Here is a 50,388-nt window from a genome sequence, read left to right as displayed (position 1 = left end):
TGAAGTATCCAAAATAGAAGTAATTTAAAAGTCAAAGTTCTTCCTTTTTATTTTACTCCACAACTTTTTGTGTTGATCCCTGCTTTCGTTAAATTTCAATGCTTTCAAATTCACATTATTTCTTGTATCTTTCTTTAATATTTTTTATTGAAATGTGCTTTCTCTAATTTTTAATTTAGGTTAAAGGTCGTTTTTTAATAGATATCATTGGTTTTGCAGTTTACTAAGAAAAGTGAATGTTTTTATTTGGAGTTAAGAATCTTTTATAAGAAAGATATATTAAGGAATGTTAGTTGCCCTGTTTTTAGTTAAATTTTTCTTAACTAAAATTTTATTATTTAATTTAGTATACCTTTGTTATCAATATGAAGCAAGTTTCCCATAAAATAATGTCCTTTATAATGGCCATTGTAGTGTTATTCTCTACAATGTCTTTTGCTGTAAGCATGCATTATTGTGGCGATAATTTAGTGGAAACGGCCATGTTTCATAAAGCGAAAGGTTGCGGAATGGAAATGGAGAAGCCTTCTACTGAGGATTGTAAAGTAATCAAAAAGAATTGTTGTAGTGATAAACAATTTATGGTAGATGGTCAAGATGAATTACAGCTCCAAGTAGATGTTATTTCTTTTGAACAACAAGTGTTTTTAGCTTCATATATTTACTCTTATATCAACCTTTTTGAAGGTTTAGAAAACAATGTATCTTCTTACGGAGAATACAAACCACTGCTCGCTAACAGGTTAATCTTTAAGCTAGACGAGACCTATTTAATCTGATTTTTAAACAATAGACTGTATTATCCTGTGATTTATTTCATTAGGATGATTTCTTGTATTCGGTGTTTTTTTTAACGCCACTTTCTAACTGTTTAAATTTCAAATCTAATGCTAAATAGAAGCATCAAATTCTTAATAGAGAATAAAATCGTAGCAGTTTTATTACTTGTCCTTTTTGTAGGATGGGGAACTGTAAACGCACCTTTTAATTGGAATACTGGTTTTTTACCAAGTGATCCTGTGGCTGTAGATGCCATACCAGATATTGGTGAAAATCAACAAATTGTATTCACAAAGTGGGATGGTCGTTCGCCACAAGATATCGAAGACCAAATTACCTATCCTTTAACCACCTCCTTATTGGGTATTCCTGGAGTAAAAACCATACGTAGTTCTTCTATGTTTGGCTTCTCTAGTATTTATATCATTTTTGAAGAAGACATCGAGTTTTACTGGAGCCGAAGTCGGATTTTAGAAAAATTAAATTCACTACCAAGCGGATTATTACCAGAAGGTGTTAACCCTGCTTTAGGACCAGATGCTACAGGATTAGGTCAGATTTATTGGTACACTCTAGAGGGTAGAGATAAAGACGGAAACGTTACTGGAGGTTGGGATTTACAAGAATTACGAAGCATTCAAGATTACTACGTAAAATATGCATTATCTTCCGCAAGTGGCGTTTCAGAAGTTGCTTCAATTGGTGGTTATGTTCAGGAATATCAAGTAGATGTGAATCCGGAATTAATGCGTCAGTATAATATTGGTTTAAACCAAGTTGTAAAAGCGGTTAAAAGTAGTAATCAAGATATTGGTGCACAAACCTTAGAAATCAATCAAGCAGAATATTTGGTTCGTGGTTTAGGATATATAAAATCCGTAGAAGATATTGAAAATGCAGTGGTAACTTCTAAAGATTTTACTGCCATTAAAATTAAAGACATTGGAAAAGTTTCTTTAGGTCCTGCAGCACGACGTGGATTATTAGATAAAGAAGGCGCAGAAGTAGTTGGTGGTGTTGTAGTTGCTAGATATGGTGCAAACCCTATGGAAGTAATTACGAATGTCAAAGAAAAAATAGCGGAACTAAAAGGTGGTTTGCCAACGAAAGTATTAGCAGACGGACGAACATCTCAACTAACACTGGTTCCTTTTTATGATCGTTCTGAACTTATTGTAGAAACCTTAGACACACTTACCGAAGCATTAACTTTAGAGATTTTAATTACCATTTTAGTAATTATTATAATGGTTTTTAATTTAAGAGCCTCCATTTTAATTTCTGGTTTGTTACCTGTAGCTATTTTAATGGTGTTTGTGGCGATGAAACTATTTAATGTGGATGCAAATATTGTAGCACTTTCGGGTATTGCAATTGCTATTGGAACTATGGTAGATGTAGGCGTCATACTCGCCGAAAATATGATTCGTCATCTTGATGAGGAGAAAGTTAAGAGTGAAAAGTTAAAAGTGAACAATGAGAATCTCATTCCGACAGAGCAAGGCACGAGCGACGAGGAATCTATGATTTCTACTGTTCAAAACAACAAACTTTCAATAAATGAAATTATTTACAACGCTACCGCGGAAGTTTCCGGAGCCATATTAACAGCGGTTTTAACAACTATTATTAGTTTTGTGCCTGTATTCACAATGATAGGTGCAGAAGGTAAATTGTTTAGACCTTTGGCTTTTACAAAAACAATGGCATTATCTGCTTCTTTAGTAATTGCTTTGTTTATAATTCCGCCTTTAGCAGCTTTTTTATTCCGTAAAACAACGCTAAAAAAATCGTTTAAATACATTGTAAGCGGTGTTTTAATTCTTGCCGGAATTGTAATTGTAATAAGTGGATTTTGGTTAGGTTTTATAGTAGTTGCTTTCGGAATTGTGTCCTTTTTAAGTTTGTATTTTAATAAAACTGAAATAAACTTTTCGCTTTTCACTTTTCATTTTTCACTTTCAAAAAACCTTGTAAATATTATTATTTCTTCCGTAGCTATTGTATTTCTATTGGCGGAATATTGGAGACCATTAGGTTTTGATCGTAGTATTTTTATCAACTTAATTTTTGTGGCTATTATTTGCTTCGGAATTTTAGGACTGTTTTCTATTTTTAGAAAATATTACGGACAAATTTTAGAATGGGCTTTAGCGAATAAAATGTTGTTTTTAATGGTTCCAATAACCGTTCTTGTTTCTGGATTTTGGATTATGAACAACACCGGAAAAGAATTTATGCCTTCTTTAAATGAAGGATCTTTTCTACTCATGCCAACATCGTTACCGCATGCTGGAGTTGAAGAAAACAAACGTGTGTTGCAGCAATTAGATATGGCAGTTGCCACCATTCCAGAAATTGAAACTGTGGTAGGAAAAGCTGGTAGAACAGAATCTGCTTTAGATCCTGCGCCTTTATCGATGTACGAAAACATGATTCAGTATAAATCTGAATACATGCGTAATTCTGAAGGTGAAAGACAACGTTATAAAGTGAATGCCGATGGTTATTTTATATTAAAAGACGGTAGTTTGTGCGTAAATAATTCTATGCCAATGGAAAAGACCTCACAGGTTTCAAAAACCTGTGAGGTCTCAAGCGGACAACTTATCGAAGACAATGATGGTGAATTCTACCGAAATTGGCGACCAGAAATTAAGAGTCCAGATGATATTTGGAAAGAAATTATCAAAGTAACTAAGTTACCAGGCGTTACATCTGCACCTAAATTACAACCTATAGAAACCCGCTTAGTCATGCTTCAAACAGGGATGCGAGCACCCATGGGAATTAAAGTGAAAGGTCAAGATTTAAAGCAAATTGAAGCTTTTGGATTAGAGCTAGAAAGTCTTTTAAAACAAGCGAAAGGTGTTAAAGTAGAAGCTGTTTTTGCCGATAGAATTGTAGGTAAACCGTATTTATTGATTGATATTGATAGAGAAAAAATAGCACGATATGGAATTTCAATCGAAGATGTACAGAGTGTGTTAAAAGTTGCTATTGGCGGAATGGAATTAACCCAAACTGTGGAAGGGCGAGAACGATATGGAGTTCGTGTACGTTACCCAAGAGAATTACGGGGCAATCCAGAAGACATCAAAGACATTTATATTCCTGTAGAAAAAGGGAGTCCTGTGCCATTAAATGAGTTGGCAACGATTCGTTATGAACAAGGTCCGCAGGTAATAAAAAGTGAAGACACTTTTTTAGTTGGTTATGTATTGTTTGATAAAATTGACGGTTTTGCAGAAGTAGCTGTGGTAGAAAATGCACAAGCCTTATTTCAGCAGAAAATAGATTCGGGAGAATTAATTGTTCCTAAAGGAATCAGTTACAAGTTTACGGGAACGTATGAAAATCAATTACGTGCAGAAAAAACATTGGCTGTTGTGGTTCCTTTGGCGTTGGCTATCATCTTTTTAATCTTGTACTTTCAGTTTAAATCGATCACAACTTCATTAATGGTATTTACCGGAATTGCCGTTGCTTTTGCTGGTGGTTTTATTATGATTTGGCTTTATGGACAAGATTGGTTCTTCAATTTTAGTTTCTTTGGTGAGAATATGCGAGACCTTTTCAATATGAAAACCATTAATTTAAGTGTGGCTGTTTGGGTTGGTTTTATTGCTTTATTCGGTATTGCAACAGATGATGGAGTGGTTATGGCAACGTATCTTACACAAACTTTTGATCGTGAAAAACCTGCGGATAAAATGAGCATTAGAGCTTCAGCATTAGAAGCTGCTAAAAAACGAATTCGTCCGTGTTTAATGACTACAGTTACTACCATTCTAGCGTTGTTACCAGTTTTAACATCCACAGGAAAAGGAAGCGATATTATGATTCCGATGGCAATTCCAATTTTTGGAGGAATGGTGATTGATATCACTTCTTACTTTATTGTTCCGGTTTTATATAGCTGGAGAGAAGAGGTTAAGTTAAAAAGAGTGAAAAGATTAAAGTGATAAGTGATAAATGTTAAGTGATAAGCTAAAAAAATAAAATCATGGGAAAAAGTATATTAAAAGATAAAAGTTATGCCTTTGCTATTTTAATTGTGAAGTTATCTCAATTATTAGTTTCAGAAAAAAAGGAATATGTTTTAAGTAAACAACTTTTAAGAAGTGGAACAGCTGTTGGTGCGTTAATTCGTGAAGCAGAATTTGCTCAGAGTAAAGCCGATTTTATTCACAAAATGAGTATTTCTCTAAAAGAAGCAAATGAGACATTGTATTGGATAGATTTATTAAAAGACACCAATTATATTGATATCCAACAGTATAAAACTCATTATAATTTGAATAAAGAGTTAGTAGCTATGTTAGTGAGTTCTATAAAAACAGCAAAATCTAAATTATAATGAAAAAGCATTTAAAAAAAATATCGCCTTTCAAGATTTTTAATTTTTTATCAGTCCATTTTAATATAAAGAGGATCGTTATTTTTAGTTTTTCACTTTTCACTATTCACTTTGTTAATGGTCAAGAACTAGAAACCTATATTAAGGAAGCTTTAGAAAATAGTCCTGAAATTCAGAAATTCGAGTTGCAATATAGCATTGCTTCAGAAAAAGTAAACGAAGTAAACACATTATCAAATACTGAATTTAGTGCAGGTTATTTTGTATTAGAACCAGAAACTAGAGCGGGAACACAACGTTTTAAAGTTTCAGCAAAACAAATGTTGCCTTGGTTTGGAACAATTACTTCTCGCGAAAATTATGCAAGTTCTTTGGCAGACACCAAATATGAAGACATTGTAATTGCCAAACGAAAATTAATGGTTTCCGTTTCTCAGTCTTATTACAAATTATACGTAAACAAAGCTAAACAAGCAATTTTAATTGAAAATAACAAACTGCTTAAAACCTATGAAACGTTGGCTTTAAAATCGATTGAAGTTGGTAAATCTTCGGCCGTTGATGTTTTTAAACTGCAAATGCGTCAGAATGAATTAGAGCAATTAAGACTGGTTTTAGAGCAACAATATTTATCAGAACAGACGGTTTTTAATAATCTGTTGAATAGAGAAAAGGATATTCAAATTGAGGTTATTGATGCTTTGCTAATGCCCTCTAAAGATTTTGAAATTACTTCTAGTAATTTAGGATTACATCCTGAATTATTAAAATATGACAAACTATTTCAATCCGTAGAACAATCCGAATTTCTGAATCAGAAAGAAAGTAACCCATCATTTGGTTTTGGGGTCGATTATATTAATATTCAAGCAGGACCCGACATCACTTTTAGTGAAAAAGGTAAAGATATTTTTATGCCAACCGTATCATTATCTATTCCGATATTCAATAAAAAATATAAATCGAAAACGAAACAAAACGAGTTACAGCAACAAGAAATTGAAGCTCAAAAACAAGAACGTTACAATACTTTAGAAACGCTTTTAGATAAGGCGATAAACGATCGGTCTTCTGCAAGAATTAGTTACAATACACAAGTTAAAAATTTACAGCAAGCTAAAGATGCGGAAGATATTTTAATTAGAAGTTACGAAACTGGAACGATCGATTTTAATGATGTTTTAGATATTCAAGAATTGCAATTGAAGTTTCAAATGAATCAAGTTGAAGCCATTTATAATTATTATATTCAAACAACGAGTATTCACTATTTAATTCAATAAAAATGGGACAAACGTTAATTATAAAAAATATGGTTTGTGCTAGATGCAAATCTACAATTATAGCATTATTAACACGTAATGGTTTAGATATTGAATCGATAGAATTAGGAAAAGTTGTTGTCAAACAAGATTTAAACAGCAATTATGATACTATAAAAACAGCTCTTAAAGACCTGGGATTTGAGTTGATTGAAGATGAAGCTAAAGTGTTAGTAGAACAAGTTAAAGTGATTGTAATTCAGTGTATTTCAGAAAACAATTCAGATCATATTATTTCGAAAATCACAAAAGAGATTGGTAAAAACGATTCGGCAATTAGTAAGCTTTTTAGTAAATCGGAAGGTATTACGCTAGAGAAGTATATCATCAACTTAAAAATTGAAAAAGTAAAAGAATACATACAATTAAATCAATTAAACTTTTCTGAAATAGCATACAATCTCAATTATAACAATAGCAGTCATTTAGCAAAACAGTTTAAATCTATAACAGGAATGTCTATGTCTGAGTATCGAAAATCACAAGATTGGGATCGGAAAGAATTAGACCAAATTGTATAAATTATAATCAGAATTAGAAAAACTTATTTTTTAAAACAGCGATACCTTTGTTTGTAAATTATAAAGAACTAACAAAATGAAACATACATATCACATACACGGAATGACTTGTAACGGTTGTCGTGGACACGTAGAAGAAACACTTTCTAAAGTTAAAGGTGTTTCTAAAGCTACAGTTAATTTAGAAAAAGCAGAAGCTACTATAGAAATGGATTCTCATATTTCATTAAAAACCTTCCAAGAAGCTTTAAAAAAGGATGGTGGCCGCTATAGTATTCACAAACCGGGAGAACATCATCATATTAAAGAAGTAAAAAAAGAGCTTCCGAAAGGAAAAGGCACAGGTACATTTTATTGTCCGATGCATTGTGAAGACGATAAAACGTACGATAAGGCAGGAGATTGCCCTGTCTGTGGAATGGATTTAGTAGAAGAACAAAACATTTCTATTAACACCGCAGAACAATGGACTTGCCCAATGCATCCTGAAGTTATAAAAGATGAAGCTGGAGACTGCCCTATTTGCGGAATGGATTTAGTGCCTATGAAGCCCGATCTTTCATCAGAAGAAAAAACATACCAAAAGATCATAAAAAAGTTTTGGATTGCAGTTGCTTTTACCTTGCCAATATTTTTAATTGCCATGAGTGAAATGATTCCAAACAATCCATTATATACAATTTTGGAACAAAAACATTGGAATTGGGTTCAGTTAGCACTGTCTATTCCGGTTGTTTTTTATGCCACTTGGATGTTCTTTGAACGTGCGTATAGAAGTATAAAAACATGGAATTTAAATATGTTTACACTTATCGGGATTGGTGCAGGTGTATCTTGGTTATTTTCGGTATTCGGACTATTTTTTCCAGATGTTTTTCCTGCTCAATTTAAAACAGATTCAGGTGCTGTGCATGTTTATTTTGAAGCAGCAACCGTTATTTTAACATTGGTGCTTTTAGGGCAATTATTAGAAGCGCGTGCACATGGAAAAACGAATTCAGCCGTAAAAGAACTCTTAAAATTAGCACCTAATAAAGCGATAAAAATAGTAGACGGAGAAGATGTAGAAGTTACTATTGATAAAATTGAATTACATGATATTTTAAAAGCAAAACCTGGTGATAAAATTCCTGTTGATGGTGTTATAACCGAAGGAAATACAACAATTGATGAATCGATGATTTCTGGAGAACCGCTTCCGGTAGACAGATCTAAAGGCGATAAAGTAAGTGGAGGTACTATTAATGGCAATCAAGTTTTTTTAATGAAAGCAGAGAAAATTGGCAGCGATACGTTACTCTCTCAAATTATTAAAATGGTGAATGATGCAAGTAGAAGTCGTGCTCCAATTCAGAATTTAGCAAACAAAGTTTCTGGTTATTTTGTGCCTGTGGTGGTGCTTATTTCTTTAATAACATTTGCTGTTTGGGCTATTTATGGACCAGAACCTGTGTATGTATATGCTTTTGTAAATGCCATTGCCGTATTAATTATTGCGTGTCCTTGTGCATTAGGTTTAGCAACGCCAATGTCTATAATGGTTGGTGTTGGTAAAGGAGCACAAAACGGTGTCTTGGTTAAAAATGCAGAAGCTTTAGAAAGAATGGCTAAAGTAGATACTTTAATTATTGATAAAACCGGAACCATTACCGAAGGAAAGCCAACCGTAGAAAAAGCTGCTGCGTTTAATGCTGTTTTAAGTGACAAGGAAGTGTTGCAATTCATTGTGTCTTTAAATAGTAACAGTGAACATCCTTTAGCCGAAGCCACTGTAAAATATGGTAAAGAGCAAAATACGGAAGTTTTAAAATCGGAAGAATTTAGTGCTGTTACAGGAAAAGGTGTGGAAGCGATAATAAACGGTAAAAAAGTAGCTTTAGGAAATCCTAAAATGATGAATTATGCCAATGCTGAAATCACTCCTAAAATGGAGGAAGAAGCTAAAGCGTATCAGAAACAAGGGAAAACGGCTTCCTTTTTATCAATAGATAAAAAAGTTGTTGGTTATGTAGTTATTGGTGATAAAATTAAAGCAACAAGTGCAAAAGCTATAAAAGCGCTTCAAGATAGAGGCGTTTCGGTAATAATGTTAACGGGAGATAATTTTGATACCGCACAAGCCGTAGCTACCGAATTGAATCTTACCGATTTTAAAGCAAGTATGTTGCCTGAAAATAAATTGCAAGAAGTAACAAAATTACAAGAGCAAGGAAAAGTAGTTGCAATGGCTGGAGACGGAATTAATGACGCACCTGCACTCGCAAAAAGTGATGTTGGTATTGCCATGGGAACGGGTACAGATGTCGCTATAGAAAGCGCTATGATTACTTTGGTAAAAGGAGATTTACATGGTATTGTAAAAGCGCAACATTTAAGTGAAGCTGTTATGAAAAACATTAAGCAAAACTTATTTTTCGCGCTGTTCTATAACACGTTAGGCATACCAGTTGCAGCAGGAGTTTTGTTTCCTTTTTTCGGAATTTTGTTATCTCCTATGATTGCTGCTTTGGCTATGAGCTTTAGTTCGGTTACAGTAATTGCAAATGCCTTACGTTTAAGAAATATTAAAATATAAATAATAAGATAATTAACCTGCAAGGTATTGCTGACAAAGGAAGCTTCCTTGTAGGTTTTAAAAACAAAGAAACTTATGAAAAAATATAGTGTTTATATAGGTTTAATAGCTGTTGGATTACTTTTAGGCTGGATGCTTTTTGGAGGATCATCAAAAACAGAAGAAATACACAAGCATAATGCTGTAGCAGAAACAAACCAAATGTGGACGTGCTCTATGCATCCACAAATTATGCAACCAGAAGCAGGCGATTGTCCTATTTGTGGAATGGATTTAATTCCGGCAGAAAGTAGTGCAGAAGGGTTAATGGCAGATCAATTTAAACTTTCAGAAAACGCAATGGCATTAGCCAATATACAAACGTCAATAGTAGGGAATACTATTTCTGACGTTGATACTGGTTTTATTTTATCAGGAAAAATTACAGAAAATGAAGATGAAACCGCAACCATGCCCGCTCATTTTAATGGTAGGGTAGAAAAACTGTATGTTAATTCGTTAGGAGAACATGTTACCAAAGGACAAGCCGTTGCTCAAATATATTCGCCAGAATTAATTGCGGCTCAACAAGAATTAATTACAGCCTATAAACTAAAAGCTTCTCAGCCACAACTATATAATGCTGTTAAAAATAAATTTAAAAATTGGATGATTCATGGTGCGCAGTTAGATGAGGTAGAGCAAACAGGAAAAGTGAAAAATAGTTTTACCATTTACTCGCATGTATCTGGTGTCGTTACGGAAATTGCGATAAATGTAGGTTCGCATATTATGGACGGAAAACCAATTTTTAAGGTTTCAAATCTAAATACCGTTTGGGCAAATTTTGATGTGTATGAGAATCAAATAAGTCAATTTAAAAAAGGTCAGGATGTTGTGGTAACTACAAATGCATATCCGAATAAAACTTTTAAAGGAAAGGTCAATTTTATAGATCCTATTTTAAATACACAAACAAGAACGGTAAAGTTAAGGGTGGTTTTAAATAATAAAAAAGAGATTTTTAAACCTGGGATGTTTGTAGAAGGAAAAATTAAAGGCATTATTTCTGGAAGCAAAGAACAAGTAATTACAATACCTGCTTCTGCAGTTTTATGGACAGGAAAACGCTCTGTAGTGTATGTGAAAACGAATCCGAAAGAAGCTATCTTTGAAATGCAAGAAATTACTTTAGGCAATCAGATAAATAATAATTATCAGGTTTTAGAAGGGTTAAATAAGGGGGATGAAATTGTAACCAACGGAACCTTTACGGTTGATGCAGCGGCGCAATTACAAGGCAAAAAATCGATGATGAATAAAAAAGGCGAAAAAACAATGACAGGTCATGAAGGACATCTTGGTATGGAAATGAGTGATTCTGTTGAAGGAAAAACTATAAATAAAAACGAAAGAATAAAAGTGTCTAAGGAATTTCAAAATCAATTAAAAGTGGTTTTTAATGATTATATATCATTGAAAGATGCATTAGCAAAAGACAATACTAAGCGTGTAATTGCAATATCAAAAACGTTGTTAGACAATTTATCTAAAGTTGATATGAAGCTATTAAAAAGTAAAAATGAGCATGAACATTGGATGCCTTTACACAAAGAAATAAAAGCAACCACAAATTTGATTTTAAATACAGATGCTATTAAAATGCAAAGAATCTATTTTAAGCATTTATCAGCTAACATGGCAAATGTTATAGAAATATTTGGAATCAATGAAAAAGTGTATCATCAATTTTGCCCAATGGCAGATAATAATAAAGGAGCCTATTGGTTAAGTAAAGACGAAAAAGTAGTAAACCCTTATTTTGGAGGTGCCATGCTAACTTGCGGAGAAGTAAAACAAATAATAGAATAAATAAAAATTAAATATTAATAATTAAATTAAAATCAATGAAAAAAATAATTTTAAGTCTAGCTATTATAGCAGCAGTAGCTTTTACAGGTTGTAAAAATGATACAAAACAAAAAACAGAAACTACAGAAATATCTAATAAAATGGCAAAAGTAGATCTTTCTTTTGGTGTTAGAGGAAACTGTGCTATGTGTAAAAAAACGATAGAAAAAGCAGCAAATGCTGTAGATGGGGTGTCAAATGCAATTTGGAATGTAGAAGAAAAGAAAATAGAGATCTCTTTAGAGAACCCTAAAACCGATGCAATGTCAATTCACAATGCAATTGCTGCTGTTGGTTATGATACTGAAAAAGTAGCAGGAAGCGAAGAAGCTTACAAAAATTTACCTGGTTGTTGCCAATATGATCATACAATGAAAATAAATTAGTCTGGTAAGATAGCAGTAGATGAGCATTCTAATAAATAGTCTCATCAAGTTTTTGTGCATGTATATATTATTGTTTTTTTATAAGTAATCAATTAAAGTTAAAAGTGTATTTTTATTTTATGGATTTATTTTCTTCAGAAACTATACGTAATATTTTACCTTTTGATGGTATTACAAATTATCACGGAATAATTTTAGATAAAAAACAATGTGAGTTTTATTATCAGAAATTAATGGCAACCATCAACTTTAAAAATGATGAAGCTATTATTTTTGGTAAAAAGATACGTACTAAAAGAAAAGTAGCTTGGTATGGAGAGTCTGAATATTCGTACACCTATTCTAAAATAACAAAAACTGCAAACATTTTTACCAAAGAATTGTTAGAACTTAAAGAAATTGTAGAGAAGGAAAGTGGCGAAACCTATAATTCTTGCTTGTTAAATTTATACCATTCTGGTGATGAAGGAATGGCGTATCATTCCGACGGAGAAAAAATGCTAAAGAAAAACGGAGCAATTGCTTCGTTATCTTTAGGTGCAGATCGTAAGTTTTCTTTTAAACACAAAGAGAACAAACAAAGAATAGATATTATTTTAGAAAAAGGGAGTTTATTGGTTATGAAAAAAGGGACACAAACTAATTGGTTGCACAGATTACCGCCAACTAAAAAGGTAAATTCACCTAGAATTAATTTAACTTTTAGAACAATAGAATTGTAATGTTAATTATCAATTTTTTTAATAAAATCGTCTCTATAATTTAACCCAATAGGTATCCAATTGTTATCAATAATAATTCTATTTCTTTGCACAGAATAAATATGTTTTATTGAAACAATGTAGGATTTATGAACACGGATAAAATTTAATCGCCCTAATTTTTCTTCAAAACTCTTAAGGCTGCTAAGTGTTAAAATAGGTTTTTCTCTATTGGTATGAATTTTAATATAATCTTTTAAAGACTCTATATATTTTATGTCTGCTAAGTTTATTTTTAAATTCTCATATTCAGATTTCACAAAAATAAACTCAGGTGTTGTTTCTAAATTTACAATAGGTGTTTCTTCTTCTGTTTTAGACTTTAATAAGCTTTGCGCTCTTGTTGCTGCTTTTAAAAAGCGATGAAAAGGAATTGGTTTTACCAAGTAATCGATAGCGTTTAAGTTAAAACCTTCTACCGCATAATGAGAGTATGCAGTTGTAAAAATAAATAGTGGTTTGTTGTCTAAAGATTTTATAAAATCGATTCCAGAAAAATCGGGCATTTCTATATCAGTAAAAATTAAATCTATTTTTTGTGACTGTAAAATAGTTGTTGCTTCAAATCCATTAGAGCAAGAACCCACTAATTCTAAAAACGGAACTTTAGAAATAAAGTCTTCTAATAATTCTAATGCTAGCGGTTCATCATCAATAATTATACACTTCATTTTTTATTTTTTTAAGTTGATTTTTAGGTTTACTTCAAATGATTTTTTAGTATTCGAAATCTCTAAAGTATGCGCATTTGGGTACAGTAAATTCAATCTGTTTTGTATGTTTTCTAAACCAATACCAGAGTCTTTATTTAAAGCATTTTGTAGTGATGATAAATTGTAAACAGTTAAATGTAATTGATCATCATTTGTAGATATTTTAATAGTAATATCTGTTTTTCCTTTATAATCTGTTCCGTATTTAAACGCATTTTCTATAAAGGAAATAAGTAGTAGAGGTTCTATTTTATAGTTTAAATTTCCATGAACGTTTATTTTTACACCGCTAGAATCCTTTAATCGTAATAACTGTAAAGAGATATAGTTTTTTATGTATTCTATTTCTTTTTCTAAGCAAATATAATCTTCATTGGCTTCGTAAATCATATATCGCATGAGTTCAGATAGGGTAACAATGGCAACCGTTGTATCATCAGATTTTTTATTAGCTAAAGAATAAATACTGTTTAATGTATTGAATAAAAAATGAGGGTTTAATTGTGCTTTTAAAAAAGATAACTCAGAATTTACTTTTTGAGAAGCGGCAATAGTTCGTTCTTTTTCAGATTTATACCATTCTGCAACTAGCTTTACACAGGTACTTAAAGCAAAAAATAAGAGCAGTAAAATGGGGGGTCTTAAATTGAAGTTGTTTTCTCTAGATCTTCTAAAATTAGGGTTAAAATCGCCTTGTGAAAAAGGAGGTCTTAAAGAGAATTTTAAGGAAGATTTCATTAAAAAAATTATAGAAATAATAATTCCTAATGAAATAATAATGTATAAAATAATTTTTTTATTCAGTAAAAATTGTGGGATTAACACCAAATAATTCAAATAAAAAACAGCAATAAAAGTGAAGTTTAAAATATAAAACGCATTCGGAATTGTGCTTAGTCTAGCATAAGATTGAACGGCAGTTATTACCAAAAAGAAAATCCATATAAGACAATGGACAATTATTATGGTGTTATTTTTTTTTAATAAAGGACTCAATGTTTTCATTATTTAACAAATGCAAAATTATAGTAGACGTTTCTTAAAACTCTCCCAAAAATGTGTTGTTTTTATCACAAAAAAGATTGAAAATTAAATTACTTATAATAGTAACTTAATCTTCAATCTTAAAATATTTTTTTAAAAGAGAGGAGTATTAATCATCTTCGTTTTCTAATTCATAAGGTCTAAACTCCCAAACATCATCAAAATAATAAGTACCACTTCTTCCCATTAATACAAATGCTTTTGTTTCAAAAGTAAAAGTAGATGCATTTTGTCTTGCAGAACCTTCAAATACAGGTAACTCTTCCCAAGTATCTGTAGCAGGGCTATATTCCCAAGCATTGGTGTTTATAGAACCTGCAATACCTGTAGTTACATATCCTTTTCCGTCTAAAGAAAAAGCTGCACCACTGCTTAATAGAATGCTATAATCGTCATCATCATCTTCATCGTCATCTAAATCTGTTAATCGTGTCCAAGTAGCTCCATTAAAAGCATAAAAATCTTCTTCGTAAGCATTATTATGGATTCCTAAACCAATATAAGCAACATCATCAATTGTAAAAACAGAAGCACCTTGACGCTTTTGCCCTCCAAAACCTACAGACTGTTCCCAGGTATCTGAGGTAACATCATATTTCCAAAAATCTTTTTGTTCACTTCCATCATAACCTGTACCTATATAACCATCATTACCAATAGCAAAACCAATGGCAGCGTATCTTGCAGTTCCTCCAAAATCTGCTTTTTGAGTCCAAGTATCTGATGTAGGATCATATTCCCAGAAATCATTTAATTTATCTACACCATCATAACCGGTACCTAAATACCCTTTTCCGTTTATAGCAAAACCAACAGCACCACTTCTGGCTACACCAGGAAATGTAGCTTTTTTTACCCAGTAATCACTATCTGAATTATACTCCCAAGTATCAGCTAAATAATCATCACCATCATAACCAGTTACTAAATAACCTTTAGTACCAATGGTAAAGCTTACAGAATTTGCTCTAGAATCACCATCAAAAGTAGAGCTCTCTACCCAGTTTCCGTACTCATCATCATCGTCATCATCACTACACCCTATAAAAAATAGAGACATTATTAATGTTGCTAAAAAGAGCATACTACTCTTTTGTATTAAATTTGTTTTTCTCATTAGATTTAATTTATTTGCTTAATTATTGGGCAAACTTAAAAGCTAATAAATAGGTAACATTACAAAATAGACAAACAAGGGTATTTTATAGATAAACATGTAAACCAAATGTTAATTTTCTTAAAAGGTGTTAATTATAAGGTTTAGCGGTGTTTTTTAGTGGTAAGTCTATAAAAAAAGACTGTTTATATATTTTATGATTTTTAATGATATCTCTACTAATATTTTTGCTTGAAAAAGTAAAATGAGGTATTTAATTTTTGGTATTATAGGTATTGTCTTTTTAGCATCTTGTGCTACCGACGATACTACTTATGAAGTAGGAAGTGATTTTATTGAAAACAGTATTCAAGTTAGAGTTTTAGATACGTTTTCTATAAAAACAGGAACCTTTAAATTAGATTCTATTATAACTTCTAGCACTAATAGAATTTTAGTAGGTAATGTAGTGGATGAAAAGTTAGGTACTTTATCTGCAAAATCTTATTTAGAATTAATAACTTCTAATTTTTCTATAAGTACAGATGCGGTGTATGATTCTATAGGGATGATTTTAAATTATGATACTTACTATTATGGCGATACTACAAAAGTACAGACCTATACATTACATAGAATTACAGAAACAGTAGAGCCAGAAGACGATGCTACTAGTTTTTACAATACATCTTCGTTAGAATACGATGCTGCTATTTTAGGACAACTTTCATTTACGCCAAGACCTAATAAATCTACAGATTCTTTATTTGTTAAAATAGATGATATTTTAGGGGAAGAGATTTTTGATAAAATTGTAAACAATGATATTAATAACACAGACGATTTTTTACAATATTTTAAAGGATTGGTAATTGCGCCAGATACGTCTGTAAATAGTCATGTTTTAGGTTTTAATGCACAAACTACAACGGGTACAGGGAATTCTATAATGCGATTGTATTATTCTATAATTGATGATGACAGTGAGAATAATGATTATTATATAGATTTTGTAATTTCTGCAGCAGGACAGCAGTTTAATGAAATAAAAACAGATTTGTCTAGTACCGTTTTAGGTGATTTTGAAGATGGTGAAGAAATTAAATTAAGCACTGTTACTGATAATTTATTGTTTGCACAATCTGGAACAGGAATTTCAGCGAGAATAGAAATGCCTTCTATTAAAAGACTTTCTGAGTTGTATGAAAATGCTGCTACTTTAAGTGCCGAATTAACCTTTAGCCCATTAAAAGGAAGTTATAGTGATGATAATCCGCTACCAGAATACTTGTCGGTTTATATTGTAGATCATAAAAATAGAATTATACAACAACTTACAGATATAGACGGCAATACTGCTTCAGCAATTTTAATAGCAGATACAGATGAGTTTAATGAAGACACTTATTACTACGTTAATTTAAGTGGTTTTGTTGAGCAAATTTTATATTCAGATACCGATTTAAATTATGCCTTAATGATTCAGTCGGAAAACTTCTCTAAAGAAGTAAGTAATGTAGTAATAGAAAATAACGCAAGTACCAATAGAGAAGTAAAATTATCAGTAAAATATTTAAACTATTAAGATGAGAAAAAAGATATTAATACTAGTGTTAGTAGTTTCAGGACATACTTTATTTGCCCAAAGTAACACAAATACACCTTATTCTTTATTTGGTTTAGGTGTAGAAAATAAAACAGCAACCGGTGGTTTAACAGGTTTAGGGAACACTGGTATTGCACAATCTAATCCGTTTGAAATAAATTTATTTAACCCAGCGAGTTTAAGTGGTATTTTACCAAAATCATTTTTATATGAATTTGGTTTAAACGGTACCTATTCTACCTTACAAACAAACAGTGTAAGTGAAAGTAGTAGTAACGGAAACATCTCTCACCTTGCAATTGCGTTTCCTATAAAACAAGGTTGGGGTATGAGTATTGGTTTGCTTCCGTATACAAAAACAGGGTATAATATAGATGTAGAAAATGCTATTGAAGGTTCGGCAGATACCTATATTACTAGAATTACAGGAGAAGGAGGTTTAAATAAATTTTATTTATCTACGGGGTTTAAAGTGATTAAAAATTTATCTTTGGGTGTAGATGTAGCTTTTCTTTTTGGATCTATCAATCAAGAAAGTATAGCGTATACAGGTTCTTTGGTTTCTATTAGTGATCAAAATCATTACGGAGGCGTAAAATTAAAAACAGGACTTCAATATAAATTACCATCAATTAAAGGTTTTAAAAACACTATTGGCGCTACGTTAGAATTGCCTTCATCTTTAGGAGGATCGCAAACCAGAACTTCTTATAAAACATCTTCTAGCGGAACCTCAATAACTATAGAAGAAGATGTAGAAAATGATTTAGAAAATTTCGAATTGCCATTTTCCTACGGAGTAGGACTTACTTCTGTAATCAATAAAAAAATTACTACAAGTTTAGATTACCGAAAATTACTTTGGAGCGACACTGCACAACCTCAAAATAACGAAAGTTATGCAGACCAATCTATCTATGCTTTTGGTGTAGAATATGTGTCTACATCAACAACAAATAATTATTGGGCTAACGTAAAATACAGAGCTGGTATTAATTACAATACAGGTTTTTTAAAGATTTCTAACCAACAAATAGATAGTTATTTTGTGTCTTTTGGGGTAGGTTTACCAATGAAAAAGTATAGTAATGATAATTTTAATATTTCTTATTCTTACGGTAGAGAAGGTACTTTAGATAGCAATTTAATTCAAGAAAATTTTCATAAAATTACTTTAAACCTAAATTTTGTAGGGCAATGGTTTCAAAAAAAGAGAATAGATTAAGTAAATAGCACTGTAATTCTATTTTCAACAAGGGGTTTAAACTCCTTGTTAATGAAATGTTGTATTTTTGCAAAAAATTATATTCTTTTGGATACTACAAATCATAAATCGACAAACCTTAATAAATATATCAGCTCATCTGGTATGTGCTCTCGTAGAGAAGCAGAAAAATTTATAAATGAAGGTAGAGTTACCATCAACGGTAAACCAACTCAATTAGGTAATCGAGTTGCTAAAAAAGATGTTGTAAAGTTAGACGGACGATTAGTAGAACCTAAAAATGTTACGTTATATATTGCTCTAAATAAGCCGGTAGGTATTGTTTCTACCACCGATGATAGAGAACCAAATAACATTGTAAAACACGTAAATTATCCAGAAAGATTATTTCCAATTGGACGTTTAGATAAACCGTCTGAAGGATTAATTTTTTTAACCAATGATGGAGACATCGTTAACAAGATTCTACGTGCAGGTAACAACCACGAGAAAGAATATTTTGTTTCTGTAGACAAATCTATCACCGATGATTTTATTGATAAAATGGGGAGCGGAATTCCTATTTTAGGTACTATGACCAAAAAATGTTTGGTAGAAAAAGTAAGTGATAAAATTTTTAAAATTATTTTAACGCAAGGATTAAACCGCCAAATTCGTAGAATGTGCGAATACTTAGATTACGAAGTAACTAAGTTAAAACGTACTAGAATAATGAATGTTGAGCTTGGTTATCTACAATCTGGAGATTGGCGAGAATTAACAGATGAAGAGATGAAAGAAATTAATAAAATGATTTCTAGTTCATCAAAAACTCAAGAAGCATCTGCAGTTAAAGAGAAGCCTAAAAAGCAAGTCTCTAAGAAAAAAGCAGCGCCAACTAAAAACGATTTCAATAAAAAAAGTGCCTCTTTTAGAAAATCATCTCCAAAAAGTAAAAGAAATAACGCTGGTGCTTCCTCTAAAAAGAAACGCTGGTAATCTTTTTTGGGCGTTACCTTGCAGGTCAGGCTTTACGCTATATCTTTTTTTATAATTTTAAGCAAAAGCTTAAAATTATAAAAAAAGGATGCCGCTTCAATCCTTAACGCACATTTTAGCCAACCAAAATAAAGCCATAATTTTTTGCCTTTTTTATAACAGTTCATTTTATTTATCAATTCTTAAATAATAGTATCTTTGCAGGCAATGAAATGGAAATTTATTTTAAAATAAATAAATGAGAGAATCAATTAATCATATAGGTTCTAAACTTTTGTAATTAATTATAGTTACAAAAATCATCAAAAATTAAACGATTGAAATTCGACTTAAAAATTACCGACCCAAAAAGTAAGGCAAGAGCAGGAGTAATAACAACTGATCACGGAGTAATAGAAACTCCTATTTTTATGCCAGTGGGAACTGTTGGAACCGTAAAAGGAGTACATCAAACAGAATTAAAAAACGACATAAAACCAGATATAATTTTAGGAAACACCTATCACTTATACTTACGTCCAGGAATGGATATTTTAGAAAAAGCAGGTGGTTTACATAAGTTTATGAATTGGGATAGTAATATCTTAACAGATTCTGGTGGTTACCAAGTATATTCTCTTTCTGGAAGAAGAAAAATTAATGAAGAAGGCGTAAAGTTTAAGAGTCATATAGATGGTTCTATGCATTTCTTTACACCAGAAAACGTAATGGAAACGCAACGTACAATTGGTGCAGATATTATTATGGCGTTTGATGAATGTACACCATATCCTTGCGATTATAATTACGCAAAACGTTCTATGCATATGACGCATAGATGGTTAGATAGATGTATTAACCATTTAGATAAATTGCCTTATAAATACGGTTTCGAGCAAACTTTTATGCCAATTGTACAAGGTAGTACTTATAAAGATTTACGTAGACAATCTGCAGAATATATTGCAAATTCAGGACAGCAAGCAAATGCAATTGGAGGTCTTTCAGTTGGGGAGCCAGCAGAAGAAATGTATGCAATGACAGAGGTTGTTACAGAAATTTTACCAGAAGACAAACCAAGATATTTAATGGGAGTTGGTACGCCAATTAACATTTTAGAAAACATTGCGTTGGGTATAGATATGTTCGATTGTGTAATGCCAACTAGAAATGCTAGAAATGGTATGTTGTTTACAGCACACGGTTCTATCAATATAAAAAATAAAAAGTGGGCAGAAGATTTTAGTCCAATAGATGATATGGGAATTACTGGAGTAGATACCATGTATACTAAAGCCTATTTACGTCATTTATTTGCAGCAAAAGAAATGTTAGGAAAGCAGATTGCCTCAATTCATAATTTAGGTTTTTATGTTTGGTTAACACGTGAAGCAAGAAAACATATCATAGCAGGAGACTTTAGAGAGTGGAAAGATATGATGGTAAAACAAATGGATAAACGTCTTTAAAAAGTAAGCAGTGAGCAGTCTCAGTTTACAATTAGAATAGTAACGTTTTAAGAAAGAATTAGAATAAAAGATAATATAATAAGTAAAAAAAAATCACTTCGTAAAAGTCCTTCCCTTCGGGAAGGATTTAGGATGGGCTTATGAAAATAATAGACTGGTACATATTAAAACGATTTTTGGTAACTTTTTTGTTCACCTTATTAATCTTGATTCCTATTGCTATTGCTATAGATATATCAGAAAAGATTGATAACTTTTTAGAACATACAGAATTAGGATTGTACCAAATTATAGATGAATATTACAAAAATTTTATCATCTATTATACCAATACTTTTATGCCTTTGGCATTATTTATTGCTGTAATTTTATTTACATCTAAACTATCAAATAATACAGAAATTATTGCTATTACAAACGCAAGAGTTTCGTTTACACGCTTTTTATATCCTTATTTTCTTGGAGCTACTTTAGTTACCATTATTTCTTTAGGAATGAATCATTTTGTGGTTCCTAATAGTAGTAAGGAAAGGAAAAAGTTTGAAAGAGAGTATATTAAAAATAATAGGCAAAAGCACGAGTTAAAATATGTTAGAGAATTTAGTTTGCAACTTACAGATAGCACTTACATCTTTATACGTAATTTTGATACAGAAGTAAATTCTGGTTATGATTTTACATCAGAAGTATATGATGGAATAGAAATGAAATCTAAATTAGTTTCTGATAGAATAACGTTTAGTGATAAAGATTCTACTTTTACCTTATCTAATTGGAAATTACGTAAGATTTTTAAGGATAGAGATAGCATTTTTTCTGGGACTAAAATAGATACCACTTTTAACTTTACTCCAAGAGATTTAATTTATAAATCTGCTTTAGCACAAGAAATGCCTTCTGGAGAATTACTACGATTTATTGGCGTTTCTAAAAAGAGAGGTGTTAAAAACTTAAATGCATACTTGGTAGAATTTCATAAAAGAACAAGTTTACCAATAGCTTCATATATTTTAACAATTATTGCCGTTGCTTTAGCTTTTAGAAAAAGAAGAGGTGGTACTGGAGTAAATTTAGCTATAGGTATTGGGCTTATGTTTATGTATGTTTTTCTAATGAAAATAGCGGAGGTTTTAGGTGCTGTTGCAGGAGTTAATTCTCTACTTTATGTTTGGCTGCCTAATATTGTTTTTGGCTGCGTAGCTATTTATCTCTACTATAATGCAAGAAAATAAGTTAAACAATTATTTACAGTTACACCTTATCGTTTTTATTTGGGGGTTTACTGCAATTTTAGGTGCATTAATTAGTTTAGATGCCGTTCCATTAGTTTGGTATAGAATGTCTTTAGCGGTAGTTTTTATTGTGCTGTATTTTATTATAAAAAAGAAATCATTTAAAGTAGATAAAAAAGGAATTTTAAAGTTTTTTCTAACAGGAGTTATTATTGCCCTACATTGGATCTTTTTTTTTAAAGCCATAAAGGTTTCTAATGTTTCTGTTGCGCTAGTAACTATAAGTACAGGTGCATTTTTTGCAGCTTTAATAGAACCTGTTTTCTATAAAAGAAAAATTAATCCATTAGAAATGGTGTTGGGTTTAATTGTTATTTTTGGGCTTTATATCATCTTTAATTTTGAAAGTCAATATAAATTAGGAATCATCTACGCATTAATGGCATCTTTTTTAAGTGCATTATTTTCTGTACTTAATGGTCTTTTTATTAAAGAATATGCTGCGAATACAATATCATTATATCAGTTAGTTTTCGGGGTACTTTTTATAACTATTTATCTTTTAGTTACAAATGGTTTCTCTGCCTCTTTTTTTATAATTCCAAATTCAGACTGGGTATACCTTTTAATTTTAAGTAGTATTTGTACCGCATATGCATTTATAGCTTCTGTTAAAATAATGAAATATATATCGCCTTATACAGTGATGCTAACCATCAATTTAGAACCTATTTATGCAATTATTTTAGCATTACTTATATTTGGTGAAAAAGAAAAAATGAATCCAGAATTTTATTTTGGAGCATTTATAGTACTCTTTGTAGTTTTATTAAACGGAATTATAAAGAATAAAACAGTGATAAGAAATAAACTAAAAGCAAAGACTGTTAGAAAAAAGTAACTTCTTTTTAAAAAAAACAACTAATTTTATAGTATGTTTGTCTATTCAAACAACTAAAATCAAATAATTACAATATGGAATATTTAGATTTTGAAATGCCTATTAAAGAGCTTTTAGATCAACTAGATAAGTGTGAAATTATCGGTAAAGAAAGTGATGTAGATGTAAGTGCTACTTGTAAGAAAATCGAAAAAAAATTAGATAAAGCGAAGAAAGATATTTATAAGAACTTAACGCCTTGGCAAAGAGTTCAATTATCTAGGCATCCTAATAGACCTTATACTTTAGATTATATTAAAGCTATTTGCGGAGACACCTTTATGGAGCTTCATGGAGATAGAAATGTAAAAGACGACAAAGCCATGATTGGTGGGCTAGGTAAAATTGGCGATCAATCTTATATGTTTATTGGTCAACAAAAAGGATACAATACAAAAACACGTCAATACAGAAACTTTGGGATGGCAAACCCTGAAGGTTACAGAAAAGCATTGCGTTTAATGAAAATGGCAGAGAAATTTAGCATTCCTGTAGTTACTTTATTAGACACGCCTGGTGCATACCCTGGCTTAGAAGCAGAAGAACGTGGGCAAGGAGAAGCAATTGCTAGAAATATTCTTGAAATGACTCGTTTAAAAACACCTATTATTACGGTTGTTATTGGAGAAGGAGCTTCTGGTGGTGCTGTAGGTATTGGAGTTGGAGATAGAGTATACATGATGGAAAATACTTGGTACACTGTTATTTCTCCAGAATCTTGTTCTTCTATTTTATGGAGAAGTTGGGAGTACAAAGAGCAAGCTGCTGCTGCTTTAAAGTTAACAGGTACAGATATGAAGAGGTTAAAATTAATTGACGGAATTATAGATGAGCCAGTAGGTGGTGCACATGCTGATAGAGAAGGAGCTTTTAAAGCGGTACAAGAACAAATTGTTGCTGCTTTTGATGAATTAAAAGATTTAACTAAAGTAGATTTAGTTTCTAAAAGAATGGATAAATATGCAGCAATGGGAGTTTACAAAGAGTAATCTCTTTTTGTTAAGTATAAAAAAAAGGCGAAATCTACATGTAGATTTCGCCTTTTTTTATGAATTTACTAAATTCAAGAGATATTTAAACTAACTTTTTTAGAGTATTAGAAACACAACTAATCTTGGTTTTTGATTCTAAAAGTAAAGTGGTCTAATATCTTTTATGGAATATAAATATTAAATATCTAAAGATTCTAATAATGTTTTAAGTCTAGGATCTGAAGGTCTTGGTGCATTTGCATCTACAATGTTTCCTTGTGGATCAATTAAAATAAATCTTGGAATACCAGAGATTTGATATGCTTGCTGAAAACTAAAATCTTGTCCAGCCCAAAGTTGCACTCCTTTTAATTCGTTTTCTTTTACAAAATCTCTCCATTTTTTTTCTGCAGCTTCCCAAGAACCACCACTTCTTCTAGCTTCATCAGTAGAGATACTTAAAAACGCTATGTTTTTATTATGAAATTCTTTTTCTAAACTTTTTAAAGAAGGTATTTCTCTAATACATGGTCCACACCAAGTTGCCCAAACATCTATATATACATATTTTCCTTTAAAAGAATCTAAAGATTTTTTTCCTCCTTTAACATCTACATAGTCTTCAAATTTAGGAGATACACTTCCTTTTCCCATACTTTTACTTGATACATATGTTTTTTCAAAGTAATCAAACATTTGTGCGTTTTGTTTAGAAGCCATGTCAACTAGAGAACTATCTAAATCATTATAAGAAGATAAAAGACTATTAAAATCTTTTTTTAATGAGATTATTTTAGCATCAAAAGCTTCTTGGTCTAAAGCAAAAAGATCTGCAGGGTTTCCTATATGTTCACTTTGTTCTATTTGTGCAACTATAAAATTAGAGTTAGAAGATCCAGTTCCTGAATACTTAAAACTTTTCATAAATTCTTCTGCATTACCTTTTACTGTAATGTCAAATCCATTTTTTAAATATAATGGAGCTCTTTTTTGAGGACTAGTTTGAAAAGTATAAACATCTACTTTTGGTACTTTTAAAGAATCTTTAAAAGAGCCATCTTTATTAATTGTAATTGTTTTAAGGATCCCCATTCTATTAGAGATTGTTAAAATAGAATCTGTATTGTTTTCTAATTTACCTGATAAAGAAACGTATTCTTTAGAATGTTCTTTTGTACAAGAAGCAATTGCTAATAATGTAAAAAGTGCAAGTGTTAATTTTTTCATTTTTTTTTATTCTTAAATTTAATTACAAATATATGATATATGCATAAATAAATATAGTTAAAATTCTTTGCATACGCAGAATAGAAGTAATGTTTTTGATCGTTTGTTAAATAAGAAATAAGTATAAAAGTAGTTGATTTCTAAAACTATAATTCAGAGAGTTTAAAAGGAAAGACTTATTTCTCTGTTGCGCTTAAATTAACCTTAATCCTAATTTATAGAATTAATCTACGTCAATAACTATAACTTCTATTCCTAATTTTATGAGTTCTTTTTTGTAGCTGTCTTCTATTCCAGAATCTGTAATTATTTGATCAACCTCTTCAAGTCCACAAATTCTTCCAAAACCTTTTCTTCCAAATTTCGAAGAATCAGCAAGAATTATTATTTTCTGGGCAGATTTTATCATTATTTGATTAATAGATGCTTCCATAGAGCTCGTTGTGGTTAAGCCAAAATCAAGATCAATTCCATCAACCCCTAAAAATAATTTTGAACATGTAAATTCAGAAAGCATTTTTTCACCTAATGGACCAATTACAGACGAAGAGCTTTTTCTAATAAGCCCTCCAATTTGAATAACTTCAACATCGTTTAATTTAGAAAGAATTAAGGCTGCGTTTAAAGAAGCTGTTAAAACGGTTAACCCTTTTATAGGGGGTATCTGTGCAGCAAGTTCTGTAATGGTTGTTCCGGAGGCTAGAATTATACTATCGTTTGGTAAAATTAATTTGCTTGCTTTAGAAGCTATTCCTGTTTTTTCACTTCTATGTATCTTTTCTTTTTCAGTAACTGTTTTTTCTTGCGTATATGGGTTTGTAGGAACTGCTTTTCCGTGTGAACGAAATAATAAATTTAATTCTTCAAGATGTTTCAAATCCTTTCTTATTGTTACAGCCGAAACTTTAAACTCTTCGCTTAACTCTAGAACCGTAACAAAACCTTTCGTTTTTAACTTGTCAAGTATTATTTTATGTCTATCACCTATGTTTATATACATATTTTATTTTATTAAACAAATATAGTCACTTTTAGAATGTAAATAAACTAAAAATAGATGTTTATGTTTCGTTTTGTAAGTTATTGAAACATAAAAAAATACTTAATTACCTTTTTTATGATCAATATTACCATTTATAACACTATGTAAAGCCTTGTGAAACCTGAATAACTTAAAATAATAAAAAAAAACCTTCATATTGTTTCGTTTTGTTTCAAATTGATTATATATTTACAATCAGAATTTTAACAAATGTTTAATAAATTGATATTATGATTAGAGATGAAATGATAAAAAAGGTAAGTAATAATACTGAGGAGTATGATTTCATAATAATTGGAGGTGGAGCTACGGGAATTGGTATTGCTTTAGAGGCATCGGCAAGAGGGTACTCTGTAGTGTTGTTAGAAAAGTCAGATTTTACAAAAGGAACATCTAGTAAGGCAACTAAGTTAATGCATGGAGGTGTTAGATATTTGGCTCAAGGAAATGTTGGTTTGGTTAGAGAAGCCGTTGTAGAAAGAGGTTTAATGCTTAGAAATGCGCCTCATATTGTTAAGAGTCAGTCATTTATTATACCTACGCATGGTTTGTATGATGAAATTTTGTATACAGTAGGTTTAACTTTTTATGATTTATTAGCAGGGAAATTAAGTTTAGGTAGATCTAAAAGAATTTCAAAAACTAAAACTTTAAAGCGTATCTCTCTTATTAATCCAGATAAAATATCTGCAGGAGTTGTTTATTTTGATGGTCAGTTTGATGATTCTCGTATGGCGATAAATACGTTACAAAGTGCATCAGAAATGGGAGCTACTGTTATAAATTATTGTAACGTGAATAATTTAATTAAAGATGCTGCAGGAAAGTTAACGGGTGTTTCGTTTACTGATGAAGAAAGTGGTAAGATTCATGAAATTAAAGGGAAGCAAATTGTAAATGCGACAGGAGTATTTGCAGATGATGTGTTAAGAATGGATTCTCCAGGAGCTAAAAAAACAATAGCGCCAAGTCAGGGTGTTCATTTAATTTTAGATAAATCATTTTTACCAGGAGATGATGCCATTACAATTCCTAAAACAGATGATGGTAGAGTATTGTTTTTAGTGCCATGGCATAATAGAGTTATTGTTGGTACAACAGATACGCCTATTGCAGAAGAATCTTTAGAGCCTGTTGCTTTAGAAGAGGAGGTTGATTTTATTTTAAAAACAGCTGGTAGATATTTAACAAAAGCACCAAAGAGGAGTGATGTATTAAGTGTATTTGCAGGTTTACGTCCTTTAGCAGCTACGCAAGGGGATGGAGATAAAACAAAGGAAATTTCTAGAAGTCATAAAATTTATACTTCAGAATCTGGTATGTTAACGATGGTTGGTGGTAAATGGACCACTTTTAGAAAAATGGGTGAAGATTTAGTTGATAAATCGGAAAAACTACATGGTTGGGCACACATTCCAACAAAAACAAGAAACTTAAAAATTCACGGATATAAGGAAAATGTAGATTTTACAAAGCCTTTTTACTTTTATGGTTCTGATGAAGAAAAAATGTTAAAACTGGCAAAAGATAAAAATTTAGAAGCTTTTGTGGGGCCTTCATCAAAAGTAATTGAAGCGCAAGTTGTGTGGGCTGTTCAGAATGAAATGGCTAGAACTGTAGAAGATTTCTTAGCAAGAAGAACGCGTTGTCAATTATTAGATGCAAAAGAGAGTTTAAAAATGGCACCAAAAGTAGCAGAAATTATGGCAAAAGAATTAGGGAAAGATATTCATTGGCAAAAAAGTCAAATAGCAGATTATCAAAAAGTGACCTCTAATTATATTTTGTAAGCAATTATAAGTTTAACTAAAACAATTAACTAACAACATGAAAGACAAATTAATTTTAGCGTTAGATCAAGGTACAACATCGTCAAGAGCTATTCTGTTTAACCACAACGGAAAAATTGTTAGATCATCTCAAAAACCATTCGAGCAAATTTTTCCTAAACCAGGATGGGTAGAGCATTGTCCGAATGAAATTTGGTCTTCACAGATATCTGTAGCAGCAGAGGTAACAGCACAAGAAGGTATTTCTGGTCAAGAAATTGCAGCTATTGGAATTACAAACCAAAGAGAAACTACTATTGTTTGGGATCGAGAAACAAGCGAACCTATTTATAATGCTATAGTATGGCAAGACCGTAGAACTGCAAAATATTGTGATGAATTAAAAGCAGCAGGTCATATAGATATGATTAAAAAGAAAACAGGTTTAGTTTTAGATGCGTATTTCTCTGCAACAAAATTAAAGTGGATTCTTGATAATGTTGAGGGAGCAAGAGAAAAAGCAGAAGCTGGTAAGTTATGTTTTGGTACTGTAGATACTTGGCTTGTTTGGAAGTTAACAAGAGGTAAAATGTTTATTACAGATGTTTCTAATGCAAGTAGAACTATGTTATTAAATATTCACTCATTAGAGTGGGATGAAGAGTTGTTAGAATTATTTAATATTCCTAAAGCAATACTACCTGCAGTTAAAGAAAGTAGTGAGGTTTATGGTACTACGGCTACAACGTTGTTTTCTAGTAAAATTCCTATTGCTGGTATTGCAGGAGATCAACAAGCAGCTTTATTTGGACAAATGTGTACTAAACCAGGAATGATAAAAAACACCTATGGTACAGGTTGTTTCTTGTTAATGAATACTGGTGAGAAAGCAGTATATTCTAAAAATAATTTATTAACAACAATTGGTTGGAGAATTAATGGGAAAACTACATATGCTTTAGAAGGAAGTGTTTTTGTTGGTGGAGCAGCTATACAGTGGTTGCGTGATGGAGCAAAAATAGTAAAAACGGCTCCCGGAATAAATCATTTAGCAGAAACAGTACCCGATAATGGAGGTGTTTATTTTGTTCCAGCAATGACAGGTTTAGGAGCTCCGTATTGGGATCAGTATGCACGTGGTGCTATTTTGGGAGTTACAAGAGGAACTACAGATGCTCATATTGCACGAGCAACATTAGAAGGTATTGCTTTTCAAGTTTATGATGTTGTAAAGGCGATGGAAGCAGATTCTGGAGAAAAAAGTATTGAATTAAGAGTAGATGGAGGTGCAGCTGCAAGTGATTTATTAATGCAAATTCAGTCAGATTTATTTGGTTTTAAAATTTTGCGCCCTAAAACTTTAGAAACAACAGCGTTAGGAGCTGCTTATTTAGCAGGTTTAGCAGTTGGTTTTTGGGATAGCGTAGATGATATACATGCACAATGGGTTATCGATAAAGAATTTTACCCAAAGGCAGATAAGGATACCGTAGAAAACATGTTGCATTATTGGCATAAAGCTGTAAAATGCGCACAAAGCTGGATAGAAGAATAGCAAAACTTAATAATTTTAAAAACTTAAATTATGTCAATTTTAGTAGCAGAAATATTAGGGACCATGTTAATGATTTTATTAGGTAATGGTGTGGTAGCTAATGTAGTATTAAAGGGAACGAAAGGAAATGATTCTGGATGGATTGTTATAACAACCGGTTGGGCTTTGGCTGTGTTTGTAGGTGTTGTGGTTGCAGGGCCTTATAGTGGAGCGCATTTAAACCCAGCTGTAACCATTGGTTTGGCTACAGCAGGTAAGCTTTCTTGGAGTTTGGTTCCAGAATATATTATGGGTGAGTTTATAGGTGCAATGTTAGGCGCTTTCTTAGTGTGGTTGTTTTATAAAGATCACTTTAAAGTAACGGAAGATGAGGGAGGTAAGTTAGCGTGTTTTTGTACAGGACCTGCAATTAGAAATACTTTTTCTAATCTAATTAGCGAAATAATAGGAACCTTTGTATTGCTCTTTGTAATATTCTATTTAGCAGGACCAAGTATAGAGATTGCTGCAGATGCCCAAGCCATAGTTGGTTTAGGATCTTTAGGAGCTGTGCCTGTTGCTTTTTTAGTATGGGTAATTGGTTTGTCTTTAGGAGGTACTACAGGATATGCAATTAATCCGGCAAGAGATTTAGGACCTAGAATTATGCATGCAATCTTACCTGTAAAAGGAGGTAGTGATTGGGGTTATTCTTGGATTCCTATTGTGGGACCAGTTATTGGGTCTGTTTTAGCTGCTCTTCTATATGTAGCTTTAGTTTAAAATTATTCCATAAAAGTTAAAAATATATAAAATGAAAAAAGTATTAATAATACTTGTAGCTGCATTTGCGGCGCAGATAGCTATTGCTCAAGAAAAAACGTTAAAAGAGAGTCCAATTGATTTTTCTGTAGACTTAAAAACCAATCATCTGTGGAGAGGGTTAATTATAACAGACAAGCCAATGGCTGCTGTTTTTGTAAAGCTTAAGCTAAATGAATCGGGAAGTTTTACCACTGGTTTTTGGGGAGGAATGTCTTTTTCTAATGAAAGTGATGGGACTTCATATAAGGAAATTAACTACTATGTGCAGTATGCTAAAAACGGACTTTCTATAGGTTTGTGGGATTTGTTTAACACTAGAGGTGCTGTTAATCCTGATGTTTGGGATTATGATAAAACATCTACAGGTCATTTGTTAGATCTAAGAACTTCTTACAAGTTTAAAGAAAGTTTTCCGCTAACTGTGGAAGCCGATGTACTTTTATTTGGAGGTAAAGATGCACAGTATTCTAATTTAGATTATGAGCAACGTTACTCTACATATGTTCAAGTATCTTATCCTTTAATAAAAGAATCTAAAGTAGATTTAGATGGTTTTGTAGGTGCTGGTTTTTCATTAAATGGAGATACTCATTTATATGGAGATGGAAATGAAAACTTTAATTTAGTAAACGTAGGTTTAACGGCTTCAAAAATAATTGAATTAGGGAATTACAACGTACCTGTTTCAACGACTATAATGTGGAATCCTTCTTTAGAATATGCAAGAATTCAATTAGCAATTAGTCTTTTTTAAAGAAAGATAAATAAAGTGTTTGTATAATAATTAGTTATTGTATAATAATAACAAAAAAAAAGTCTTCTTTTAAAGTAGTTTTACTTTAAAAGAAGACTTTTTTTGGTTAAATAAATCGTGGTTTATTTATTTTTTACAAAAATTAATTTGTGTCTGCTCTTTGAATTTTCTCTTTGGTCTAAATCAAATTTACCAATAGACTTAATTAGTGGGGTTAATTTATCGAAACCATAATTTCTAGAATCAAAATTGGGTTGTTTTTTTTGAAGTAAACTTCCTACGTCACCAAGAAATGCCCAACCTTCTTCATCCGATAAATCTTCAATTGTTGTAGATATTAGTTTTATAACTTTTGATGTTATTTTATCGACACTATCTTTTTCGCTATCTTTAGTATTAACACTTTCTTTCTTTTCAGTTTGTTTTCTAAGAATTTCTATATAAATAAATTTATCACAAGCAACAATAAAGGGTGTTGGAGTTTTTTTCTCTCCAATACCAATAACTTGCTGGCCTGCTTCTCTTAATCTAGTAGCTAGTTTGGTAAAATCGCTATCGCTAGAAACTAAGCAAAAACCATTTACTTTTTCTGAATAAAGAATATCCATCGCATCAATAATCATAGCAGAATCTGTAGCGTTTTTACCTGTAGTATATGCATATTGCTGTATAGGAGTAATCGCATTTTGTAACAGTAAATTTTTCCATTTAGATAAATGCGGACTCGTCCAATCTCCATAAATTCTTTTAATAGTTGGGTTGCCATACTTTGCAATTTCTTCCATCATTTCCTTAACGTGAGCAGACGGTATGTTGTCTCCGTCTATAAGTACTGCTAAATTTATATTGTCTTGGGCCATTTTATTTTGTTTTGTAATTGCAAAGAACATAAATATGTTCTGCATTTTTTATTCTATTAATTATAAATTAAAAGTAAAGTTAGTTTTTTGATTTCATAAAATCAACAAGTACTAAATATTTGTTTTAATCAAAATTGAACAATTAAATTAATTTAAAGTTTTCATTTTTACTTTAAACATTTTTGCAGCAGAGGTGTAGCCTCCTTCTGTTCCGTCTACAAAGTGTGCATGTTTTGTTTTTCTGTCTAACACGTAACAAGACATTACGGAAGCATGTGTTATATGAATACCATAAATAATTTTCTTTTCTTTTTCTAATTGATTAAGGTACGTTGTAAAAAGATCTATTTTAGGTTGTTCTGCTGTAAATATTGTATTAATCATACCGTCTAACATAAAAGTGTGTGATAATTGACCAATTTGATTTAAGTATTGCTTTCCGTCTTCAGACATGTTAAAATACCACTTACCAATTAAAGTTTTAAACCAATTTTTTAATAAATATTTTAAGTTTTTATTGTCAAGAGTTACTTTCATCTCTTCCCATATTTTAGAAATGCTAAAATTTAATTTTAAATTTGTTGTCTTTATAGGTTGTCTGTTATTAAAGGAGCCTAAAATAGTATCCATTTTTGTAAGTACCTCTTTATAAATAGCTCTTTGATCATTTTCGTTTACAGTATCTAACAGTAAACAAATAACTTTTTTTTGGGTTTGTCTTGGGTTTATTTCTTTCCACCTACATTCCATTCCTTCTAGGTTTAAAAGGTCTTTTTTAAAATGAATATCTTCTATTACAGTAAAAGTGTTTTTAATGATTTCTTCTGCTTTTTTTAAACCATTTCCAAGAATAATAGGAATTGCTAATTGATCTGTTAATTGATGTTTTGCTATTTTTAAATAAGCTTTTTTTTCTGATAATTCTGTTATAGAAATATGTCCAACTCTAAGTATTAAATCGATGTTTTTTTTAATATGAAGACTGTAATTTTCTAATACTAAGGTGATTTTATTTAGAAGTATCGTCGGTATAATAAAAGTAGCTCCATCTCCACCAAAAAAATAAGGAATTTCTATGTTTTTCTTCTCTTTTCTAATGGTGTTTAATACAGAAATTATTGCTCCGGTTGCTGTTAAGTTTATCTGATGATGCTTGCCTTCATCAACAGCTTTGGTTGAGTTTTTAACATCAACAACTACTACATGCCAAGTGTTTGGTAATTCAGAAAAATCAGATTCATCTGCTAATAAATCTACAAGAGTTTTATTAGATTTTTTTAATTTGGTGTAGTATTTTATATTTTCCATTAGTGTAAATACAGATTAATGAGATATATGTGTGGATTGCTAAGTTAGTTTTTTTTAAAATAAATAAGAAGTTAAAAATGATATGGCTTTGTTAAGAAAAGGTTGAATCAAAAAAAATCTCAAAATGTACATTTTGAGATTTTTTATAACTAATTTATGTTTTAAAAAAGGATCCTTTTTATTTTTTAATTATTTTCTTAGAAATATGTAATCCATTTTCAAATGTAAAATTGATAAAATAGACTCCAGAAGGAAGTGTACCTATTCGTATATTTTGATTTTCGCCTACGTTATTCATTTTTTTCTGAATCAATTGCTTTCCAGAAATATCACTAATAAAAACGTTATAGTCTTCATTATTGTTGGTTATATCAAAATATAAAAAATCCTGAGTAGGGTTTGGGAATAGTTTTATGTCAAAACTATTTGTTGAAATATCATCGATACTTAAAGTACTAGGATTGATATTCCAAAGTGTCGTAGCAAAATGTACCGTTTCATGATTGTCAACTTTAAGTAATGTAGTTTTATCTTCAATAGTTGCCAGTAGTTGATTATTTCCACTCGCTAAATCTTCTTTTGAAATAGAGACCGTATAGTCTTCACTATTTATTATAGTTCCGTTTAAAGTCCACGTAATATCTAAGGTATTTGGAAGTGGATTTATAGTGTTTATTGTAAGATCTATAGTTGTAGATAAATCTATAGAACCTGTGTTTTGTGGAGCATAGTTTTCTATTACCGAGGTTAAAGAATGTATTTTTTCTATAGTTCCCTCTGTACAAACTGAACAAAAAGGACTATTTAAAGATTCCATTTTACAATTTTGATGTGGTTTATACCAGCTAGCAGCCGTTCCGGAAGTACCATGCGGATAAATACCAACTCCATTTTGGTTCATCCAATTTTTCCATTTTACATTTGTTGGGTTTGTTTCTTGGGTCATGTTTATGCCTTCTCTTACATAAATATCTCCAGGGTAATACTCATCAATAAGATTTGCAAAAGAGTGTCCTAACTCATGTATGGCAATTTGGTTAGCTGACGCATGCAAGGATGCTACGGCAATTTCACCACCACTACCACCATAATAAGGGCTGTTTACTAAAACTAAAACAATGTCGTAATTAGGAAAATTATTAGCTAAAACAGTGTTTACTATAGCGTTGTTAGCTACTAAAAGTCTATGAACATTATATGCATCAAAAGTTGATTCAAAATAATTATCTACTGTAGCTGTAGGTTGATTGTTAGAAGTAGCTTCATCTGATGCTGTACGTGGGTGTTTTGCGCCACTTTCATTAGAAGGTACTTTTATGGCATGCACATTAAAGTAATTTTTATATTCTTTATAAGGTGTTTCTGCAAACAGCGCATTTGAAAAATTAGTAGCATCTGTTATAAATTGATTCAGTTCTGTACTTTGGTATCCGTCTGATAGAATTACAACATTAATTCTACTATCATTAGAACCAGATTGTGTAATTGTGGTTACATCAAAAGTTTGTGCTTTAACAGATGCGCATAAAAATAGAATAGATAAGAGTAGTATTTTTTTCATAATTGTATTTTTAAAAGACTGTTATTGGTTTCACTTAGTAATTTAAGTGTTATAAATTTTGTTTGTGGTTTTAAATCCATTCGAATAGATAGGGTAGTGCTGTCTAATGCAATTGTTTTTCGACTTAATTTACCAAAATCATCTATGTATTCGAAGTTTTTTATTAATGGGTTTTCTATCTGAATACTATCAATAGCTACAGAATTTACATCTTGTTGAATACAGATTAAATCTCCTGCATTACTGTCTGTTCTTTTTTGGAAATTCTTTTTAAGACTTCCTTCTGTAATTATTTTATCAATAAAAGTAAGTCTTATATTTTTATTCTTAGAAACTTTATAAGTTAAGAAAATAATTTGAGAGGCTATCGGTTTAGTTTCCTCAATGGTAGAATTGTTGGTAGTATTCTTTTTTAAAGAAGTACAACTTGCTAAGGCTAGAAATAAAAGTAAGTAAATAAATTTCATTTTAATTATAAATAAGCAAAGTTAGCCTATTTCAATTAAAAGACAATAGTGGGTAAATTGTTCTTTTATAGAAAAAAGAAATCCCAAACTTTCGTTTGGGATTTTTATAATTTTTAAGATTCCTTTTCGGTCTCTGTCCTTATTTCTGGTTTCTTTTCACCTTTTTCAATGGTAATGGTGAGTTTATTTTCCTTCTCATCCAAATCCATATTTATGGTGTCACCTTCATAGAGTTTAGAATTTACAATTTCTTCTGCTAAAGCATCTTCAATGTATTTTTGTATCGCTCTTTTAAGTGGTCTTGCTCCATATTTTTTATCAAAGCCTTTGTCTGCAATGTAATCTTTTGCTTTTTCGCTTAAGTTTAAAGTGTAGCCTAAATCTGATATTCTATGTAATAATTTATCTAACTCGATATCTATAATTTTATGAATATCGTCTCTTTCTAGAGCATTAAATACAATTACATCGTCTATTCTGTTTAAAAACTCCGGAGCAAAAGATTTCTTTAAAGCACCTTCTAGTACAGATTTTGCATGTTCATCTGCTTGTGCCGCTTTAGTAGCTGTACCAAAACCTACACCACCACCAAAGTCTTTTAATTGACGAGCACCAATGTTAGAAGTCATAATAATTATGGTATTTCTAAAATCGATTTTTCTACCTAAACTATCGGTAATATGGCCATCATCTAAAATTTGTAACAACATATTAAACACATCTGGATGCGCTTTTTCTATCTCATCTAACAAGACTACAGAATATGGTTTTCTTCTCACTTTTTCAGTTAACTGTCCGCCTTCTTCATAACCAACATATCCTGGAGGCGCTCCAATTAAACGAGAGATAGCAAACTTCTCCATGTATTCACTCATGTCAATTCTAATTAAAGAATCATCAGAATCAAATAACTCACGAGCTAAAACTTTAGCTAATTGCGTTTTTCCAACACCCGTTTGTCCTAAGAAAATAAAAGAACCAATTGGTTTGTTAGGGTCTTTTAACCCAACTCTATTACGTTGTATTGCTTTTACTACTTTGGTAACCGCTTCATTTTGGCCAATTACTTTTCCTTTAATTAAGGCAGGTAATTCGTGTAATCTATTGGTTTCTGCTTCTGCAACTCTATTTACAGGAATTCCAGTCATCATAGAAACTACTTCTGCAACATTATCTTCCGTTACAATTTCTCTATTTAATTTAGAATCTTCTTCCCATTGGTTTTGAGCAGAATTTAAAGCAGCTTCCATGTTTTTTTCGTCGTCACGTAACTTAGCAGCTTCTTCATATTTCTGTCCGTTTACAGCTTTGGTTTTTTGATCTCTAATAGTTTCTAACTTAGATTCTAATTCTAAAACTTGTTGCGGAACCACAATGTTTGTAATATGAATTCTAGATCCGGCTTCATCTAAAGCATCAATAGCTTTGTCTGGTAGGTATCTATCGGTCATGTATCTGTTTGTTAATTTTACACAAGCTTCAATAGCAGCATCTGTATAATTAACATGGTGATGTTCTTCGTATTTATTTTTTATGTTTTGTAAAATCTGTATCGTTTCGTCTACGGAAGTTGGGTCTACAATTACCTTTTGAAAACGACGTTCTAACGCGCCATCTTTTTCGATATTCGTTCTAAATTCATCCAACGTAGTTGCACCAATACATTGTATTTCTCCTCTTGCTAAAGCAGGTTTTAGCATATTAGATGCATCTAAAGAACCGGTTGCTCCACCAGCACCAACAATGGTGTGAATTTCATCTATAAAAAGAATGATATCATCATTTTTTTCAAGTTCATTCATTAAGGCTTTCATACGTTCTTCAAACTGACCACGATATTTTGTACCCGCAACTAAGCTTGCTAAATCTAAAGAAACAATACGTTTGTCAAATAAAATCCTTGACACTTTTCTTTCAATTATTCGCAACGCCAAACCTTCTGCAATGGCAGATTTACCAACACCTGGTTCTCCAATTAACATTGGATTGTTTTTCTTTCTACGACTTAAAATTTGAGAAACTCGTTCTATTTCTTTTTGTCTACCAACAACGGGGTCTAATTTCCCTTTTTCTGCTAAATCAGTTAAATCTCTACCAAAATTATCTAATACCGGAGTCTTCGATTTTTTTACGTTTTTACCCTTTTGAGGTTGGTCAAAAGGATTTGATTTTTCTGAAGCAAATTCGTCATCAGAAGGTGTTTCTGCAATAGGGTTTAGAGGCAATTCGATATCCTCTACATGTAGCTGTTTGTAAAGCGCTTTAGCTTCGTCATAATTTACATGATATTTGTGAATTAACTTTGTAGTTGGGTCGTTTTCATTTCTTAGAATACAAAGTAATAAATGTGCCGTATCTATAGATTCGCTTTGATATAATTTAGCTTCTAAAAAAGTTGTTTTTAAGGCTTTTTCGGCTTGTCTTGTTAATCGTAAACTTGGCTTATCTGTGCTTTCTGTAAACGTTGGGTTTACAGGGTTTAATTGTTCTAATTTTTTACGCAATAAAACAAAATCAACATCAAATGCTGTTAATATTTCTACTGCTTTTCCTTCTCCTTGTCTTATTAAACCTAGTAAAAGATGTTCTGTTCCAATAAATTCTTGCCCTAAACGTAGCGCTTCTTCTTTACTGAAAGTAATTACATCTCTAACCTTTGGTGAAAAATTATCGTCCATATTTCTATCTGTCTATTATTGATGTGTTGTAAATTTAGTCCTTTTTTTTTATAGATAATTACAAAAAAGATGCCAATGCTAAAAAACTGACAGTTTGACTAAGATACCAAGGTAGAAAACTATTGTAAATCAGGCAAATAAATTCTTGTTAAAAATTATGAAATAATGTTGATAACTCTACTGAATTACAAGTGCTAAAACCTTTGTAAAAACAAGTAAAAATAGTAACTTGCCTTGTTTTAAAAAAATGACGTAAAATTAATCAAATATAAATATGGCAGACGGAGAAAAGTTAATTCCGATTAACATTGAAGAACAGATGAAAGCTGCGTACATCGATTATTCGATGTCAGTAATTGTTTCAAGAGCATTACCAGATGTAAGAGATGGGTTAAAGCCTGTTCATAGAAGGGTTTTGTTTGGTATGCATGAGTTAGGAATTAAAGCTACAGGTTCGTATAAAAAATCCGCAAGAATTGTTGGGGAAGTTTTAGGTAAGTATCACCCTCACGGAGATACTTCTGTATACGATTCTATGGTACGTATGGCACAAAGCTGGAGTGTGCGTTATATGATGGTTGATGGTCAAGGAAATTTTGGTTCTGTAGATGGAGATTCGCCAGCAGCAATGCGTTATACTGAGGTTAGAATGCAAAAAATATCAGAAGACATGTTGGCTGATATTGAAAAAGAAACAGTAGATCATCGATTAAATTTTGATGATACTTTGCAAGAACCAACCGTTTTACCAACTCGTATTCCTAATTTATTAGTAAACGGAGCTTCTGGTATTGCAGTAGGTATGGCAACAAATATGGCACCACATAACTTAACTGAAGTTATAAATGGTACCATGGCTTATATTGATAATAGAGATATTGAGATCGATGAATTAATGCAACACATTACCGCACCAGATTTTCCTACAGGAGGAATTATTTATGGTTACGATGGTGTAAGAGAGGCGTTTCATACAGGTCGTGGACGTATTGTAATGCGTGCTAAAGCTATTATTGAAGAGGTTAAAGGACGTGAGTGTATTATTGTTACGGAAATTCCTTACCAAGTGAATAAAGCAGAAATGATTAAAAAAACTGCTGATTTAGTTAATGATAAAAAAATATCTGGTATTGCGAATATTCGTGATGAGTCTGATAGAAACGGAATGCGTATTGTGTACATTTTAAAACGTGACGCAATACCTAACATCGTTTTAAATAAATTATTTAAGTATACACAATTACAAACTTCTTTTAGTGTAAATAATATTGCATTGGTAAAAGGAAGACCAGAACAATTAAACTTAAAAGAATTAATTCATTATTTTGTTGAACATAGACATGAAGTAATTGTTCGTAGAACTGAGTTTTTACTTAAAAAAGCAGAAGCTAGAGCGCATATTTTAGAAGGATTAATTATTGCTTCAGATAATATAGATGAGGTAATTAAAATTATTAGAGCCTCTAATAATGCAGATGAAGCTAGAGAAAGTTTAATTGAGCGTTTTGAATTATCTGAAATTCAAGCAAAAGCAATTGTAGAAATGCGTTTGCGTCAATTAACAGGACTAGAGCAAGATAAATTACGTGCTGAGTTTGATGAAATTATGTTAACGATAACTGATTTAAAAGATATTTTAGCAAACGAACCAAGACGTTACGATATTATAAAAGAAGAATTATCACTTATTAGAGATAAATATGGTGATGAGCGTAGATCTGTAATAGAGTATGCCGGTGGAGATATGCGTATAGAAGATATGATACCTGATACCAAAGTTGTGGTAACTATTTCTAATGCAGGATATTTAAAACGTACCAACTTAGAAGAATATAAGGTACAGAATAGAGGAGGTAGAGGACAAAAAGGAGCAACGACAAGAAATGAAGATTTCTTAGAGCACTTATTTGTAGGTACAAACCACCAATACATGATGTTCTTTACGCAAAAAGGAAAAGTATTCTGGATGCGCGTATATGAAATACCTGAAGGTGGTAAAAATACCAAAGGTAGAGCAATGCAAAACCTTATTAATATAGAACAAGATGATAGTGTAAAGGCATTTTTAGTAACTCAAGATTTAAAAGATGAAGAGTATGTAAACAGTCATTATGTTATTATGGCAACAAAGAAAGGTCAAGTTAAAAAGACTTCTTTAGAGCAGTATTCTAGACCAAGAACAAATGGTATTAATGCAATTACTATTAAAGAAGGAGATGAATTATTAGAAGCGAAGTTAACTACTGGAGACAGTCAAGTAATGTTAGCGTTAGCATCTGGTAAATCTATTCGTTTCGAAGAAGCAAAAACGCGCCCAATGGGAAGAACTGCTTCTGGAGTAAGAGGTATTACTTTACAACATGAAAATGATGAGGTAATTGGTATGGTTGCTGTAAATGATATGGAAAGCAATATACTTGTTGTGTCTGAAAAAGGATATGGTAAGCGATCTAAATTAGAAGATTATAGAATTACCAATAGAGGTGGTAAAGGTGTTAAAACATTAAATATCTCAGAGAAAACGGGTAATTTAGTAGCTATTAAAAATGTAGATGATTCTAACGATTTAATGATTATCAATAAATCTGGATTAACAATTAGAATGGCTGTTGAAGATTTAAGAGTTATGGGACGTGCAACACAAGGGGTTCGTTTAATTAATATTAAAGATTCAGATAGTATTGCTGCAGTTGCTAAAGTGGCTCATGAAGAAGAGGTAGAAGAAGAACTTGAAGGTGATGATATTGAAGGAGCAACTGAGAATGGCACGGAAATTGAAAATGATTCAAATGAAAATCAAGAATAATAATAAATTAATAATTAGTAAAATGAAAAATCAAATATTAGCGTTAACGGTTGGTTTCTTATCAATAGCTTCTTTTGCGCAAAAAGATGAAATAAAAGCTGCTGAAAAGGCAATTAAAAAAGGTGAATTTAAAGAAGCAAAAGCGGCATTAGCAGGTTTAGAAGCTACGGAAGATTCAATGGATTCGAAATATAAAGCAAAGTATTATTTTTTAAAAGGATCTGCTTATGGAGAGTCTGATGTTGCAAAAGCATCTGAAGCTTATAATAAATTAATTGCTTATGAAAAGGAAATTGGAAAGCAAAAATATACAAAAGAAGCAGAGCCTAAATTAAACGAGTTAGTACAATTCGTTTCTAAAAAAGCAATTAAATCATATAACGAGCAAGACTATAAAGATGCAACAAATAATTTTTATTTAACGTATAAGTTAAGTCCTACGGATACTTCTTTCTTATATAATGCAGCTTTAAGTTCTTCTTTAGCTAAAGATTATGATGCTTCTTTAAAGTTTTATAAAGAGTTACAAGATATTAATTATACAGGTATTACAACTCAATATATTGCAATAAATAAAGAAACAGGTAAAGAAGAAGATTTGGGTACTAAATCTAATAGAGATGCTATGCTTAAGTTTGGTGGGTATACAGACCCAAGTGAAAAAACTACAGAATCTAAACAAGCAGAAATTATTAAAAATATTGGTTACATTTATGTAAATCAAGGGAAACCAGAATTAGCAGTTGCTGCTTTAGAAGAAGCTAGAAAGTCTAATCCTAAAGATATTAACTTATTGTTAAATCAAGCTCAAATGTATATCCAATTAGAGCAGATGGATAAATTTGGTGAATTGATGGGAGAAGCTGTAAAACTTGACCCTACAAACCCAACGTTGTTTTTTAATTTAGGTGTTGTAAATGCACAAGAAGAGAAGAATGAAGAAGCAATTGGATTTTATAAAAAAGCGATTGAATTAGATCCAGAATATGGAGATGCTTACTTAAATTTAGGAGTTACTATTTTAAATAAAAGAATAGCAGTTATTAATGAGATGAATGAAAATTTATCGAATGAAAAGAAATATACAGAATTAGAAGGAGAGTTAAAGGTTATTTGTAAAGAAGCTTTACCTTATATTGTTAAAGCAGATGAACTAGCTAGAACAGAAGGAACTGTAAGTTCTTTATTAAATATTTATGATACTTTAGAGATGACAGCAGAAGGAGATGCTTTAAGACCTATTTATAAAGAAATGAGAGGTCAGTAATTTAGACTTTCAATTTTATAAAAAAACCGAAACTAATTTTAGTTTCGGTTTTTTTTATATCATTTTTTTTATAATTCTTAATTTGTGAGTATGTTTTTGAAGTTCGGCATTAAAAATACCACTATGATCTAAAGTGTCTATTCTTACTTTACCGTGAGCGTGTATAATGTTGTAGTCGCTTAAAATAATTCCAACATGAATAATTTCTCCTTCTTCATTATCAAAAAAAGCCAAATCACCAGCTTCACTTTCTTCTATAAAACTTAAAACCTCACCTTGTGTAGCCTGTTGTCTGGCATCTCTTAAAAGTTGGTGGCCACACAGTTTATAAACCATTTGTGTAAAACCAGAACAATCAATACCAAAAGGAGTTTTACCTCCCCATAAATAAGGTGTGTTTAAGTAATTAAAAGCAGTTTGTGCAATTTTATTTTTAGATTTTTCTTCTGCTAAAACATTTCCTTCGTATACGTATAACTCTGAGTTTATTTGTAGTTTACCTGCATTATAAAATGGCAAATTAGATCCTAAAGGAATCGTGGTAAGCTCATTTTTACTATTGGTAATAAAATCTATCATTTCTGCTGATAAATATTGCTTTTCAGATTTTAGTTTTGAATAGAAATCTGCAGAGATTTCTGTATATTGTTTATTATCTATAAATCCTTCATAGTTATCAAAAGTCAAACGAATTTTACTCCATTCTTTCTGTTTTTCAATCACCTCAAAAGTTTCACCAAATAAAACTTGGCTAGTCATTTCAGATTGGTTTGATTCTTCTGCTCTTAAAGGAACAATGCTTAAATTACAAATGCCGTATAACAAGTTATGTGTTTTGAGTTTTAAATGTTCAATTAAATTTATTACTAAATTCTTTCTATAACAAATGCACTTGCTCCACCGCCACCATTACAAATAGCTGCAGCACCAATTTTAGCTTTATTTTGTTTTAAAATAGACGTTAAAGCAATTACTATTCTAGCTCCAGAAACCCCTAATGGATGTCCTAAAGAAACAGCGCCACCATTTACATTTACTTTATCATCTGTAATCCCTAAAATTTTCATATTTGCCAAACCAACAATAGAAAAAGCTTCATTTAATTCAAAATAATCTACATCATCAATAGAAATATTTGCTTTTGCTAAGGCTTTTGGTAATGCTTTAGCTGGTGCAGTTGTAAACCACTCTGGTTCGTGAGCAGCATCAGCATAACTTAGTACTTTAGCTAAAGGTTTAATATTTAATTCTTTTGCTTTATCTGCAGACATTAAAACCAACGCTGCACCACCATCATTAATTGTAGAGGCATTTGCAGCAGTAACAGTTCCGTCTTTTGTAAACGCAGCTCTTAAGGTTGGAATTTTATCCATCCTTACGTTGCTGTATTCTTCATCTTCAGAAAAAATAATTGGTTCTCCTCGTCTTTGAGGGATTTCTACAGGTACAATTTCATCATCATATTTTCCATCACTCCAAGCTTTTGCAGAACGGTTATATGATTGTATAGCAAATGCATCTTGATCTTCTCTAGAGAAATTATATTCAGTAGCACAAGTATCTGCACAAACACCCATTGCAACATTGTTATAAGCATCTACTAAACCATCTTTTTGAAGTCCATCTTCCATGGTTATAGCTCCAAATTTAGATCCTTTTCTTGCATGTTGATAGTGCGGAATAGCACTCATGTTTTCCATACCACCTGCAACAATAATATCTGCATCACCTAAAGCAATAGTTTGAGCTGCTAGCATTATAGCTTTCATTCCAGAAGCACATACTTTATTTACGGTAGTACATGGTACAGTATTAGGTATTCCTGCAAATATAGCTGCTTGTCTTGCCGGTGCTTGACCAAGACCTGCGGAAACAACATTTCCCATAAAAACTTCTTCAACTAAATTTGGGTCTAAATTTATTTTTTCTAAGGCTCCTTTTATAGCGATTGCGCCTAATTTAGGAGCAGGAATGGTAGATAAACTTCCCATAAAACTCCCTATTGGTGTTCTAGCTACAGATACAATTACGACTTCTTTCATAAATAATAGTGTTTACTTTGAATAAGATTTGTTGTGCTAAATTAACTATTTTTAATCAATTTAAGTTTTATTATTCAACTTGAATTTTTGAGCGTGACATTTTTATGGTAAGTTTGTAGTAAGAAGATAAATTCTATGAGTAATATAGTTAATAAACTGTACCAAAACAATGCCATTATTTATAAGGTAATTTTGTTTTTAGTAGCCACTGTTGCAATTGTTTATTTGTTTCCAAAAGGTGGGCAATTTAAATACGATTTTAATAATGGGCAACTTTGGAAATATGATAATTTATATGCACCTTTTGATTTTTCTATTCAAAAAACGGCAGATGAAATAGCTGTAGAAAAAAAAGAAATTGCAGAGAACTCTAAAGTCTATTTTTTACATGATTTTGATGTAGAAAATAATGTGAAATCTAATTATAAAAGAAGAATTTCGTTATTAAAAAAATCAGATTCTTTAAATTCAGATCAATTATTAAACATCTCTAAAATTGGTCAAAAAGTTATAGATAATATTTATAAGCGAGGTTTTTTAGAAGTAGTAAGTCAAGAAAGGGTTTCAAATAAAAATGAAATAGTTGCGCTTAGAAAAGGCAATGAAGTAGAGGATATCTTGTTTAAAAACCTTTTAACATCTAAAGAAGTTTTAGAAATAATTAGAAGTAATTTAGAAGAGGAAAGGTCTTTTTATGGTAAAAAAATATTATTAGATTTATTATCTGAAATTATAAAACCCAACATCTATTTTGATACTATTTATACAGATAAAGTAATTGAAAATGCTATAAAAAGTATTTCTTATACGAAAGGAATAGTAGAGGCAGGTAAATTAATTATTTTAAAAGGAGATATTGTAGAGGGAAAAAAACTAGCCGTCTTAAATTCTTTAAAAAGTGAATCTGAGTCTCAAGTTTGGACCGACTCAAATTATAATTGGATTATTTTAGGATATACAATTTTAGTTTCTCTAGCTTTATTGATGCTTTTATTATTCTTAAAAAAATATAGAGTAGAAATATTCGACAATAATAACCAGGTTACCTTTATTTTTTTCAATGTTTTTTTAATGATATTTATACAAACATTGGTTATAAAATACAATGCAGATTATTTATATATTGTTCCTTTAAGTGTACTACCTATAGTTTTAAAAGCTTTTTTTGATGCCCGTTTAGGTTTGTTTACACATGTTTTAACAGTGCTGCTTTTAGGGTATATTGTGCCTAATAGTTTTGAGTTTATATACTTACATATTATTGCCGGTATGGTTACAATACTTACCGTTTCTGAGCTCTATAAAAGAGGTAATTTGTTTATATCTGTAGCGCAAATTACACTTATTTATATGTTAACTTATTTTGCTTTTTCAATTATTAAAGAAGGTAATGCTTCTCAAATAAACTGGAATTACTTTATGCTTTTTGCAGCCAATGGTTTGTTATCCTTTTTATCTATAATTATCATATATATGTATGAAAAGGTTTTTGGTCTGGTGTCTGATATTACTTTATTGGAGCTTTCTAATACAAATGCGAAGCTTTTAAGAGAGTTAAATGAAAAAGCGCCTGGTACGTTTCAGCATTCCATGCAAGTGGCTAATTTGGCAGAAGCGGCAGCAAATGAAATAGGAGCGAATTCTATGTTGGTTAGAACTGGTGCTTTGTATCATGATATTGGTAAAATATTAAATCCAATGTATTTTACAGAAAATCAATCTACAGGGGTTAATCCTCACAATGACTTGTCTGCAAGAGATAGTTCTAAAATAATTACAGATCATGTTATTAAAGGGGTGGAGCTTGCTAAAAAATATAAGTTACCAGATAGAATTATAGATTTTATAAGAACACATCACGGAACAAGTTCTACTTATTATTTTTATAAAAAGGAACAAGAGCTTAATCCTGACACAAAAGTAGATATAAAGAAGTTTCAGTACCAAGGACCTATTCCTTTTTCTAAAGAAACAGCAATTTTAATGATGTGTGATGCATCGGAAGCTGCATCTAAAAGTTTAACAAAACCAACGGCTTTATCTATTAGCAATTTGATAGATAAAATTATTAGCAAACAAATGGCTGATAATCAGTTTTTAAATTCGAATATTACCTTTAGAGAAATAGAGATTATTAAGAAAGTAATCAAGAAAAAGTTGATGAATATCTATCATTTAAGAGTAGAATATCCTGAGTAAAAAAAAATAATTTAAAAAAATGTAAAAAAGTCTTGTGAGATCCTTTTTCTAGTTGTAAATTTGCACTCGCAATTCTAGGTCATGCTTTTTGTATGACGTCCGAAAGGAGAGATGGCAGAGTGGTAATGCAGCAGATTGCTAATCTGTCGACCTTAGGGTCGCCAGGGTTCGAGTCCCTGTCTCTCCGCAAATAATTGCCTCGGGGTGTAGCGTAGCCCGGTCATCGCGCCTCGTTTGGGACGAGGAGGTCGCAGGTTCGAATCCTGCCACCCCGACACAGTTGGTCGTAACAACTTAAAAATTACGGGCTCTTAGCTCAGCTGGATAGAGCACCTCCCTTCTAAGGAGGCGGTCGCAGGTTCGAATCCTGCAGGGCTCACTTAAACCTTACTAGAAATAGTAAGGTTTTTTGTTTTATATAGGTTTTATTTATAGTTAATAATTTGTTGTTCAAGTGTTAAATAATATAACTATTTTGTTAATAAATTAAGGCCCTTTTTTCATCAAGAATAAACAACGAAAAGTATATATTCGCACTCCATTTTTTTAATTTACTAACCTAAGAATTCTAATAACATACATGAGCAACGTAAAAAACTGGTTAAATTATTATAAAAACAGTTTAACAGACAGTGAAAACTTAGCAGTAGATATTTCTAGAATTAAAAACTTATTTCATCAAAATTATTGCGATTTAAGCAAAGCAACTATTAGTGCTAAAAATGCTACTGAAATGCTTGATGTAGAGGAAAAAAGAATTAATAGGTTAAAAGGAGTTGCTAAAAAAGATAGCGATAATTGGCATCAAGTATTTGATGCCGAAATTATTATAGCACCTTTTCAGTTAGATTTTCAAACAGACGATCCTAATTTCAAACAAAAAACAATTCACCCCTTTTGGATTACGGCCAGAGTAAATCGCTTAGGTCAATTATCTGCCCCAAGGGAAATATTTCCATTAATAGTTCGTAATTATTTAGATCCAATAGCAGAGGTTGGTAACGATTTTATTTTTTCATCCATAGAAACAATAGCAGAAACTAGAGATTTAGAAGAACCAGAAGTAGAGGAGGAGGAAGAATTAGATTGGGCTTCTTATTGGGAATATATTAGTTTAGTTTTTTCAGAAATTACGGGTATTGGTATAGAAGATTATAGGGCAGAAGGATATAAAACCAATAACAAAGTCACTTATTTTGCACGAAGTTCTAAAATATCAGCAGCAAAAAGTATTCTGTTTCTGTATGAGAATTTAATAAATGAAACAGAAGAACTTCCCTTAATTTCAAAAATAATAAACCCAAGAAATAGAGAGCGAAGAGATCCTATTACCGATAAAGGCTTTTTAGATTACAACCATTTACATTTAGGGCAAATGTCTAACGAATTTCCGCTTTCTATAAGTCAGCGTAAAACCTTGTTATCTTATTTAACCGCAGAAGAAAATGGAATTACTGCTGTAAACGGACCTCCAGGAACCGGAAAAACCACTTTATTGCAAAGTTTGGTGGCTACAGAAGTGGTGCGGGCTGCAATTAATGGAGAAGAAGCTCCGGTAATTTTGGCATGTTCCACAAATAACCAGGCGGTAACCAACATTATAGATAGTTTTATAAACTCTAAAAGTACCATGGGTAATTTAGCAGAACGCTGGGTTCCTGGTTTTAATGGCTATGCCACGTATTTACCATCGAGCTCTAAAAGTGAAAAATCTTTAAAAGATATCAATTACTTAAAAGGGAATATGTTTGGTAATGAAGGTACTTTGTGCGATTTAGAAAACGAAAATTACCTGCATGATGCCAAGAATTTCTTTTATAGTAGATATCTAGATTATTTTGGTTTCGGCGCAAACTCATTAGAAGATATCTGTAATCATCTACAAGAAGAAATTTCTGTGATAGAAGATAATTTAATGGAGGGCGTACAAATTTCTCAAAATTATTTATCCTCCATAGAAAAGGTAAATAACTTATTGCTCGATAAGGAAAACCACATTAAAAAAAATGTAATTAAAATATCAAAATTACAAGAGTGGCGAGATATCATCGTCAAGATAAAAGCACTCGCTAAAGAGGGTAATTTCATTAACGAAATAAAACGCTATTTTAAAGCAGATTCAGAAGAAAAAACGAACAACCCAGAACATCTTTTTATTGTAAATAAAGAAACGCTTGCAGATGATAAAACAGCACTAACCTTTATAAAAAAATGTATTGCAGATCTTAATTTAGCTTTGTCATCAAACTTAAAGTTAAAAAACTGGAAACACTTAAATGAAATTACAGGCTATCCTTTTATTTCAGAAGAACAAATGTGGGAGTTCGAATATGAAAAAATGGAATCTAAAGATAAAACACATCGTTTTTTTTATGATGAAATAGATTTAAGCCTGCGTCACAAAGCCTTTTTATTAGCAACCCATTATTGGGAGGCAAGGTGGATTTTAGAAACAGAAGATGTTTTAGAAAATGAAACCGAAAAAGGAACCGGAGAAAAAACCGTCATTGCAAAATGGAAACGAAGAGCAATGCTTACACCATGTTTTGTGGCAACCTTATATACAGCACCAACACATTTTTTATTCAGCCAGTTTCAAGGAGAGAATGAAAACGGGAAACCAATTTTCGAGTACCTTCCTTTATTTAACTTTCTAGATTTATTAATTATAGATGAAGCAGGTCAAGTAACACCAGAGGTTAGTATTCCTATTTTTTCATTAGCACAAAAAGCTATAGTGGTGGGAGATTTAAAACAGATAGAACCAATTTGGTCTATTCCACCAAAAATAGATTATGGTAATTTAACCAACCAAAATATTGTAACAGACCATTCTCAGAAAGAGTATTTAAATAATATAGGGTTTTTAGCATCTAGTGGAAGTATCATGAAAATGGCTCAAAATGCCTGCGAATACGAAACCCCTTTAGTGAGTAAAAAAGAAAACGGATTGTTGCTATTAGAGCATAGAAGATGTAATGATGAAATTATTGGTTTTTGTAATGAACTAGCTTATGATGGTATCTTAAAACCGATGAAAGGTAAAGCGCATAAAGATCAAATATTTGCGTCTATGATGGCATATCATGTAGAAGGAGTTAGTGAACGTAAATTTAACAGCCGTCATAATATGAATGAGGTAAAAGCCATCATTTTATGGATAAATAGACATAAAGAAGACATTCAAAAGGCTTATAATGTAGTTAATATAGAAAGTGTTTTAGGTATTATTACACCATTTGCAAGTCAGAAAACAGAACTGTCCAAAGCTTTAGTTCAATCTGGGTTTAAAGTAAATGATATAAAATTAGGTACCGTGCATGCACTTCAGGGTGCAGAGCGAAATATTGTATTATTTAGTTCTGTATATAGTAATCAAGATGAAGGTGTACTGTTTTTCGATAGAGATAACAAACCAAACATGTTAAATGTGGCAGTTTCAAGAGCAAGAGATAGCTTTATTCTATTTGGAGACACTAGAATTTTTGATGAAACCAAAAACACACCTTCCGGAATTTTAAAAAAGCATTTAAATATGTTTGAAATGCCTACTTAAAAATTAGTACTCAATTTTATAGACTAAATAAGTAGGGGCTATATGTCTATTTTTTAATAGATTCACCAAGTAATACCCAATAGAGAATAATTCAAAATATTTTTTTCTTTTGGGTGTTTCCTTTTTTTTCGTCTATACCATATGTATCGTTTTTATTTAATGACCAACATCAATTTAAAGAACGTCTTAGATAAAAAAGGTCGGGCTTTCCACTATATCTTTTTGTATGCTTATTTCAGCTATCGCATCAATAATCATATAAAAAGGATGCCGTTTCAGTCCCTAACACTGCTAACTTGCCAAATGAAGTTCTCTTTTCAGATTTCTTTCCTATATAAACACTAGCTTAATACTTAAGAAAAAATATACCTTCTTTCCTTAATATTTAAGACAACATTATTGTTCAGCCCTCACAGGTTTTTAAAACCTGTGAGGGCTTAGAGTTCTAATGATTAAAAAATAAGCTATTTATTTTTAGAACCTATTATACTATTCCCCTCCAAACTAATACACCTTGCTTCATATAATACATCCCAACCTATGTTTCTATGCGTTAAAAAAACTTGCTTAATCCTTTTTTTACCATTTGTAAAGTACCCAATTGGTCAAATTCATACCATTTTATAAATATGCACCTATATATAA

General features: G+C 31.3%; 36 protein-coding genes and 3 tRNA genes. 27 read left to right on the top strand and 12 right to left on the bottom strand.

Features of this window, described 5'->3' with window-relative positions; genetic code table 11:
* The first annotated feature begins 365 nt into the window (after positions 1-365).
* From GQS58_RS15885 to GQS58_RS15845, 9 genes are all read left to right on the top strand, one after another.
* Positions 366-779: an HYC_CC_PP family protein gene (locus GQS58_RS15885; RefSeq protein WP_410524709.1), complete on the top strand. Its 414-nt coding sequence runs from the start codon at positions 366-368 to the stop codon at positions 777-779.
* A 108-nt stretch (positions 780-887) separates the two neighbouring features.
* The gene (locus GQS58_RS15880; protein WP_166387707.1) at positions 888-4,745 is read left to right on the top strand and encodes an efflux RND transporter permease subunit; all 3,858 of its coding nucleotides are present in this window, start codon (positions 888-890) and stop codon (positions 4,743-4,745) included.
* Between the two features lie 41 nt (positions 4,746-4,786).
* Positions 4,787-5,140 carry a four helix bundle protein gene (locus GQS58_RS15875; protein WP_166387705.1) on the top strand — a complete coding sequence of 118 codons (354 nt, stop codon included), beginning with the start codon at positions 4,787-4,789 and terminating at the stop codon, positions 5,138-5,140.
* Complete coding sequence (locus tag GQS58_RS15870) at positions 5,140-6,423, top strand: TolC family protein (protein ID WP_166387703.1); 1,284 nt, start codon at positions 5,140-5,142, stop codon at positions 6,421-6,423. Before GQS58_RS15875 ends, GQS58_RS15870 begins: the two co-directional genes overlap by 1 nt.
* 2 nt (positions 6,424-6,425) lie before the next feature.
* Positions 6,426-6,983: a helix-turn-helix domain-containing protein gene (locus tag GQS58_RS15865; RefSeq protein ID WP_166387701.1), complete on the top strand. Its 558-nt coding sequence runs from the start codon at positions 6,426-6,428 to the stop codon at positions 6,981-6,983.
* Between the two features lie 76 nt (positions 6,984-7,059).
* Positions 7,060-9,558 (top strand): heavy metal translocating P-type ATPase, encoded by a 2,499-nt coding sequence (locus GQS58_RS15860; RefSeq protein WP_166387699.1) that lies wholly within the window; start codon positions 7,060-7,062, stop codon positions 9,556-9,558.
* A gap of 75 nt (positions 9,559-9,633) precedes the next feature.
* Positions 9,634-11,409, top strand: a complete 1,776-nt coding sequence (locus GQS58_RS15855) for an efflux RND transporter periplasmic adaptor subunit (RefSeq protein ID WP_166387697.1) — start codon at positions 9,634-9,636, stop codon at positions 11,407-11,409.
* Between the two features lie 35 nt (positions 11,410-11,444).
* A complete protein-coding gene (locus GQS58_RS15850; RefSeq protein WP_166387695.1) occupies positions 11,445-11,834 on the top strand; it encodes a heavy-metal-associated domain-containing protein in 390 nt (129 codons plus the stop codon).
* 119 nt (positions 11,835-11,953) lie between these two features.
* The gene (locus tag GQS58_RS15845) at positions 11,954-12,556 is read left to right on the top strand and encodes an alpha-ketoglutarate-dependent dioxygenase AlkB family protein (RefSeq protein ID WP_166387693.1); all 603 of its coding nucleotides are present in this window, start codon (positions 11,954-11,956) and stop codon (positions 12,554-12,556) included.
* Positions 12,557-12,558: 2 nt separating this feature from the next.
* On the opposite strand, the gene GQS58_RS15840 is transcribed toward GQS58_RS15845, so the two are convergent.
* The 3 genes from GQS58_RS15840 to GQS58_RS15830 form a co-directional block, all read right to left on the bottom strand.
* Entirely contained in the window at positions 12,559-13,266 is a 708-nt protein-coding gene (locus GQS58_RS15840; protein ID WP_166387691.1) for a LytR/AlgR family response regulator transcription factor, read from the bottom strand.
* 3 nt (positions 13,267-13,269) lie between these two features.
* Positions 13,270-14,046 carry a sensor histidine kinase gene (locus GQS58_RS15835; RefSeq protein WP_166387688.1) on the bottom strand — a complete coding sequence of 259 codons (777 nt, stop codon included), beginning with the start codon at positions 14,044-14,046 and terminating at the stop codon, positions 13,270-13,272.
* A 415-nt stretch (positions 14,047-14,461) separates the two neighbouring features.
* Positions 14,462-15,469: a Kelch repeat-containing protein gene (locus GQS58_RS15830; protein ID WP_166387686.1), complete on the bottom strand. Its 1,008-nt coding sequence runs from the start codon at positions 15,467-15,469 to the stop codon at positions 14,462-14,464.
* A 244-nt stretch (positions 15,470-15,713) separates the two neighbouring features.
* Here GQS58_RS15830 and GQS58_RS15825 point away from each other — a divergent pair, with 244 nt between their 5' ends.
* The 7 genes from GQS58_RS15825 (at position 15,714) to GQS58_RS15795 (ending at position 23,866) form a co-directional block, all read left to right on the top strand.
* Positions 15,714-17,033 (top strand): DUF4270 family protein, encoded by a 1,320-nt coding sequence (locus tag GQS58_RS15825; protein ID WP_166387684.1) that lies wholly within the window; start codon positions 15,714-15,716, stop codon positions 17,031-17,033.
* 1 nt (position 17,034) lies between these two features.
* A complete protein-coding gene (locus GQS58_RS15820) occupies positions 17,035-18,279 on the top strand; it encodes a hypothetical protein (protein WP_166387682.1) in 1,245 nt (414 codons plus the stop codon).
* Between the two features lie 87 nt (positions 18,280-18,366).
* Positions 18,367-19,257 carry a 23S rRNA pseudouridine(2604) synthase RluF gene (gene rluF, locus GQS58_RS15815; protein WP_240914641.1) on the top strand — a complete coding sequence of 297 codons (891 nt, stop codon included), beginning with the start codon at positions 18,367-18,369 and terminating at the stop codon, positions 19,255-19,257.
* A gap of 317 nt (positions 19,258-19,574) precedes the next feature.
* Complete coding sequence (gene tgt, locus GQS58_RS15810) at positions 19,575-20,705, top strand: tRNA guanosine(34) transglycosylase Tgt (RefSeq protein ID WP_166387678.1); 1,131 nt, start codon at positions 19,575-19,577, stop codon at positions 20,703-20,705.
* Between the two features lie 140 nt (positions 20,706-20,845).
* Positions 20,846-21,937 carry an LptF/LptG family permease gene (locus GQS58_RS15805; RefSeq protein ID WP_166387676.1) on the top strand — a complete coding sequence of 364 codons (1,092 nt, stop codon included), beginning with the start codon at positions 20,846-20,848 and terminating at the stop codon, positions 21,935-21,937.
* A complete protein-coding gene (locus GQS58_RS15800) occupies positions 21,924-22,838 on the top strand; it encodes a DMT family transporter (RefSeq protein WP_166387674.1) in 915 nt (304 codons plus the stop codon). Before GQS58_RS15805 ends, GQS58_RS15800 begins: the two co-directional genes overlap by 14 nt.
* A gap of 74 nt (positions 22,839-22,912) precedes the next feature.
* A complete protein-coding gene (locus tag GQS58_RS15795; RefSeq protein ID WP_166387672.1) occupies positions 22,913-23,866 on the top strand; it encodes an acetyl-CoA carboxylase carboxyltransferase subunit alpha in 954 nt (317 codons plus the stop codon).
* A 180-nt stretch (positions 23,867-24,046) separates the two neighbouring features.
* Here GQS58_RS15795 and GQS58_RS15790 read toward each other — a convergent pair whose 3' ends face one another.
* A complete protein-coding gene (locus GQS58_RS15790) occupies positions 24,047-25,075 on the bottom strand; it encodes a TlpA family protein disulfide reductase (RefSeq protein ID WP_166387670.1) in 1,029 nt (342 codons plus the stop codon).
* 223 nt (positions 25,076-25,298) lie between these two features.
* Positions 25,299-26,075 (bottom strand): DeoR/GlpR family DNA-binding transcription regulator, encoded by a 777-nt coding sequence (locus tag GQS58_RS15785; protein WP_166387668.1) that lies wholly within the window; start codon positions 26,073-26,075, stop codon positions 25,299-25,301.
* A 272-nt stretch (positions 26,076-26,347) separates the two neighbouring features.
* Between GQS58_RS15785 and GQS58_RS15780 the strand changes: the two genes are divergently transcribed.
* The 4 genes from GQS58_RS15780 to GQS58_RS15765 are packed head-to-tail and all read left to right on the top strand — an operon-like array spanning position 26,348 to position 30,999.
* A complete protein-coding gene (locus GQS58_RS15780) occupies positions 26,348-27,907 on the top strand; it encodes a glycerol-3-phosphate dehydrogenase/oxidase (protein ID WP_166387666.1) in 1,560 nt (519 codons plus the stop codon).
* 37 nt (positions 27,908-27,944) lie between these two features.
* Entirely contained in the window at positions 27,945-29,441 is a 1,497-nt protein-coding gene (glpK, locus tag GQS58_RS15775) for a glycerol kinase GlpK (protein WP_166387664.1), read from the top strand.
* A 30-nt stretch (positions 29,442-29,471) separates the two neighbouring features.
* Positions 29,472-30,203, top strand: coding sequence for an MIP/aquaporin family protein (locus tag GQS58_RS15770; protein WP_166387662.1), 732 nt, complete (start codon positions 29,472-29,474; stop codon positions 30,201-30,203).
* 31 nt (positions 30,204-30,234) lie between these two features.
* Positions 30,235-30,999 (top strand): hypothetical protein, encoded by a 765-nt coding sequence (locus GQS58_RS15765; RefSeq protein WP_166387660.1) that lies wholly within the window; start codon positions 30,235-30,237, stop codon positions 30,997-30,999.
* Between the two features lie 122 nt (positions 31,000-31,121).
* Here GQS58_RS15765 and GQS58_RS15760 read toward each other — a convergent pair whose 3' ends face one another.
* From GQS58_RS15760 to GQS58_RS15740, 5 genes are all read right to left on the bottom strand, one after another.
* Complete coding sequence (locus GQS58_RS15760) at positions 31,122-31,859, bottom strand: NYN domain-containing protein (RefSeq protein WP_166387709.1); 738 nt, start codon at positions 31,857-31,859, stop codon at positions 31,122-31,124.
* A 147-nt stretch (positions 31,860-32,006) separates the two neighbouring features.
* Positions 32,007-33,167, bottom strand: coding sequence for a DUF3095 family protein (locus GQS58_RS15755; protein WP_166387658.1), 1,161 nt, complete (start codon positions 33,165-33,167; stop codon positions 32,007-32,009).
* 178 nt (positions 33,168-33,345) lie between these two features.
* On the bottom strand, positions 33,346-34,728 hold the full coding sequence (locus GQS58_RS15750) for a M64 family metallopeptidase (protein ID WP_166387656.1): 1,383 nt from the start codon (positions 34,726-34,728) through the stop codon (positions 33,346-33,348).
* Positions 34,725-35,195 (bottom strand): hypothetical protein, encoded by a 471-nt coding sequence (locus GQS58_RS15745; RefSeq protein WP_166387654.1) that lies wholly within the window; start codon positions 35,193-35,195, stop codon positions 34,725-34,727. The genes GQS58_RS15750 and GQS58_RS15745 overlap by 4 nt, the downstream gene beginning before the upstream one ends.
* A gap of 113 nt (positions 35,196-35,308) precedes the next feature.
* Positions 35,309-37,873, bottom strand: coding sequence for an ATP-dependent Clp protease ATP-binding subunit (locus tag GQS58_RS15740; RefSeq protein WP_166387652.1), 2,565 nt, complete (start codon positions 37,871-37,873; stop codon positions 35,309-35,311).
* 274 nt (positions 37,874-38,147) lie between these two features.
* Here GQS58_RS15740 and gyrA point away from each other — a divergent pair, with 274 nt between their 5' ends.
* Together gyrA and GQS58_RS15730 are read left to right on the top strand one after the other, a co-directional pair.
* On the top strand, positions 38,148-40,679 hold the full coding sequence (gene gyrA, locus GQS58_RS15735) for a DNA gyrase subunit A (protein WP_166387649.1): 2,532 nt from the start codon (positions 38,148-38,150) through the stop codon (positions 40,677-40,679).
* Positions 40,680-40,701: 22 nt separating this feature from the next.
* A complete protein-coding gene (locus GQS58_RS15730; protein WP_166387647.1) occupies positions 40,702-41,946 on the top strand; it encodes a tetratricopeptide repeat protein in 1,245 nt (414 codons plus the stop codon).
* A 54-nt stretch (positions 41,947-42,000) separates the two neighbouring features.
* On the opposite strand, the gene GQS58_RS15725 is transcribed toward GQS58_RS15730, so the two are convergent.
* Positions 42,001-42,771, bottom strand: coding sequence for a C40 family peptidase (locus GQS58_RS15725; protein ID WP_166387645.1), 771 nt, complete (start codon positions 42,769-42,771; stop codon positions 42,001-42,003).
* 41 nt (positions 42,772-42,812) lie between these two features.
* Complete coding sequence (locus GQS58_RS15720; RefSeq protein ID WP_166387643.1) at positions 42,813-43,988, bottom strand: acetyl-CoA C-acyltransferase; 1,176 nt, start codon at positions 43,986-43,988, stop codon at positions 42,813-42,815.
* A gap of 135 nt (positions 43,989-44,123) precedes the next feature.
* Between GQS58_RS15720 and GQS58_RS15715 the strand changes: the two genes are divergently transcribed.
* The 5 genes from GQS58_RS15715 to GQS58_RS15695 all read left to right on the top strand — a co-directional run bounded on the left by GQS58_RS15715 (position 44,124) and on the right by GQS58_RS15695 (position 49,743).
* Entirely contained in the window at positions 44,124-46,187 is a 2,064-nt protein-coding gene (locus GQS58_RS15715) for an HD family phosphohydrolase (RefSeq protein ID WP_166387641.1), read from the top strand.
* Positions 46,188-46,292: 105 nt separating this feature from the next.
* Positions 46,293-46,374, top strand: a tRNA-Ser gene (locus tag GQS58_RS15710).
* Positions 46,375-46,387: 13 nt separating this feature from the next.
* Positions 46,388-46,462 (top strand) — tRNA-Pro (locus GQS58_RS15705).
* A 30-nt stretch (positions 46,463-46,492) separates the two neighbouring features.
* Positions 46,493-46,566 (top strand) — tRNA-Arg (locus GQS58_RS15700).
* A 201-nt stretch (positions 46,567-46,767) separates the two neighbouring features.
* Positions 46,768-49,743: a DEAD/DEAH box helicase gene (locus GQS58_RS15695; RefSeq protein ID WP_166387639.1), complete on the top strand. Its 2,976-nt coding sequence runs from the start codon at positions 46,768-46,770 to the stop codon at positions 49,741-49,743.
* Positions 49,744-50,388: the final 645 nt, after the last annotated feature.

This window comes from Polaribacter sp. 11A2H (genome assembly GCF_011379025.1).
In the GTDB taxonomy this organism is placed as follows: domain Bacteria; phylum Bacteroidota; class Bacteroidia; order Flavobacteriales; family Flavobacteriaceae; genus Polaribacter.
The sequence above is the reverse complement of the archived record's forward strand: the minus strand, read 5'-3'. Positions and strand labels throughout refer to the sequence as shown.

Coding starts and splice junctions, on each gene's coding strand:
- GQS58_RS15720 (WP_166387643.1), bottom strand. CDS start 43,988: ATGAAAGAAGTCGTAATTGTATCTGTAGCTAGAACACCAATAGGGAGT.
- GQS58_RS15805 (WP_166387676.1), top strand. CDS start 20,846: ATGAAAATAATAGACTGGTACATATTAAAACGATTTTTGGTAACTTTT.
- GQS58_RS15780 (WP_166387666.1), top strand. CDS start 26,348: ATGATTAGAGATGAAATGATAAAAAAGGTAAGTAATAATACTGAGGAG.
- GQS58_RS15695 (WP_166387639.1), top strand. CDS start 46,768: ATGAGCAACGTAAAAAACTGGTTAAATTATTATAAAAACAGTTTAACA.
- GQS58_RS15865 (WP_166387701.1), top strand. CDS start 6,426: ATGGGACAAACGTTAATTATAAAAAATATGGTTTGTGCTAGATGCAAA.
- GQS58_RS15820 (WP_166387682.1), top strand. CDS start 17,035: ATGAGAAAAAAGATATTAATACTAGTGTTAGTAGTTTCAGGACATACT.
- GQS58_RS15855 (WP_166387697.1), top strand. CDS start 9,634: ATGAAAAAATATAGTGTTTATATAGGTTTAATAGCTGTTGGATTACTT.
- GQS58_RS15765 (WP_166387660.1), top strand. CDS start 30,235: ATGAAAAAAGTATTAATAATACTTGTAGCTGCATTTGCGGCGCAGATA.
- GQS58_RS15860 (WP_166387699.1), top strand. CDS start 7,060: ATGAAACATACATATCACATACACGGAATGACTTGTAACGGTTGTCGT.
- GQS58_RS15875 (WP_166387705.1), top strand. CDS start 4,787: ATGGGAAAAAGTATATTAAAAGATAAAAGTTATGCCTTTGCTATTTTA.
- GQS58_RS15760 (WP_166387709.1), bottom strand. CDS start 31,859: ATGGCCCAAGACAATATAAATTTAGCAGTACTTATAGACGGAGACAAC.
- GQS58_RS15730 (WP_166387647.1), top strand. CDS start 40,702: ATGAAAAATCAAATATTAGCGTTAACGGTTGGTTTCTTATCAATAGCT.
- GQS58_RS15750 (WP_166387656.1), bottom strand. CDS start 34,728: ATGAAAAAAATACTACTCTTATCTATTCTATTTTTATGCGCATCTGTT.
- GQS58_RS15880 (WP_166387707.1), top strand. CDS start 888: ATGCTAAATAGAAGCATCAAATTCTTAATAGAGAATAAAATCGTAGCA.
- GQS58_RS15870 (WP_166387703.1), top strand. CDS start 5,140: ATGAAAAAGCATTTAAAAAAAATATCGCCTTTCAAGATTTTTAATTTT.
- GQS58_RS15755 (WP_166387658.1), bottom strand. CDS start 33,167: ATGGAAAATATAAAATACTACACCAAATTAAAAAAATCTAATAAAACT.
- GQS58_RS15740 (WP_166387652.1), bottom strand. CDS start 37,873: ATGGACGATAATTTTTCACCAAAGGTTAGAGATGTAATTACTTTCAGT.
- GQS58_RS15790 (WP_166387670.1), bottom strand. CDS start 25,075: ATGAAAAAATTAACACTTGCACTTTTTACATTATTAGCAATTGCTTCT.
- GQS58_RS15825 (WP_166387684.1), top strand. CDS start 15,714: ATGAGGTATTTAATTTTTGGTATTATAGGTATTGTCTTTTTAGCATCT.
- GQS58_RS15800 (WP_166387674.1), top strand. CDS start 21,924: ATGCAAGAAAATAAGTTAAACAATTATTTACAGTTACACCTTATCGTT.
- GQS58_RS15770 (WP_166387662.1), top strand. CDS start 29,472: ATGTCAATTTTAGTAGCAGAAATATTAGGGACCATGTTAATGATTTTA.
- GQS58_RS15845 (WP_166387693.1), top strand. CDS start 11,954: ATGGATTTATTTTCTTCAGAAACTATACGTAATATTTTACCTTTTGAT.
- gyrA (WP_166387649.1), top strand. CDS start 38,148: ATGGCAGACGGAGAAAAGTTAATTCCGATTAACATTGAAGAACAGATG.
- GQS58_RS15885 (WP_410524709.1), top strand. CDS start 366: ATGAAGCAAGTTTCCCATAAAATAATGTCCTTTATAATGGCCATTGTA.
- GQS58_RS15840 (WP_166387691.1), bottom strand. CDS start 13,266: ATGAAGTGTATAATTATTGATGATGAACCGCTAGCATTAGAATTATTA.
- GQS58_RS15835 (WP_166387688.1), bottom strand. CDS start 14,046: ATGAAATCTTCCTTAAAATTCTCTTTAAGACCTCCTTTTTCACAAGGC.
- GQS58_RS15850 (WP_166387695.1), top strand. CDS start 11,445: ATGAAAAAAATAATTTTAAGTCTAGCTATTATAGCAGCAGTAGCTTTT.
- GQS58_RS15795 (WP_166387672.1), top strand. CDS start 22,913: ATGGAATATTTAGATTTTGAAATGCCTATTAAAGAGCTTTTAGATCAA.
- GQS58_RS15715 (WP_166387641.1), top strand. CDS start 44,124: ATGAGTAATATAGTTAATAAACTGTACCAAAACAATGCCATTATTTAT.
- GQS58_RS15830 (WP_166387686.1), bottom strand. CDS start 15,469: ATGAGAAAAACAAATTTAATACAAAAGAGTAGTATGCTCTTTTTAGCA.
- GQS58_RS15745 (WP_166387654.1), bottom strand. CDS start 35,195: ATGAAATTTATTTACTTACTTTTATTTCTAGCCTTAGCAAGTTGTACT.
- GQS58_RS15785 (WP_166387668.1), bottom strand. CDS start 26,075: ATGTATATAAACATAGGTGATAGACATAAAATAATACTTGACAAGTTA.
- glpK (WP_166387664.1), top strand. CDS start 27,945: ATGAAAGACAAATTAATTTTAGCGTTAGATCAAGGTACAACATCGTCA.